Source organism: Microvirga sp. P5_D2 (assembly GCF_054049475.1).
Genome location: NZ_JBFUMH010000004.1, coordinates 56,337 through 114,007 on the forward strand (window position 1 = coordinate 56,337; position 57,671 = coordinate 114,007).

At 63.3% G+C, this 57,671-nt stretch carries 43 protein-coding genes (2 of these 43 cut by a window edge); 24 read left to right on the forward strand and 19 right to left on the reverse strand.

The window, feature by feature from the left end:
- On the forward strand, positions 1–1,153 hold the 3' portion of the coding sequence (locus ACXJKO_RS02815; protein ID WP_457089556.1) for an AmpG family muropeptide MFS transporter. 170 nt of this gene lie to the left of the window's left edge; only the last 1,153 of its 1,323 coding nucleotides appear in the window; the start codon falls outside the window, past its left edge; its stop codon occupies positions 1,151–1,153.
- Positions 1,154–1,214: 61 nt separating this feature from the next.
- Here ACXJKO_RS02815 and ACXJKO_RS02820 read toward each other — a convergent pair whose 3' ends face one another.
- The 4 genes from ACXJKO_RS02820 to xylF form a co-directional block, all read right to left on the reverse strand.
- Positions 1,215–1,967, reverse strand: coding sequence for an SDR family NAD(P)-dependent oxidoreductase (locus ACXJKO_RS02820; RefSeq protein ID WP_457089557.1), 753 nt, complete (start codon positions 1,965–1,967; stop codon positions 1,215–1,217).
- A 136-nt stretch (positions 1,968–2,103) separates the two neighbouring features.
- Positions 2,104–2,883, reverse strand: coding sequence for an ATP-binding cassette domain-containing protein (locus tag ACXJKO_RS02825; protein WP_457089558.1), 780 nt, complete (start codon positions 2,881–2,883; stop codon positions 2,104–2,106).
- Positions 2,884–2,895: 12 nt separating this feature from the next.
- On the reverse strand, positions 2,896–4,191 hold the full coding sequence (locus ACXJKO_RS02830) for a sugar ABC transporter permease (RefSeq protein WP_457089559.1): 1,296 nt from the start codon (positions 4,189–4,191) through the stop codon (positions 2,896–2,898).
- Between the two features lie 157 nt (positions 4,192–4,348).
- Positions 4,349–5,395, reverse strand: coding sequence for a D-xylose ABC transporter substrate-binding protein (gene xylF, locus ACXJKO_RS02835; RefSeq protein ID WP_457089560.1), 1,047 nt, complete (start codon positions 5,393–5,395; stop codon positions 4,349–4,351).
- Between the two features lie 218 nt (positions 5,396–5,613).
- Between xylF and ACXJKO_RS02840 the strand changes: the two genes are divergently transcribed.
- The 4 genes from ACXJKO_RS02840 (at position 5,614) to ACXJKO_RS02855 (ending at position 12,443) form a co-directional block, all read left to right on the forward strand.
- Entirely contained in the window at positions 5,614–6,828 is a 1,215-nt protein-coding gene (locus ACXJKO_RS02840; protein ID WP_457089561.1) for an ROK family protein, read from the forward strand.
- Positions 6,829–6,903: 75 nt separating this feature from the next.
- On the forward strand, positions 6,904–9,948 hold the full coding sequence (gene polA, locus ACXJKO_RS02845) for a DNA polymerase I (RefSeq protein WP_457089562.1): 3,045 nt from the start codon (positions 6,904–6,906) through the stop codon (positions 9,946–9,948).
- A 110-nt stretch (positions 9,949–10,058) separates the two neighbouring features.
- Positions 10,059–10,769 carry a glutathione S-transferase gene (locus ACXJKO_RS02850; RefSeq protein ID WP_457089563.1) on the forward strand — a complete coding sequence of 237 codons (711 nt, stop codon included), beginning with the start codon at positions 10,059–10,061 and terminating at the stop codon, positions 10,767–10,769.
- A gap of 363 nt (positions 10,770–11,132) precedes the next feature.
- Positions 11,133–12,443 carry an adenylate/guanylate cyclase domain-containing protein gene (locus tag ACXJKO_RS02855; protein ID WP_457089564.1) on the forward strand — a complete coding sequence of 437 codons (1,311 nt, stop codon included), beginning with the start codon at positions 11,133–11,135 and terminating at the stop codon, positions 12,441–12,443.
- A gap of 86 nt (positions 12,444–12,529) precedes the next feature.
- On the opposite strand, the gene ACXJKO_RS02860 is transcribed toward ACXJKO_RS02855, so the two are convergent.
- On the reverse strand, positions 12,530–13,321 hold the full coding sequence (locus tag ACXJKO_RS02860; RefSeq protein WP_457089565.1) for a class II glutamine amidotransferase: 792 nt from the start codon (positions 13,319–13,321) through the stop codon (positions 12,530–12,532).
- A 182-nt stretch (positions 13,322–13,503) separates the two neighbouring features.
- Here ACXJKO_RS02860 and ACXJKO_RS02865 point away from each other — a divergent pair, with 182 nt between their 5' ends.
- Positions 13,504–14,910, forward strand: a complete 1,407-nt coding sequence (locus tag ACXJKO_RS02865; RefSeq protein WP_457089566.1) for a sodium:proton antiporter — start codon at positions 13,504–13,506, stop codon at positions 14,908–14,910.
- A 52-nt stretch (positions 14,911–14,962) separates the two neighbouring features.
- Here the strand turns inward: ACXJKO_RS02865 and ACXJKO_RS02870 are convergent, their stop codons facing one another.
- Positions 14,963–16,057: an NAD(P)/FAD-dependent oxidoreductase gene (locus tag ACXJKO_RS02870; RefSeq protein ID WP_457089567.1), complete on the reverse strand. Its 1,095-nt coding sequence runs from the start codon at positions 16,055–16,057 to the stop codon at positions 14,963–14,965.
- A 70-nt stretch (positions 16,058–16,127) separates the two neighbouring features.
- Positions 16,128–17,738, reverse strand: a complete 1,611-nt coding sequence (locus tag ACXJKO_RS02875) for a phosphoenolpyruvate carboxykinase (RefSeq protein ID WP_457089568.1) — start codon at positions 17,736–17,738, stop codon at positions 16,128–16,130.
- A 536-nt stretch (positions 17,739–18,274) separates the two neighbouring features.
- On the opposite strand from ACXJKO_RS02875, the gene ACXJKO_RS02880 reads away from it, so the two are divergent.
- From ACXJKO_RS02880 to trxA, 12 genes are all read left to right on the forward strand, one after another.
- Entirely contained in the window at positions 18,275–18,973 is a 699-nt protein-coding gene (locus ACXJKO_RS02880; RefSeq protein WP_441984385.1) for a response regulator, read from the forward strand.
- 89 nt (positions 18,974–19,062) lie between these two features.
- Positions 19,063–20,913, forward strand: coding sequence for a stimulus-sensing domain-containing protein (locus ACXJKO_RS02885; RefSeq protein WP_457089569.1), 1,851 nt, complete (start codon positions 19,063–19,065; stop codon positions 20,911–20,913).
- Positions 20,914–20,918: 5 nt separating this feature from the next.
- Positions 20,919–21,365: an HPr kinase/phosphorylase gene (locus ACXJKO_RS02890; RefSeq protein WP_457089637.1), complete on the forward strand. Its 447-nt coding sequence runs from the start codon at positions 20,919–20,921 to the stop codon at positions 21,363–21,365.
- A gap of 88 nt (positions 21,366–21,453) precedes the next feature.
- Positions 21,454–21,855 (forward strand): PTS sugar transporter subunit IIA, encoded by a 402-nt coding sequence (locus ACXJKO_RS02895; RefSeq protein ID WP_457089570.1) that lies wholly within the window; start codon positions 21,454–21,456, stop codon positions 21,853–21,855.
- Between the two features lie 2 nt (positions 21,856–21,857).
- On the forward strand, positions 21,858–22,178 hold the full coding sequence (locus ACXJKO_RS02900; RefSeq protein WP_457089571.1) for an HPr family phosphocarrier protein: 321 nt from the start codon (positions 21,858–21,860) through the stop codon (positions 22,176–22,178).
- A 261-nt stretch (positions 22,179–22,439) separates the two neighbouring features.
- A complete protein-coding gene (ahcY, locus tag ACXJKO_RS02905) occupies positions 22,440–23,840 on the forward strand; it encodes an adenosylhomocysteinase (protein ID WP_457089572.1) in 1,401 nt (466 codons plus the stop codon).
- A gap of 360 nt (positions 23,841–24,200) precedes the next feature.
- Complete coding sequence (locus ACXJKO_RS02910) at positions 24,201–26,774, forward strand: ATP-binding protein (RefSeq protein ID WP_457089573.1); 2,574 nt, start codon at positions 24,201–24,203, stop codon at positions 26,772–26,774.
- 31 nt (positions 26,775–26,805) lie between these two features.
- A complete protein-coding gene (tsaE, locus tag ACXJKO_RS02915; RefSeq protein ID WP_457089574.1) occupies positions 26,806–28,374 on the forward strand; it encodes a tRNA (adenosine(37)-N6)-threonylcarbamoyltransferase complex ATPase subunit type 1 TsaE in 1,569 nt (522 codons plus the stop codon).
- 12 nt (positions 28,375–28,386) lie between these two features.
- Entirely contained in the window at positions 28,387–29,121 is a 735-nt protein-coding gene (locus tag ACXJKO_RS02920) for a nucleotidyltransferase family protein (protein WP_457089575.1), read from the forward strand.
- A gap of 9 nt (positions 29,122–29,130) precedes the next feature.
- Positions 29,131–32,295, forward strand: a complete 3,165-nt coding sequence (gene addB / locus ACXJKO_RS02925; RefSeq protein ID WP_457089576.1) for a double-strand break repair protein AddB — start codon at positions 29,131–29,133, stop codon at positions 32,293–32,295.
- Complete coding sequence (gene addA, locus ACXJKO_RS02930) at positions 32,292–35,726, forward strand: double-strand break repair helicase AddA (RefSeq protein ID WP_457089577.1); 3,435 nt, start codon at positions 32,292–32,294, stop codon at positions 35,724–35,726. The genes addB and addA overlap by 4 nt, the downstream gene beginning before the upstream one ends.
- Positions 35,727–35,830: 104 nt before the next feature.
- Entirely contained in the window at positions 35,831–36,151 is a 321-nt protein-coding gene (gene trxA / locus ACXJKO_RS02935) for a thioredoxin (protein ID WP_457089578.1), read from the forward strand.
- A gap of 271 nt (positions 36,152–36,422) precedes the next feature.
- On the opposite strand, the gene ACXJKO_RS02940 is transcribed toward trxA, so the two are convergent.
- The 3 genes from ACXJKO_RS02940 to trpA form a co-directional block, all read right to left on the reverse strand.
- A complete protein-coding gene (locus ACXJKO_RS02940; RefSeq protein ID WP_457089579.1) occupies positions 36,423–37,748 on the reverse strand; it encodes a bifunctional folylpolyglutamate synthase/dihydrofolate synthase in 1,326 nt (441 codons plus the stop codon).
- Between the two features lie 12 nt (positions 37,749–37,760).
- Positions 37,761–38,651, reverse strand: coding sequence for an acetyl-CoA carboxylase, carboxyltransferase subunit beta (gene accD, locus ACXJKO_RS02945; RefSeq protein WP_457089580.1), 891 nt, complete (start codon positions 38,649–38,651; stop codon positions 37,761–37,763).
- Positions 38,652–38,759: 108 nt separating this feature from the next.
- Positions 38,760–39,599 carry a tryptophan synthase subunit alpha gene (gene trpA / locus ACXJKO_RS02950; protein ID WP_457089581.1) on the reverse strand — a complete coding sequence of 280 codons (840 nt, stop codon included), beginning with the start codon at positions 39,597–39,599 and terminating at the stop codon, positions 38,760–38,762.
- Between the two features lie 159 nt (positions 39,600–39,758).
- Between trpA and ACXJKO_RS02955 the strand changes: the two genes are divergently transcribed.
- The gene (locus ACXJKO_RS02955) at positions 39,759–40,508 is read left to right on the forward strand and encodes an AAA family ATPase (protein WP_457089582.1); all 750 of its coding nucleotides are present in this window, start codon (positions 39,759–39,761) and stop codon (positions 40,506–40,508) included.
- Between the two features lie 38 nt (positions 40,509–40,546).
- Here ACXJKO_RS02955 and trpB read toward each other — a convergent pair whose 3' ends face one another.
- From trpB to ACXJKO_RS03000, 9 genes are all read right to left on the reverse strand, one after another.
- On the reverse strand, positions 40,547–41,767 hold the full coding sequence (gene trpB / locus ACXJKO_RS02960; RefSeq protein ID WP_457089583.1) for a tryptophan synthase subunit beta: 1,221 nt from the start codon (positions 41,765–41,767) through the stop codon (positions 40,547–40,549).
- Between the two features lie 72 nt (positions 41,768–41,839).
- Positions 41,840–42,499 carry a phosphoribosylanthranilate isomerase gene (locus ACXJKO_RS02965; protein ID WP_457089584.1) on the reverse strand — a complete coding sequence of 220 codons (660 nt, stop codon included), beginning with the start codon at positions 42,497–42,499 and terminating at the stop codon, positions 41,840–41,842.
- 12 nt (positions 42,500–42,511) lie between these two features.
- Entirely contained in the window at positions 42,512–43,456 is a 945-nt protein-coding gene (gene lhpI, locus ACXJKO_RS02970; RefSeq protein WP_457089585.1) for a bifunctional Delta(1)-pyrroline-2-carboxylate/Delta(1)-piperideine-2-carboxylate reductase, read from the reverse strand.
- Positions 43,457–43,497: 41 nt separating this feature from the next.
- Positions 43,498–43,848, reverse strand: a complete 351-nt coding sequence (locus tag ACXJKO_RS02975; RefSeq protein ID WP_457089586.1) for a LapA family protein — start codon at positions 43,846–43,848, stop codon at positions 43,498–43,500.
- A gap of 16 nt (positions 43,849–43,864) precedes the next feature.
- Complete coding sequence (gene ihfB / locus ACXJKO_RS02980) at positions 43,865–44,179, reverse strand: integration host factor subunit beta (protein WP_457089587.1); 315 nt, start codon at positions 44,177–44,179, stop codon at positions 43,865–43,867.
- A gap of 26 nt (positions 44,180–44,205) precedes the next feature.
- A complete protein-coding gene (gene sppA / locus ACXJKO_RS02985; RefSeq protein WP_457089588.1) occupies positions 44,206–45,171 on the reverse strand; it encodes a signal peptide peptidase SppA in 966 nt (321 codons plus the stop codon).
- A gap of 235 nt (positions 45,172–45,406) precedes the next feature.
- Positions 45,407–47,104 (reverse strand): 30S ribosomal protein S1, encoded by a 1,698-nt coding sequence (gene rpsA / locus ACXJKO_RS02990; protein ID WP_457089589.1) that lies wholly within the window; start codon positions 47,102–47,104, stop codon positions 45,407–45,409.
- A 367-nt stretch (positions 47,105–47,471) separates the two neighbouring features.
- Positions 47,472–48,782 carry an MFS transporter gene (locus ACXJKO_RS02995; RefSeq protein ID WP_457089638.1) on the reverse strand — a complete coding sequence of 437 codons (1,311 nt, stop codon included), beginning with the start codon at positions 48,780–48,782 and terminating at the stop codon, positions 47,472–47,474.
- Between the two features lie 155 nt (positions 48,783–48,937).
- On the reverse strand, positions 48,938–49,567 hold the full coding sequence (locus ACXJKO_RS03000) for a DsbA family protein (RefSeq protein WP_457089590.1): 630 nt from the start codon (positions 49,565–49,567) through the stop codon (positions 48,938–48,940).
- Positions 49,568–49,833: 266 nt separating this feature from the next.
- Here ACXJKO_RS03000 and ACXJKO_RS03005 point away from each other — a divergent pair, with 266 nt between their 5' ends.
- The 5 genes from ACXJKO_RS03005 to typA all read left to right on the forward strand — a co-directional run.
- Positions 49,834–51,066, forward strand: a complete 1,233-nt coding sequence (locus ACXJKO_RS03005; RefSeq protein WP_457089591.1) for an argininosuccinate synthase — start codon at positions 49,834–49,836, stop codon at positions 51,064–51,066.
- A gap of 192 nt (positions 51,067–51,258) precedes the next feature.
- Positions 51,259–53,709, forward strand: coding sequence for a hypothetical protein (locus ACXJKO_RS03010; RefSeq protein WP_457089592.1), 2,451 nt, complete (start codon positions 51,259–51,261; stop codon positions 53,707–53,709).
- 270 nt (positions 53,710–53,979) lie between these two features.
- The gene (locus tag ACXJKO_RS03015) at positions 53,980–54,837 is read left to right on the forward strand and encodes a GNAT family N-acetyltransferase (RefSeq protein WP_457089593.1); all 858 of its coding nucleotides are present in this window, start codon (positions 53,980–53,982) and stop codon (positions 54,835–54,837) included.
- Positions 54,838–54,961: 124 nt separating this feature from the next.
- Complete coding sequence (locus ACXJKO_RS03020) at positions 54,962–56,992, forward strand: PAS domain S-box protein (protein ID WP_457089594.1); 2,031 nt, start codon at positions 54,962–54,964, stop codon at positions 56,990–56,992.
- Between the two features lie 141 nt (positions 56,993–57,133).
- Positions 57,134–57,671, forward strand: the beginning of a protein-coding gene (typA, locus tag ACXJKO_RS03025; protein WP_457089595.1) for a translational GTPase TypA. It continues 1,289 nt past the right edge of the window; 538 of the gene's 1,827 nt are visible here — the first part of the coding sequence; it begins with the start codon at positions 57,134–57,136; its stop codon lies beyond the right edge, outside the window.

Sequence of the window (57,671 nt, forward strand, 5' to 3'; positions counted from 1 at the left end):
GAGCTGGGTGGCCTTGGCTTATTCCCTGAAATTCCTGTGGGCGCCCATCGTCGACCGCTATGACGTGCCGGGCCTCGCGCGGCTGCTCGGACGGCGCCGGGGCTGGATGGCCCTGTCTCAATTCGGCGTCATGGCAGGCCTCATCGGCATGGCGATGGTGGGACCGCAGGTGAGCATGCCGCTCACTATCGCTGCTGCCGTGCTGATCGCCTTTTCCTCGGCCACGCAGGATGTGGTCATCGACGGCTGGCGCATCGATGCCGCGCCGACCGAGCGCCAGGGCATGATGGCGGCGGCCCTCCTCCTCGGCTACCGCCTCGCGCTGATCTGCGCCGGTGCCGGCGCGCTCTACATCGCAGAATTCGCCAGCTGGCCCTCCGCTTATCTGGCCATGGCCGCGCTCATGGGCGTGGGCCTCGTGGGCACGCTGCTCGCGCCGCGCATCGACGAAGGTCAGGCCCGTACCCGCGTGCCTTTCGTGCAGGCGATCATCGAGCCGCTTGCCGATCTCTTCCGCCGCAAGGGCATGATGCTCATTCCGATCCTGGCGCTGATCGCGTGCTATCGCCTGCCGGATTTCGTCGCCGGCATCATGGCGAACCCGCTCTATATCGACCTCGGCTTCACCAAGGCCGACATCGCCAATGTGTCGAAGCTCTACGGCGTCTGGATCGGCATCATCGGCGCCTTCGGCGGCGGCATCGCGCTCACCCGGCTAGGCCTATGGTGGACGCTCCTCATCGGCGCAACGCTTGCCGCCGGCTCCAACCTGATGTTCACTTGGCTCGCCTCGGGCAACGCCACCCTGATGGGCCTGACGCTCTCCATCAGCGTCGACAACTTCGCGCAAGGCTTCGCCGGTGCGGCGCTCGTCGCCTATATGTCGGGCCTCACCTCGCCGGGCTTCGCAGCCACGCAATACGCGCTCCTCAGCTCGCTCTACGCGCTCCCCGGCAAGCTCATCGGCGGCGCATCCGGCGCGGTGGTGGACACCTGGGGCTACCCGCTTCTTTTCACCGGCACCGCCGCCATCGGCATTCCGCTGGTATTTCTGTGCCTCGCGGTGCGGCGGGATACGATGCAGAGCGTGCGGGAGAAGGAACAAGCGAGCAATGCCGCCGCTCCGCCAGCGGTCGCTGGGTCGAGAGCATAGTCCTTCCTGTGCCATCCCGGATGGGCTGAGCCATTCGGGATGGCGCCTCCTTAAACTTGTCTCAAACCCAGCCGCCGTCCACGAGATAGGTCTGCGCGGACATGGCGCTGGAATCGTCGGAGCCCAGGAACAGCGTGAAGTTCGCGATGTCCTGCGGCACGAGCTTGCGCTTCACGCATTGGCGCTTGAGCAGTTCCTCCTCACCCTCGGGCGTCAGCCACAGGTCGATTTGGCGCTGGGTCATGATCCAGCCCGGCACGAGGCAGTTGACGCGGATGTTCTTCGGCCCAAGCTCCCGCGCCAGTGCGCGGGTGAGGCCGACGGAGGCGGATTTCGCGGTCTTGTAGGCAGCGAACGAATCCTCGCTCACCATGTAGCTCGTCGAGCCCATGTTGATGATGGAGCCGCCGCCCGCCTTCTCCATATCCGGCAGCACGGCCTGCGCTGCGAAGAACTGGTGGTCGAGATTGGTGGCGAAACGCTCGCGCCAATATTCCGGCGTCACCTGATCGATGGTGTGGCGATCATCGCGCGCCGCGTTGTTGACGAGGATCGTGATGGGGCCGACCGCATCGCTCGCACGGCGGATCGCCGCCTGGAAGGCCGGGATGTCGCGCACGTCGCTGTGCTCGAAATGCACGCGCTCGCCCAGCTCCTTCGCGAGGGCCTGACCGGCCTCCGCATTATAGTCGAGGATCGCGACCTTGCTGCCCTGCGCGTGGAAGGCGCGCGCGATGCTTTCGCCGATGCCGCTCGCGCCGCCGGTGATGAGGACGGTCTTGCCTTTGAGGGATCCGTAAATGGTCTGGGTCATCAGTTCTCACTTCATAAAAGGTAAGCTGTCATCCCGGGGCTGCGCAGCAGAACCCGGGATCGTTCAAAGGAAATAGCACTTCATTCTGCGCACGATCCCGGATCGGCTTCGCCGTCCGGGATGACGATGAAAAAGATTAACTCGCGCCTGGCCCTGGCGTTGCGCCTGCGGGGCATTTGCCGAGGATAATCATGCCCAGCACTTCGTCCTGCGTGACGTCTTGAACATTGGCGGAGCCCACGAGCTTGCCGTTCTTCATCACGCTCACGCGGTCGGCAAGGCCGAACACGTCATGGATATCGTGGCTGATGAGGAAGATGCCGATACCCTCCTTCTTCAGCTGCAGCACGAGGTCCGCCACCTGCTGAGTCTCGGCGGGGCCGAGGGCGGCGGTAGGCTCGTCCATAATCAGCACGCGGGCATTGAAGTAGATCGCGCGCGCGATCGCCACCGATTGCCGCTGGCCGCCGGACAGGGCTTTCACCGGCTCCTTGAAGCGCCGGAAATGCGGGTTGAGCCGCGCCATGACCTTGCGGGTCTCGGATTCCATGGTCGCATCGTCGAGCGTGCCATAGGGCGTCAGCACCTCGCGGCCGAGGAAGATGTTGCCCGCCGCGTCGATGTTATCGGCGAGCGCGAGCGTCTGGTAGATCGTCTCGATGCCGTAACGCTTGGCATCGCGCGGCGTCGAGATATCGGCGTGCTCGCCATTCACGTAAATCTCGCCCGCATCCGGCTTGTAGGCGCCGGAGAGGATCTTGATGAGGGTCGATTTGCCCGCGCCGTTATGGCCGAGCAGGCCCACCACTTCGCCGGGGCGCAGGTCGATGGACACGCCGTCCACCGCCTTGATGCCGCCGAAGGCGATGGAGACGTTGCGCATCTCCACGAGAGGCGTCGTCGCTGTCTCTTGCATGATGCGTGTTCCTTACTTGATGCGGCGGCGATAGAAGCCGTCCACCCAGACCGCCAGCACGAGCACCGCGCCGACGACGATGTTCTGCAAAGGCGTATCGACGCCGAGCAGCACCATGCCCGATTGCAGAGATTGCATGACGAGCGCGCCCAGCATCGCGCCGGCAACTGTGCCGATACCGCCCGCGAGCGACGTGCCGCCGATGACGGCGGATGCGATCACGTAAAGCTCGTCGAGCGAGCCGGCGGCGTTGGTTGCAGCATTCAGGCGCGCGGTGGAGATGCAGGCTGCGATTCCACAGAGCAGGCCCATGAGGCCGAACACCTTCATCAGCGTCCAGCGGGTATTGATGCCGGACAGTTCCGCCGCCTCGGGGTTGCCGCCGATGGCGAATACGTAGCGGCCGAAGCGGCGGCGCGTGGCGATGAAGGTCATGACGAGTCCCACCACCACCGCCATCAGCACCGGCAGCGCGACGCCATGGGGAATGAACAATCCACCCTCGGGCCACGCGATGCCGTTGGCCTCGGCCCAGCGGCGCGCGATGCCGGCGGGCAGCGGATAGGAATTGGCGATGGCGGCTGCAGCCAACACCGCGCCGCAGGCAACGGCTGCGATCAGCGCATCGCCCCAGCCGGGCCGCACGGGAAAGCCGAAGCTGATGCGACGACGGCGCGCGAAGCCGAGCGCGATGATGATGAGGCCGCACGCTACGGCCGCGATGATCCATGTGGCGGTGGCGCCGAGCGCACCTTCCACGCCGCCGCCGAAGGCCTTGAAGCGCGTATCCATGGGCGCGACGGTCTGGCCGGTCGTGACCCACCACGCGGCACCGCGCCAGACCAGCAGGCCACCGAGCGTGACGATGAAGGAGGGAATACCGAGATAGGCGATGAGCCAGCCCTGGAACAGGCCAATCGCGCCGCCGAGCACCATGGCGAGAACGAGCGCGATGGGAGCCGTCAGCCAGTGTTCGAAGCCAAGCCACGTGGGCAGCCACTGCACCTGCACGACGCCGATGATCATGCCGACGACGCCGAGAATCGCGCCCACCGACAGATCGATGTTGCGCGTGACGATCACGAGCACCATGCCGGTCGCCATAATGGCGACGGAGGCTGTCTGGACCGACAGGTTCCAGAGATTGCGCGGTGTCAGAAAGACGCCGCCCGACAGGATGTCGAACCCGATCCAGATGACGGCAAGCGCTGCCAGCATGCCGAGCATGCGGACATCGATCTCTAGCTTGGCGAGAAGCGAGCCGGATGCGACGGGAGGCGGCGCGGTAGTGGCGACAGGTGCTGTCATGGCGTCACGCAATTCATCAATGAAGTGTCATCCCTGGCGAGCGAAGCGAGGGAAGGGGATCCACAGGCCATGGCGCATGGATCCCCTTCCCCTCCAGCGGCTTTGCCGCCTCCGGCCGGGGATGACACGGAGGCAGCGTTTTTTGCCGATACCCTGCTTAGTTGCAGGCCTTGACGGTGCCGGCCTTCACGCCCTGGCAGACGACGTCCTTGGACGCCCAGCCTGCATTGATGACCACGTCGAGGTTGTCCTTCGTGATCGCGACGGGGGTAAGGAAGAGAGCGGTCATGTTCTGCTTCTTCGGGCCGAGGTTCCAGGACTTCGCACCCTGGATCTCGGTGAGCTTCTTGCCGCCGGCGAGCTGGACTGCGATTTCAGCGGCGTTGCGGCCGAGTTCGCGCGCGTCCTTGAACACGGTCACAGTCTGGGTGCCTTGCGCGACGCGGTTGAGGGCCGCCTTGTCGGCGTCCTGGCCGGAGACCGGCACGGAGCCCGCGAGACCCTGCGCGGCAAGGGCAGCGATCGCGCCGCCGGCGGTGCCGTCATTGGCGGCGATCACGGCGTCGATCTTGTTGTTGTTCTTGGTGAGGAACTGCTCCATGTTCCGTTGCGCGTTAGCCGGGAGCCAGCCATCGGTGTAGGCCTCGCCGACATTCTTGATCTTGCCGGAATCCATGGCGGGCTTCAGCACTTCCATCGAGCCCTGGAACAGGAAGTTGGCGTTCGGATCCGAGCCCGAGCCCTTGATGAAGGCATAATTGCCCTCGGGCTTCAGCTTCAGCACTTCGCGCGCCTGGAGACGGCCGACCTCGACGTTGTCGAAGGTGAGATAGAAGGCCTGCGGAATTTCGATGAGGCGGTCATAACCCACCACGGCGATGCCTTCGGCCACGGCCTTCTCGACGGCCGGGCGAACGGCGTCCGCATCCTGGGCCAGAATGATCAGCGCCTTGGCGCCGCGCGAGATCAGGCTTTCGATATCGGTGAGCTGCTTGGACGGCGAGGACTGGGCATCGGCTGACACATAGGTGCCGCCCGCCTTCTCGACGGCTGCCTTGATGGCGGCTTCATCGGTTTTCCAGCGCTCTTCCTGGAAGTTCGACCAACTGACGCCAACGACCGGGCCCTTGCCCTGCGCGAGGGCGGCCGAAGCCGAGAGGGCAAGCGCTGCGAGGCTGATTACAGCAGTTTTCTTGGACAACATCGGTTTCCTCCTGGGGCCAGACTGTTCCCTTGCCGGCCCTGTGCTCATGGCAGGCCGCCGTTCCTTCCTGGACCGGCGATGTGGCTCGCGCTGCCATGCTTTATATTTCGAGCGGGGAAATAATTATCGCAAGCATCGGTGCCTTCAAGCGGTCCAGCTCTCATCTTTTGGTCGGATATCCATTTTACCCTGGCATGATTTATTCAAGATATGAACAAATGCTGGCGATGAACACCGTGTCCCTGTCCCCCCGTGAAGCCGCCCGGCGGCGCCTGCTCGATGCCTTGCGCCGCGAAGGTCCGATGGCGCGCGTGGAGATCGGCCAGCATCTCGGCATGAGCCCGGCGAGCGTTTCAGACTTGACGGCAAACCTTCTCGACGAGGGCATCCTCGTAGCCGAAGAAGCGGATCAATCGTCCGGCCTGATCCGGGGACGGCCCAAGGTGCGCCTGTTCTTCGCCGATTCGCTGGGCTCGGTGATCGGCGTCTGGACCGGCTTCAATCGCATCGAGCTGCGGCTTGTGGACAGCGCGGGCCGTAACCGGGCAAGCCGCCACATCGAGCGTCCCTTACGTAACCTCGAAGCCGAGGAGCTGATGGATGTGCTGGCGGACACGATTTCGGCCTTCGCCCAGGATTCCGGCGCAGCCGACGTGAAGGCCATCGGCCTCGCCTGCCAGGGCTATGTGGATACGCGCGACGGGATTGTCGCCTGGAGCCCGGTGCTCGGCACCCGCGACCTGCCCCTGGCTGCGGGCCTGAGCGAGCGGCTCGGCAAGCCGGTCCTGATCGAGAATGATGCCAGCGCCATGGCCTTCGCCATCGCCCAGCGCAGCCCGGACCTCCGCTCGGGCCGCACCGCCTGCCTGATGATCGGGGACGGCGTGGGCCTCGGCTTCCTGATCCAAGGCGAGCTCTATCGCGGCGCGCGCTTCGGCGGCAGCGAGTTCGGCCATGTGCGGCTTCGCCGGAGCGGGCCGCAATGCCGCTGCGGCGGGCGCGGCTGCGTCGAGGCCTATCTGGCCGATTACGCCCTCCACCGGGACGCCCAGCTCATCGACCACCGCCCGGCTCCTACCCTGCTGCTTCCCGGCGAGAACGCCATGAGCGCGGTGGTGGAGCAGGCCCGTGGGGGCGATACCGCCCTCCTTAAACTATTCCATGAGGCAGGAGAGGTTCTGGGCGATGCGGTCGGCATCCTCATCCAGACGCTGGAGCCCGACCATATCGTCATCTGCGGCCCCGGCACCCGGGCCATGGACCTGCTTCGCCCCTCCTTCGAAGCCGCCCTCGAATCGCAGACCATTCCCGAACTCAGGGCCCTCGCTGCCATCCACGTGGTCGAATCCTCCCTCGATCTCCTCACCGAAGGCGTGGTGATGCAGGCGTTGCGCGAACTCGATCTCGATCTCGCGCGGCTCAAGGCTGCATAAAGGGGTATCGGGCATAGCCAGCGGGGCTTAAAAACACTATCTCTTGCGGGTCGATTTTCATCACGCACGAGACCCATGGCTTCCTCCCGTCCCGTCCAAGCCGGCGACCACGTTTTCCTCGTCGACGGCTCCTCCTTCATCTTCCGGGCCTACTTCCAGTCCATGAACCAGGACCAGAAGTACAATTCCCGCAGCTCTGACGGCATGCCGACGGGGGCCGTGCGCCTGTTCGTCTCCAAGCTCCTGCAATTCATGCGCGACGGCGCGGCGGGCCTGACGCCCACGCATCTCGCCATCGTGCTCGACAAGTCCGAGGGCTCGTTCCGCAAGGAACTCTACGAGGATTACAAGGGCCACCGCCCCGACGCGCCGGAGGACCTGAAGGTCCAGATGCCGATCATGCGCGAGGCGATCCGCGCCTTCGGCATGGAGCCCGTGGAGCTTCAGCGTTACGAGGCCGACGACCTCATCGCCACCTATACCCAGGAGGCAAAGGCCCGCGGCGCGGACGTGCTCATCATCTCCTCCGACAAGGACCTGATGCAGCTCGTGGGCCCCAAGGTCTGCTTCTACGATTTCGAATCCGGCTCCAAGGGCAAGCCGGGCTACCGCCCCGAGCGCAATCTCGACGAAGCCGCCGTTACCGAGAAGTGGGAGGGCATTCCCCCGGAGAAGATCGGCGATGTGCTGGCGCTCATGGGCGATACGTCCGACAACGTGCCAGGCGTGCCGGGCATCGGCCTGAAGACGGCGGCGCAGCTCATCAAGGAATACGGCGATCTCGAAACGCTGCTGGAGCGCGCAAACGAGATCAAGCAGCCCAAGCGCCGCGAAACGCTGATCAACAACGCGGAATCCGCGCGCCTGTCGAAGAAGCTCGTGACCCTCGATTGTGAAGCGCCGCTGCCGGTGGCGCTCGACGATCTGCGCGTGCCCGAGCCCGACCCGAAGACGCTGATCGGCTTCCTGAAGGCGATGGAGTTCAGCACGCTCACCCGCCGCGTGGCGGAACTCTACGATGCCGACCCCGCCGCCATCGAGCCCGATCCGCGCATGATGCCGGGCGGCGAGGCAATCAAGTGGGAGCGCAACGGCAGCGCATTCGCGAACAGCGAGCCGCCGCTTTTCGAAAAAGTCGATACCATTGCAGGTGAGGTCGATCCCTTCGCCGGCCTCGACCTGCCGGAGACCGGAGCCGCGCGCAAACCCGTGGAAGGTTTGGGCACGCCCTCGCAGCTTGCCGGCAAGCGCGCGACCGAAGCGACCTCCACTCCCTTCGACGTGACGTCCTACGAGACCGTGACAAGCCTCGACCGATTGAAGGAATGGGTCGCTCAGGCGCGCGAAAAAGGCTATGTCGCGGTCGATACGGAAACGAGCGATCTCGACGCCAACCTCGCGGATCTCGTGGGCTTCTCGCTGTCGGTGGAAGCAGGCAAAGCCTGTTACGTGCCGCTGCAGCACCGCGATGAATCGGATCTCTTCGGCGGCGGCCTGGTGAAGGGTCAGCTGTCCGTCACCGATGCGCTCGATGTCATTCGACCGATGCTCGAAGATGGGTCCGTGCTCAAGATCGGCCAGAACCTGAAATACGATTGGGTCGTGTTCAAGCGCCACAACATCGATGTGCGCCCCATCGACGACACGATGCTGATTTCCTACGTGCTCGATGCGGGCAAGGGCTCGCATGGCATGGACGAACTCTCCCGCCGCCACCTGGGCCATACCCCGATCACCTTCTCCGAAGTGGCCGGCACGGGCCGGAACAAGGTGACCTTCGACAAGGTCGAGATTTCCAAGGCCACCGCCTACGCGGCGGAGGATGCGGATGTGACCTTGCGCCTGTGGCAGCTTTTGAAGCCGCGCCTCGCCGCCGAGCGCCGCGCCACCGTCTACGAGACGCTGGAGCGTCCGCTCGTCGATGTAATCGCCCGTATGGAGATGCGCGGCATTCTCGTGGACCGGCAGATTCTCAGCCGCCTCTCGGGTGATTTCGCGCAGACGCTCGCGCGCCTCGAAGACGAGATTCACGAAATGGCCGGTGAGAAATTCGCCCTCGGTTCGCCGAAGCAGATCGGCGATATTCTCTTCGGTAAGATGGGCCTGCCCGGCGCGAAGAAGACCCCGTCCGGCCAATGGGCGACGCCCGCGACCCTGCTCGACGAGCTGGCGCAGGCAGGGCACGAACTGCCCGAAAAGATCCTCGAATGGCGTCAGCTTTCGAAGCTGAAATCGACCTATACCGATACGCTGCAGGACCACATGCATCCCGAGACCAAGCGGGTGCACACCTCGTTCTCGCTCGCGGCGACCACGACGGGGCGTCTCTCCTCCTCCGATCCGAATCTGCAGAACATTCCGATCCGCACCGAAGCGGGCCGCAAGATCCGCAAGGCCTTCATCGCGCCCGAGGGTCACAAGATCATCTCGGCGGATTACAGTCAGATCGAGCTGCGCCTGCTCGCGCATATCGCCGACATTCCGCAATTGCAGGAAGCCTTCGCCAACGGCGTCGACATTCACGCGGCAACCGCGTCCGCCATGTTCGGCGTGCCGCTCGACCAGATGACATCGGATCTGCGCCGTCAGGCAAAGACCATCAATTTCGGCATCATCTACGGCATCTCCGCCTTCGGCCTCGCCACGCGCCTCGGCATCGGCAATGCGGAAGCCTCGACCTTCATCAAGCAATATTTCGAGCAGTTCCCCGGCATCCGCAACTACATGGACGAGACGAAAAAGTTCTGTAAGGAAAAGGGCTACGTGACCACGCTCTTCGGTCGCGTCTGCCATTACCCGCAGATCAAGTCGTCGAACCCGTCCGAGCGCGCAGGCGTGGAGCGTCAGGCGATCAACGCACCGATCCAAGGCACCGCCGCCGACATCATCCGCCGCGCCATGATCCGCATGGAAGATGCGCTCAAAGCCGAGCGCCTCTCCGCGCGCATGCTGCTGCAAGTGCACGACGAACTGGTGTTCGAAGCGCCCGACGACGAGATCGAGGCAACGCTCCCCGTGATCTCGCGCGTGATGACGGAAGCACCCTTCCCGGCTGTCTCGCTGAAAGTACCGCTCGCCGTGGAAGCGCGCGCCGCGCAAAACTGGGACGAGGCGCATTGATTAGATAAGCCAGATAGTTCTTTAAAGCGTCCGGCTCAGATTGCCCCTTTGACATTGGGACTGACAGCTCCACCATCCTTCATACGGTTTTGAAGTGATCAGGAGCGCCCATGTCATACGAACTCTACTACTGGCCTACCATCCAGGGACGCGGTGAGTTCGTGCGGTTGGCACTCGAAGAGGCGGGAGCCGATTACATCGACGTGGCACGGGAATCCGAGGGCATCGCGGTGATGATGCGGATGATGGATCATGCGGACCATCCGCCCTTCGCGCCGCCCTTCCTCAAGGACGGCGAGACGATCATCGGTCAGACGGCGGCGATCCTGCTCTATCTCGGCGCGCGCCACGACCTCGCGCCCAAGGACCCGGCGGGCGGGCTTTGGACGAGCCAGATCCAGCTCACCATCTCCGACTTCGTGGCGGAGGCGCATGACACGCACCATCCCATCGGCGTCGAGCTCTATTATGAAGACCAGAAGGAAGAGGCCCTGCGCCGCTCGGCCGAGTTCCGCAAAAGCCGCATCCCAAAATTCCTGGATTGGTTCGAGACGATTCTGTCCCACAATCCCGGACGCGGCGGATATCTCGTCGGCTCGTCCGTGACCTATGCGGACCTCTCGCTTTTTCAGATGGTAGAGGGGCTCTCCTATGCGTTTCCGAAAGCGACGGCACGGGCGCTGAAGAAAGCGCCCAAGGTTGTGGCGCTGCATCGGGCGGTGTCAGAACGCCCTCGGATCAAGGCCTATCTTGAGAGCCCGCGCCGCATCCCCTTCAACGAGGAAGGCATCTTCCGGTGCTATCCGGAACTGGATAGGTAGCTTCTCATCGTCACGGCCGGCTATTTTCGTCTTAGCTGCTTCCACCGTCATAGCCCTCATCCTGAGGGCCGCCGAAGGCGGTGTCTCGAAGGGCGAGGCGTTTCCAGTATTCTCTGGACCCTCCTTCGAGACGCCTGCTGCGCAGCCCCTCAGGATGAGGTGAGTGGATTGGGAACAGGTGTGAAGGCAGCCTTATCAATCTGCCTGGATGCCTTTGCCCTTTGCAAAGAAACACCCTTACACCTCTTGATAAATATCGAAATGCAATAACATAATAACGAGAGGGTAGCTTCCGTGGGCTTTCGCACGGCTGATCCCAGGACGGACCTGTAGAAGTCCAATGGGAAGGGGGTTGGTTGACCGGTGAAACGCAGGGCGACGACGATCCTGGCCAGCGACGTGGTGAGCTTCTCGCGGCTGCTTGCTGAGAATGAGGAGGAGACCGTCCAGCGGCTGACAGCCTATCGCCGGGCCTGCGAGACTTTTGTCTCGCGTCATGGGGGCCGCATCTTCAACACGGCCGGCGACTCGATCATGTGCGAGTTCGAATCCCCGCTTCATGCCGTTCGGGCCTCCGTGGATATCCAGGAAGCGGTCAGGGCCCGCAACCTCGCTTTTCCCCCAAGCCGCTGGCTGCAATTTCGCATCGGTATCGCCTCGGGCGAGGTCGTGGACCGCGATGGCGATCTCATGGGCACGCCCGTCAACATCGCCGCCCGCCTGGAGAAGTTCGCCAAGCCCGGCGGCGTCTGTATTTCCGATACGATCCATGAGGCCGTTGCGGGCCAAGTATCCGTGCCATTCATCGATCTGGGCAAGCGGGCGGTGAAGAACATTCCCTTCCCGGTTCACACCTTTGCCATCGCCTGGCCGGGAACAGCGTTCGACCAGGAGAAAGACGAGCCCGTTCTGCGGCGGCATCGCTATTCCCGCTGGGCATCCGCCGCCTGCGCGGCCATCCTGATCCTGGCCAGCGCCGTTGCCGGTTGGCAGCTTGCCGGCCGGTCGGCCGAAGCCGATGTCGTGTTCGCCGATCCCTCGCCGGCCCAGCAGGCGGCGCAGGCCCTGGTGCGCTCCAGCAACCCGGCTGATTCCTTCGCGAACCTTTCCCAGAAAGGCGGCCTGATCGAAGATCCCAAATCCGCGCCGGGACTCTACTACAAGGCTCTGCTCTTCGAGGCGAAGGGTGAAATCTCGGGGGCTCATCGCGCCTATTTCGCGCTGGCGCGCATGGGCCTCGATTTCGTCGATCCGCATTTGCGCTATGCGGCCTTGGTGAACGCCCATGAGGGCAGCGCCATGGCCCGGCAGGTCTATGAGGAGTTGCAGGAGGATGCGCCGACCCGCTCCACCGCCCTGCTCCATGCACTGCAATTCGAGGGCGCGGAGCGCATCGCGCGCCTCAATGCGCTGATCGCGGATCATCCGGATTTCGCGCCGGCCTATTACTTCCTGGCTCAAGAGCATTCGGAGGAACGGCGTGGCCGGTCCGCATCGCCGGGCGACAGGCAGATCGAGCTCACTGCGCTCAACGAGTTTCTCAAATCCCATCGGCAAGGCCGCCTGATGGATTTCTTCCTCGATCACGCGATTGCGGCGGTCTGGCTCGACAAGGCGCGCAAGCGCCGGGACAAGCTGGAGCTGTCGCTCAAGAGCGTGTCAGCGATGCCTTAGATCTGCTTCAGATCTGCTTCGCCGAAAAATGCTCGCTTCGTCGAAAGGCACATCGTTAGGCCCGATCCTTCGGTTCGCACGATGCTCTAAGCTGCCAGCTGCGCCATCGTCTCGTTGAGGCATTGCACGCTCACGCCGCGTCCCGCCTGGGCGATGAGGCTGCATCCCTTCGGCACTTCCCGCCATCCCCTGGTCTTGTCGTCGATGGGTTCGGACACCACGAGCAGGTTACCGTTGTCCTCGCGGAAATAGAGCGTCGGCGGCATGCCGTCGCAAGCCCAGCGATAGGCCCAGAGGTTCTCGCCGTCCGTAAAGGCGGCGGTGAAGCGCAAGGCTTCCTCGATGCCGGCCTCGTCCATGAGGCCGCGCACCGTTTTGAGCGTCCGCGCCATGGCGGTGACGGGCTCCTCGGCCAAGCCGTTGGCGAGCGCTACCAAGAAGATCGCCTCGGAATCCGTGGTGCCGAGGCGGCGGTCATAGAGATCGTCGGGAATCAGCGCCTCGAGACGGCGCTTGATGCGTCCGTAGCCGCCGATCTGGCCGTTATGCATGAAGAGAAAGCGGCCATGGGTGAAGGGATGGCAATTGGCCCGCGTGGTCGAGGTGCCGGTGGAGGCGCGTACATGGGCGAAAAAGAGGCCGGAGCGCACCTGCTCGCACAGGCTTCTCAGATTCTCGTCGGACCAGGCCGGGCGCACCTCGCGGTAGATGCCGGGCTCGGACCGTTCGCCATACCAGCCGATGCCGAAGCCATCACCATTGGTCTCCGTCTTGGCCTCCGCCGCGTGCAGCGATTGATGAACAAGCGAATGGGCTGGGGCGCAGACCAGTTCGTCGAGGAAGATCGGCTCTCCCCGATAGGCAAGGAAACGGCACATCGGCTCAATGATCCCGGCAGGAAACTCAGGTACGGCAAGGCTTGTGTTACTCTGTTGTACTCTCTTTCACTTATGGTGAACAGCCGGTTAACAGGCCTGCCGTTGCGGCGATGCGCACCATCCCTTAAACCGTGTCCATAACATCACAGAAGTACCGGCGCGCCGGTGAGGGGAACCCAACCATGCTTCGCATCTCAAGCGCGGCGCTCGCCGCCGCCCTGATCGGCCTGCCGCAATCCGCCTTCGCGGCTGAGTTGAACGGAGCAGCCTTAAGCGTTGCCTGGGCCCTGCCTTTCGCGGGCATCCTTCTCTCCATCGCTCTCTTCCCACTGCTGGCTCCGCATTTCTGGGAGCACCATCAGGGCAAGATTGCAGCCCTGTGGGGCCTGCTGGTGCTGGCCCCGATGGCTCTTCTTCTCGGGCCCACGACCGCACTTGATGCCCTCGCCCATACGGCGCTTCTGGAATACGTCCCCTTCATCCTGCTGCTGCTTGCGCTGTTCACGGTGGCAGGCGGCATTCTCATCCGCGGCAACATCCATGGCTCGCCCGGCACAAACACGGTGCTGCTCGCCATCGGCACGGTGCTGGCAAGCTTCATCGGCACCACCGGCGCTTCCATGGTGATGATCCGGCCGGTGCTGCGCGCCAATGACGACCGCAAGCACAACGTCCATGTATTCGTGTTCTTCATCTTCCTGGTGTCGAACATCGGCGGCTCGCTCACGCCGCTCGGCGATCCGCCGCTCTTCCTGGGCTTCCTACGCGGCGTAGACTTCTTCTGGACCACCACGCACCTCTTCCCGGAAACCCTCTTCGCCAGCGTAGTTCTGCTCGCCCTGTTCTTCGCGCTCGATACGGTGATCTACCGCAAGGAAGGGCACATCAAGCCTGATCCGACGCCGGACAATCCCGTGCGCGTGACTGGTGATATCAACTTCCTGCTGATCTTCATCATCATCGGCGCGATCCTCATGAGCGCCACCATCGATCTCGGCAGCATCACGGTGCTCGGTGCCGAGATTGCGTTCGCCAATGCGCTGCGCGATGTGATCATGATCGCGGTGACGATCGTCTCCCTGAAGCTCACGCCCGCCGCCAACCGGGCCGAGAACGGTTTCTCCTGGGGGCCGATCAAGGAAGTGGCGAAGCTCTTCGCCGGCATCTTCATCACCATCATACCGGTGCTCGCCATGCTGCAGGCCGGAACGGAGGGCGCCTTCGCGCCTCTCGTGGCCTTGGTGACGAACCCGGACGGCAGCGCCAATCATGCGGCCTATTTCTGGCTGACCGGCGGCCTCTCGTCCTTCCTCGACAATGCACCGACATATCTCGTGTTCTTCGAGTTGGCCGGCGGCGATCCACAACAGCTGATGACCACCGGCGCGATGACGCTGACCGCCGTCTCGGCCGGCGCGGTGTTCATGGGCGCCAACTCCTATATCGGCAACGCGCCGAACTTCATGGTCTATGCCATCGCCCGCGAAGGCGGCGTCAAGATGCCGAGCTTCTTCGGCTATCTGCTGTGGTCGGGCGCGATCTTGATCCCGACCTTCCTGCTGATCACGCTGCTGTTCTTCAGGGGATAGTTGAAAGGTGTCATCCCAGACGGCGCAGCCGATCCGGGATGACAGCCAAATACTAAGCCCCCAACCGCTCCACCACATCCTCCGCAATCGACAAGCACGAGGTCAGCCCCGGGCTCTCGATCCCGAAGAGATGCACGATCCCGCCGAGCCCATGCTCCGGCGGCCCGTCGATCATGAAATCCACCGCTTTCTCATCCGGCCCCGTCAGCTTGGGGCGTATGCCGGAGTAATCCGGCATCAACGCACCGTCCGGCAGTCCCGGCCAATAGCGCCGGATCGAGGCGTAGAAGCTTTTCGCCCGACCTGGATCGACCTCGTAGACTTCGCGCTCGATCCACTCCACATCGGGACCGAAGCGCATGCGGCCGGCGAGGTCGAGGGTCACATGGGTGCCGAGCCCGCCCTCGACCGGTGATGGATAAATCAAGCGCGAGAAGGCGRGCTTGCCGAGGCAGCCGAAATAATTGCCTTTCGCAAGCACGAGAGGCGGCACGCGCTCCGATGGATAGCCTTCGGTCACCCGTGCGAGCGCCTGCGCGCCGAGCCCCGCCGCGTTGACCACGGCATCGACGGTGATATCACCGGGTTCCGCCCCACCCACATGCACGTTCCATTGCGTTCCATTATGCACAATCCGCTCGACGGTAGCGTGGAACGCGATCATGCCGCCTGCATCCTCCAAGTCGCCCTGGAGCGCCAGCATGAGGGCATGGCTGTCCACGATGCCTGTCTCGCGCGACAGCACGGCGCCGGTGCAGGAGAGATTGGGCTCGAGCGCCCTCGCCTCTTCGCCCGCGAGGAAGGACAGGCCCTCGACCCCGTTGGAGATGCCCTGTTGATAGATGCCCTCGATCTTGGCCTGTTCGAGATCGTTCGTGGCGACGATGAGCTTTCCGCATTTCTGATACGGCACGCCGTGGCTTTCGCAGAAGGCGTAGAGCATCCGCCGCCCGTTAACGCAGTACCGCGCGCGCAACGAGCCTTGCGGATAATACATACCCGCATGGATCACCTCGCTGTTGCGCGAGGACACGCCGTTGCCGATGCCGCCGGTTGCTTCGGCCACGATCACGCTGTGGCCGCGCAGGGCCAAAGCGCGAGCGATTGCCAGTCCGACGACACCTGCTCCGATGACGAGAACGTCCATTCGATACTCTTCAATAACAAAACGGCGGCCCGAGAGCCGCCGTTCGTTTTACTCGATACGAAGCGCAGCTTTAAGCCGCAATCGACATCTGCGGCGCGGCGGAGCGCACGTCGGAATCGACGTGTTCCTCGAAGCGCTTGAAGTTCTCGTTGAACATGTCGATGAGGCGCTTGGCGGTCTCGGCGAACTCCGCCTTGTTCTGCCAGGTCTTCACCGGGTACAGGATGTGCGGCTCGACGCCGGGCACCGAGGTCGGTACCGCGAAGCCGAAATAAGGATCGCGGCGGAAATCGGCGCGGGAGAGCGAGCCGTCCAGAGCAGCGGTGAGCAGGCGGCGCGTGACGCGGATCGGCATGCGCCGGCCGACGCCATATTTGCCGCCGGTCCAGCCCGTGTTCACGAGCCAGCAATCCACGTGGTGCTTGGCGATGAGATCGCGCAGCAGGTTGCCGTAGACGGACGGATGACGCGGCATGAAGGGAGCGCCGAAGCAGGTGGAGAACGTGGCCTCCGGATCCTTCACGCCCTTTTCCGTGCCAGCCACCTTCGCGGTGTAGCCGGAGAGGAAGTGGTACATGGCTTCCGCCGGCGTGAGCTTGGCGATGGGAGGCAGCACGCCGAAGGCATCGCAGGTGAGCATCACGATGTTCTTCGGAATGCCCGCGCGGCCGGTTGTGCTCGCATTCGGGATGAAGTCGAGCGGATAGGCGCAGCGCGTGTTCTCCGTGCGCGATGCGTCGTCGAAATCGGGAACGCGCGTGATCGGATCGACGATCACGTTCTCCAGAACCGTGCCGAAGCGCTCGGTGGTGGAGAAGATCTCGGGCTCGGCCTCACGCGACAGACGGATCGTCTTGGCGTAGCAGCCGCCCTCGAAGTTGAACACGCCGTTCGGGGTCCAGCCATGTTCGTCGTCGCCGAGCAGAACGCGGTTCGGATCGTTGGAGAGCGTGGTCTTGCCGGTGCCGGAGAGGCCGAAGAACACGGCGACATCGCCTTCCTTGCCCACATTGGCGGAGCAATGCATGGGCATGACGTTCTTCGCGGGCAGCACGTAGTTGAGATAGGTGAAGACCGACTTCTTCATCTCGCCCGCATAGGACGTGCCGCCGATCAGCACGATCTTGCGGGTGAAGTCGCAGGCGATCACCGTCTCCGAGCGGCAGCCGTGGCGGGCCGGATCGGCCTTGAAGGACGGCAGGTCGATGATGGTGAGGCCGGGCACGTAATCCTGCAGCTCGCCCGCATCGGGGCGGATCAGCAGGTTGCGGATGAACAGCGAGTGCCAGGCGAATTCCGTGAAGACGCGGGCCTTGACGCGATAGGCCGGATCGGCGCCGCCATGGAGGTCCTGCGCGAACAGTTCCTTGCCCTCGGCATGGGCGAGGAAGTCCTGCAGCAGGGTGTCGAAATGGCCGGGCGTGATGGCGCCGTTATTGTCCCACCAGACGGTGCTCTCGGTGGCGTCGTCGCGCACCACGACCTTGTCCTTGGGGGAACGACCCGTATGAACCCCGGTCTCGGCCAGAAGGGCGCCGCCCTTGACCAGCTTGGTCTCGCCCCGGGTCAGGGACTGCTCATAGAGCGCGGGGGCTTCGAGGTTCCAGTAAACTTTTTTAAGATTGCGGAAGCCGAAAGCCTCCGCATCCTGCGCGCTGTTGAAGACGCCGATGTTATCCACGGAAGACTTCTCCTGAACGCCAATCGTCGGCGGCCCAATGATCCGCCTTCAGATGGCCGTCAAAATGTTACCTTTGAGCGGCGGCGGTCTTATTTCCGTTCCACCGCTTGAACTTGGAAGGTGTAGGTCAGCTAACGTTTCCGTCAACCGAGGCATTCCATGACATTCTATTTTGGCGGATGCTAGGCCTGGAAAACGCTTTCTGGAGAGATTCTGCAAGATTTGTCACGATCCTTTAGGATGATTGACCTTGCTCGGGAATTCATTGACCAACCCTATTGMCTGTAAAGCTTTTTAAACCTGATTACCCGACCGTTTTATCCTGAATTTCGACTTGTTCTGTTCAGGTTGTTGAATTTGTTCATCTGCGGTTGAACCGGGCCTTCGTAGACACCACTATGGATATCGGCCCTGGTCATCCCCTTGGGGCCAACCATATTTGTGCCATGAGTATGGCGCAGTTGGGCACGAATGAGGCCCTGCTGCGTTGTTGAACGATAGACTATTATCGTGCGTCTATAGCCAAGGAAGAGTACATGCCCACGATCGCTCTGGTCGATGACGATCGCAACATCCTGACCTCTGTATCGATCGCCCTCGAGGCGGAAGGCTACCGCATTCAGACCTATACCGACGGGGCCTCGGCCCTCGACGGGCTGAAGCACGCCCCGCCGGACCTGGCGATCTTCGATATCAAGATGCCTCGCATGGACGGCATGGAACTGCTGCGGCGCCTGCGCCAGAAGTCGGACCTGCCGGTGATCTTCCTGACCTCGAAGGACGAGGAGATCGACGAGCTGTTCGGCCTCAAGATGGGCGCGGACGATTTCATCCGCAAACCCTTCTCCCAGCGCCTTCTGGTCGAGCGCGTGAAAGCGGTTCTGCGCCGCTTCGCGCCCAAGGACCAGACCGCTCCCAAGGAGATCGATCCCAAGGCCCTGGAGCGCGGCCAGCTCAAGATGGACCCGGAGCGCCATGCCTGCACCTGGAAGGGTGAACCGGTCACGCTCACCGTCACCGAATTCCTGATCCTGCAGGCGCTCGCCACCCGGCCCGGCGTCGTGAAAAGCCGCAACGCGCTCATGGATGCGGCCTATGACGACCAGGTCTATGTGGACGACCGCACCATCGACAGCCACATCAAGCGCCTGCGCAAGAAGTTCAAGGTGGTTGACCAGAGTTTCGAAATGATCGAGACCCTTTACGGTGTCGGCTATCGCTTCAAGGAAGCCTGACGCCAGCAAGCCCTCCTCACGAGGTGGGCACAACCGAAAAACGGGCACGATCCTCGCTAATCCTGCCGGATCATGCTTGGATGAGTGGCATGAAGGCTGATCCTATCCACGCCGAGGCAGCGCTCGACGATCCGCCCGCGCCCCGTGGCATCCTGGCGCGATTGAAGCGTTTCGGCCGCATGCTGGTGCAGCGTGCCTCCTCCAGCCTGACGCGCCGCATCGTCGTGCTCAATCTCGCAGGCCTCGTGGCGCTGCTCGTGGGCTTTCTCTACCTCAACCAGTTCCGTGAGGGCTTGATCGAAGCCCGCGTGCAGAGCCTGCTCACGCAGGGCGAGATCATCGCGGGCGCCATCGCCAGTTCGGCCACGGTCGAGACCAACACCATCACCCTCGATCCAGACCAGCTCCTGCAGATGCAGGCGGGCGAGACGGAGCGCCTCAACGACGAGGGCGCAACGTCGCTCGAATTTTCCATCAACCCCGAGCGCGTCGCGCCGCTGCTGCGCCGCCTCGTGACGCCGACCAAGACCCGTGCGCGCATATTCGACCGGGAGGGCCTGCTCCTGCTCGATTCCCGCAACTTCTATTCGCGCGGCGACATCCTGCGGATGGATCTGGACCCGGTCGGCAACGTGGAGGACACCACGAGCTTCATCGAGCGCACTTGGAACACCGTGCGCAAGATGTTCCGGAGCACGAGGCGTCCGGTGCTCGAGGATGCCGGCCCCGCGAACGGCCGCACCCTGCCGGAAGTGCAGCAGGCCTTTTCGGGCCAGCAATCGAGCGCGGTGCGTGTGAATACCCGTGGCGAAACCATCGTATCCGTGGCGGTGCCGATTCAGCGTTTCCGCGCGGTGCAGGGCGCATTGCTGCTCTCCACGCAGGAAGGCGACATCGACGCCATCATCGCTTCCGAGCGCTTCGCCCTGCTCCAGGTGTTCCTGGTCGCCGCCGTGGTGATGATCGTGCTGTCGCTGTTCCTGGCCGGCGCCATCGCCGGTCCTGTCCGCCGTCTTGCGGAAGCCGCCGAGCGCGTCCGCTGGGGCACGAAATCGCGCCAGGAAATTCCCGACTTCACCGACCGTGCCGACGAGATCGGCCACTTGTCCGGCGCGCTGCGCGACATGACGAAGGCGCTCTACAATCGCATCGACGCCATCGAGAGCTTCGCGGCGGATGTAGCCCATGAATTGAAGAACCCGCTGACATCCCTGCGCAGCGCCGTGGAAACACTGCCGCTCGCCCGCAGCGAGGATTCGCAGAAGCGGCTGATGTCGATCATCCAGCATGACGTGAAACGCCTCGACCGGTTGATCAGCGACATCTCGGACGCCTCGCGCCTCGATGCGGAACTGGCCCGCGCGGATGCGGAGCCGGTGGACATGGCGCGCCTTCTCGACGCGGTGGTATCCGTCGCCAACGAGCGCCGCCAGGAGCACGATCCGCTGATCGCCCTCGACATCGAGAAGCATGCGCGCGGCCGCGATGCCTTTCTGGTGCTCGGCCATGACAGCCGCCTGGGGCAGGTGTTCAACAACCTCATCGACAATGCCCGCTCCTTCTCGCCGCAGGATGCGACCGTGAAGGTGACGCTCAAGCGCCGCCGGGCCGACGTGGAGGTTTTGGTGGAGGACAGTGGACCCGGCATCGAGCCGGATGCTCTCGACCGGATCTTCGAGCGCTTCTATACCGACCGGCCCGACCAGGGCTTCGGCCAGAATTCGGGCTTAGGGCTCTCCATCTCCCGCCAGATCATCGAGGCCCATCGCGGCTCGATCCGCGCCGAGAACCGGCTTGGCGCAACCGATGAATTCGGCGAACCGGAGAGGCTCGGCGCCCGCTTCATCATCCGCCTGCCCACGCCGGACAACTCGCGCGGCAAGAAAGAGCAGAGCAGGAAGGACGCCGTCAGGCAGGAGCGCGGAAAGGTCGAGCCTTGAGCGCTGTGGAGACCATCCACGCCTCCTGCGTCGTCATCGGCGAGGCCGGCGTTCTGATCCGGGGACGCTCCGGCGCCGGCAAATCGACCTTGGCGCGGGAGATCGTGCTGGATGCCGTAAGGGCCGGGCGCTTCGGATGTCTGGTCAGCGACGACCGGACCCAGCTTCGTTCAAGGAACGGGCGCCTCCTCGGCAGCCCCGTGGAGCCGCTCGCGGGACATCTTGAGGTGCACGGCCTCGGGATCATCCGCCAGCCCTTCGAGCCCGCCGCCGTCATCCGCCTCATCATCGACCTCAGCGAGGATCCGCCACGCTTCCCAAACGAGCAGGACGGCAACACTGTTCTATGCGGCGTCGTGGTGCCTCGCATCCGAATGCGGGCCGGGGCAAGCTTCGCGAGCATCGCTCTCGGGCAATTGAGTGGCGTTTGCGACACGATTGAGACACTGTGATGAACTTTTCGTCTCATTGCTCTTGCGCTTGGCTTCGCGCTGCACAAAATAGCCGCTCCGCTCTCGGAGCGTTCGGACCTGGAACATTATGATTGGAATGGTGCTCGTCACCCACGGGCAGCTCGCGACGGAATTCAAAGCCGCGCTTGAGCATGTGGTGGGACCCCAAGAGCAGCTTGAAACGATCACGATCGGCCCTGACGACGACATGGAAACACGGCGCAAGGACATCATGGCCGCCGTGTGCCGGGTCAATTCGGGTCACGGTGTCGTGGTTCTCACCGACATGTTCGGGGGCACGCCCTCGAACCTGGCGCTCTCCTGCATGAACGGCAGCTCCGTCGAGGTGGTCGCCGGCATCAACCTGCCCATGCTCATCAAGCTCGCATCCGTCCGGGATGAGGAACCCCTGTCGGATGCCGTCTCTCACGCCCAGGAGGCCGGGCGTAAATACATCAACATCGCCTCACGCGTACTCTCGGGAAAGTAAATATGGATAAGCTTCTCGATCAGGATTGCCCGCCTGCGCTTGTTCCTGACGGGGCGGAAGTCCGGGAGCTTCCCATCATCAACCGCCGGGGGCTGCACGCCCGTGCCTCGGCCAAGTTCGTCCAGACCGTCGAGCGCTACAATTCCGACGTCACGGTCACCCGCTGCGGCGAGACCGTTGGCGGCCGCTCCATCATGGGCCTTTTGACCCTCGCCGCCGCCCAGGGCACGACCATCACCGTCACCGCCAAGGGGCAGGACGCCGAGACCTGCCTCCAGGCCATCGACGACCTCCTCGCCAACCGGTTCGGCGAGGACGAGTAAGGCGCTTCTCCAGTTATCTCTGCATTTCTCACGTCATCGCCGGCCTTGTGCCGGTGATCCCGATGGCTTGAATCATCGCGCTTTTCCCATCGGGATGGCCGGGACAAGCCCGGCGATGACGGGCAGAGATGAACAACCTCGCCCCAAAAAACATATAAAGACATCTTTATATCTTGATTGCCTCCCCGGCGGCTCTCTGCTAGAGACAGCGCCAATTCAAACCCCAAGAATTCAAACCCCAAGGGTAAGACGGAGGCCAGCATGGCTCAGGACTATATCGTTAAGGACATCGGCCTCGCCGATTTCGGCCGCAAGGAAATCTCGATCGCCGAGACCGAAATGCCGGGCCTCATGGCCGTTCGCGCCGAATATGGCGAGAGGCAGCCCCTCAAGGGCGCCCGCATCGCCGGCTCTCTGCACATGACTATCCAGACCGCGGTGCTGATCGAGACCTTGAAGGCTCTCGGCGCCGACGTCCGCTGGGTCTCCTGCAACATCTACTCGACCCAGGACCACGCCGCTGCCGCGATTGCCGCCGCCGGCATCCCGGTCTTCGCCTATAAGGGCGAGACCCTCACCGAGTACTGGGACTACACCGCCAAGCTGTTCGACTGGCATGGCGGCGGCGTGCCGAACATGATCCTCGACGACGGCGGCGACGCCACCATGCTCGTCCATCTCGGCCTGCGCGCCGAGCAGGGCGACGTGGCCTTCCTCGACAAGCCCGGCGCTGAAGAAGAGGAAGTCCTCTTCGCTCTCATCAGGCGCCTGCTCTCCGAGAAGCCGAAGGGCTGGTTCGCGGAAGTCGCCAAGTCCATCAAGGGCGTGTCGGAAGAGACCACCACCGGCGTCCACCGCCTCTACATCATGGCCAAGGAAGGCAAGCTGCTCTTCCCGGCGATCAACGTGAACGATTCGGTCACCAAGTCGAAGTTCGACAACCTCTATGGCTGCCGCGAGTCGCTCGTGGACGGCATCCGTCGCGGTACGGACGTGATGATGGCCGGCAAGGTCGCCATGGTCGCCGGCTTCGGCGACGTGGGCAAGGGTTCGGCCGCCAGCTTGCGCCAGGCAGGCTGCCGCGTGCTGGTGTCGGAAGTCGACCCGATCTGCGCGCTCCAGGCCGCCATGGAAGGCTATGAGGTCACGACGATGGAAGACGCGGTTTCGCGCGCCGACATCTTCGTCACCGCCACCGGCAACAAGGACGTGATCACCCTCGATCACATGCGGGCCATGAAGGACCGCGCCATCGTCTGCAACATCGGCCACTTCGACAACGAGATCCAGGTTGCCGGTCTCAAGAACCTCAAGTGGACGAACATCAAGCCGCAGGTGGACGAGATCACCTTCGCCGACGGCCACCGCATCATCCTGCTCTCGGAAGGCCGCCTCGTGAACCTCGGCAACGCCATGGGTCACCCGTCCTTCGTGATGTCGGCTTCCTTCACGAACCAGACGCTTGCTCAGATCGAGCTCTGGAACAATGCCGGCCAGTACGAGAATCAGGTCTACACCCTGCCGAAGCACCTCGACGAGAAGGTCGCGTCGCTGCACCTGGAAAAGATCGGCGTGAAGCTGACCAAGCTGCGCCCCGATCAGGCTTCCTATATCGGCGTGAAGGAAACCGGCCCGTTCAAGCCGGATCACTACCGCTACTAAGATCTAAGCTACTGCTAACTTTAGGAAAAGCCCGGCTTCGGCCGGGCTTTTTCATGTCCGGATCGCTCGAATCGCCAAGCCTTCCGCAGCGGCATGTGTGTGTCGCAAATGCAATACGTTTCCACCAATTGCGCACAGGTTCTCCAAAGGAAGATTAAGCCGGCTTTAACCCTCTTCCTGGCGGAGTCAGGGGTAGTCTAGAGTGGACGCGAATCGGCTGGCAGTCCCGCATCAGGGCAACCAGTCGGCAGTTCCGTTCATGCGTAAGCGGGATCACCTCTGTGGCGTCTCAAAGGGCCCGCGGAGTGGGGATGACTTGGCCTGTTCCCCGGGGCTATGAAAAAGGGAGGGCAGCACGGCATGGCCGGGCATTCGAAGCACAGGCACGATGACGAGGGCGCGAGGCGCGCGCCTACCCGTCTGCCCCGGCTTCGCACATCCCTGACCCTGTCGCTGTTCACCGGCACCTCCAGCTCGGCCCTTGCCGCCGAAGGCGAGTTCCCGCTTCTCGACAGCGCCACGGACCTGCTCGGCTTCCTCACATCCATCGACCTCCAGAACGCCGTCTATTTCGGCCTCTTCATGGGGCTCGTCGCCTTCTCGACCACCACCTCCCTGCTGCTGATGAGCGAGCGCCGCCGCGCCACTCGCGCGGAGCGGGCGCTGCGCAACGAGATCTCCACCTTGCGCGGCGCGGACGATCTCGCGACGCTCCTCATGGGCTCGGAGCGTCAGCTCCTCGTGAGCTGGCATGGGCGCGACGGCGAGGCGCGGTTCCAGGGCGATCCCACCATTCTCGGCGAGGGCGCCCCCGCCAAGCGCGCGCTCGCCTTCGGCACCTGGCTCCAGCCGGGCGACGCCGCAGCCGTCGAAGCCGCTCTCGACCACCTGAAGCAGCGCGGTGAGGCCTTCCGGCTCGTCGGGCATACGCTCTTCGGCAGCTTCATCGACGTGGAAGGCCGCACCATCGGCGGGCGCGCCATCCTGCGCCTGCGCGACGTGACCGGCGACCGCTCCGAGCTGCTGAAAATGCGCACGGATCTTAGCCTGGCGCGCAGCGACCTGCGCTCCATGACCATGCTGCTCGACGATGTGGCCTATCCGCTCTGGATTCGCGCCACGGACGACAAGCTGCTCTGGGCGAACCAGGCCTATCTGCGTTCCGTCGAAGCAAAAGATCTCGACGATGCCATCAACCGTTCGCTCGAACTTCTCGGCCAGCCGACGCGCGAGGAATCGCGCCGTCAGCGCAAAGCCGGCACGACTTATTCCTCCCGCGTCACGGCGGTCGTCGCAGGTCAGCGCGCCGTGCTCGACGTGATCGAGCGCCCCACCGCCGGCGGCAGCGCGGGCATCGCGGTGGACGTGTCGGAACTCGAAGCGGTGCGCACCGATCTGCAGCGGCAGATGGATGCGCATGTGCGCACCCTCGACCAATTGCCGACGGCGGTTGCGATTTTCGATGCGGGCCAGAAGCTCATCTTCAGCAATGCCGCCTATCAGCGCCTGTGGGGACTCGATGGCGGCTTCCTCTCCTCGCGCCCGACGGACAGCGAAGTGCTCGACCGTCTGCGCGCCGCGCGCAAGCTTCCCGAGCAGGCGGATTTCCGTGCATGGAAAGCGGATTTCCTCACCGGCTACCGCTCCGTCGAGCAGCAGGAAACCTGGTGGCACCTGCCCGACCGCCGCACCTTGCGCGTCGTCATCAATCCCAATCCGCAGGGCGGCGTGACCTATCTGTTCGATGACGTAAGCGAACGTTTCGAACTCGCCTCGCAGGTCAATTCGCTCACGCAGGTGCAGGGCGAAACGCTCGATACACTGAAAGAGGGCGTGGCGGTGTTCGGCTCCGACGGACGCCTCAAGCTGCACAACCGCGCCTTCGTGGAGATGTGGAATCTGCCGCAGGACATTCCGGCCGGGCATCCGCATATCGACATCATCATCAAGTCCTGCCGCCTGCTCGCACCGCAGGAGGAGCCGTGGGTGGATATTCGCGGCGCGGTGGCGGGCCTTGCCGACATGCGCATGGGCCTGTCCTGCCGTATCGAACGGCGCGACGGCTCGGCGCTCGACTGCACCGCGCAGCCCCTGCCGGACGGCGCGACGCTTCTGAGCTTCACCGATGTGACCGCGAGCGTGAACGTGGAGCGCGCACTCACCGAGCGCAACGACGCGCTGGAGCGCGCCTCGCGGTTGCGCGACGAGTTCGTGCATCACGTGTCCTACGAGCTGCGCTCGCCGCTCACCAACATCATCGGCTTTGCGCATCTGCTCGATGACGGCACGGCGGGCGAGCTCAATCCGCGCCAGAAGGAATACACCGACCACATCGAGCGTTCGTCGAAGGCGCTGCTGACGATGCTCAACGACATTCTCGATCTCGCCTCCATCGACACGGGCTCGCTGGAATTGGCGCCGGAGATCGTCGATATCCGCTCCACCATCGAGGCTGCTATGCGCGGGCTGGAGGACCGGCTCGCGGAATCCTCGCTGCATCTTCTCATCGACACGCCGGACGACATCGGCACCTTCGTCGCGGACGGCAAGCGCGTGCGCCAGATCCTGTTCAATCTTCTCTCCAATGCCGTCGGCTTCTCAATGCCCGGCCAGAGCATCCAGGTCTCCGCGCGCAAGCGTGGCGGTGAGGTAATCTTCGAGGTGAAGGACCAGGGCCGCGGCATTCCGCCCGAGGTCAAGGCGCGCATTTTCGAGCGCTTCGAGAGCCACACGCTCGGCACCCGCCATCGGGGCGTGGGCTTGGGCCTCTCCATCGTGCGCTCCTTCGTGGAGCTGCATGGCGGGCGCATCGAGCTTGCCTCCGCGCCAGGCCAGGGCACCACAGTCACCTGCATTTTCCCGAACGAGCGGCAGGAATCGCCCTCCGATGGCCGGACGGGGCAATCTGCACTAACTCCCATCGCGGCGGAGTAGGATACAAGCGATGGTGAATGGATTGGCCCTCATGTCCGAGCAAGATGTTTCCCAGGCCGCGTGGATCGTCACGCTGCCCGACCACGCCTCCACGGAAGATTTCGCGCGGGTTCTCTCCGAGGAGCTGAAGCCGGGCGATCTCGTCACCCTGTCCGGCGGCCTCGGCGCGGGCAAGACCACGCTGGCGCGCGCCCTCGTGCGGGTGCTGGCGGGCGACTCCGAGCTTGAAGTCCCAAGTCCGACCTTCACCTTGATGCAGGTTTACGACGGGTCACTCTTCCCCATCGTGCACGCGGATTTCTACCGCCTGTCGGGCGGCTACGAGCTGGTGGAGCTGGGCTGGGAGGAGATGACCGACAGCGCCGTCGCCCTCGTGGAATGGCCCGAGCGCGCCGACGACGGGCTGAAATCCGAACGCCTCGACATCCATCTCGATTTCGCGCCGGGCGGTGGCGGCAATGGCCGCGTCGCCATGCTCACCGGCACAGGCGGCTTCGCCTCGCGTCTCCAGCGACTGAAGGCCTTCCGCGGTCTTGTGGAGCGCTGCGGCTGGACGGATGCGGTGCGCATGCCCATGCAGAGCGATGCCTCCGTGATCCGTTCCTATGAGCGGCTTGTAAAGCCCAACGGCGAAACCGCTTTGCTGATGATCTCGCCGCCACGCCCTGTGGGTCCGCCTGTTCGTCGCGGCAAGCCCTACACGACCATCGCGAAGCTCGCGGAAACGGTTCATGCCTTCGTCGCCATGGATAAGGGCCTACGCGCGTTGGGCTTCAGCGCGCCGTATATCTACGGCGAGGACTTGGACACGGGCCTTCTGCTCATCGAGGATCTCGGAGCCGAACCGGTGGTCGATGCCGATGGACCGATCCCCGAGCGTTATGCGGAAGCGACGCGCCTTCTGATGCGCCTGCACAGCACCGAGCTGCCGCAGGTTCTGCCGGTCAACGACGGTATCGAGCATCCGATCCCGCCCTACGATCTCGAAGCGCTTCTGATCGAGGTGGAGCTGCTCGCCGATTGGTATGTGCCGCACATCATGGGCACGCAGCTCTCCGGCTCCGCGCGGGCGGAATTCGTCAATCTCTGGACGGAGACGCTGGGCGAGATCCTGGCCTCTCCCGTCACCTGGACCTTGCGCGATTTCCACTCACCCAACCTGATCTGGCTCTCCGAGCGCGAAGGCCTGCAGCGCGTCGGCCTGATCGACTTCCAGGATGCGACGCTGGGTTCACCCGCCTACGACGTCGCCTCGCTTCTGCAGGATGCGCGCGTGACGGTGCCCGCCGATCTCGAACTCAAGCTCATCGGCCTCTATGCCCGCGAGCGCAAAGCGGCGGACCCCGGCTTCGACGTCTCCGGTTTCGCGCGGGCCTATGCGATTATGGCGGCGCAGCGCGCCACCAAGATCCTCGGCATTTTCGCACGGCTCGACCGGCGGGACGGCAAGCCTCATTACCTGAAGCACCTGCCACGCATCGAGGCTTATCTCACCCGCAATCTCGCACATCCCGCCCTGGCCAAGCTCAAGGCCTGGTATGAGACCTATCTGCCCAGGCTCATTCCGCAGGCCGACGATGATGCGCCTCCCACGCCTTGAGCCGGAGCCCTCGTGTCCCAGTCCCCCCAGCGCAAGCCCACAAAAGCCATCGTTCTCGCAGCGGGCCTCGGCAAGCGCATGCTGCCGATCACGGCGACCATGCCGAAACCCCTCGTGAAAGTGGCGGGCCAGAGCCTGATCGACTTCGCCCTCGACAAACTGCACGAGGCCGGCATGGAAACGGTGGTGGTGAACGTGCACCATTTCGCCGACATGCTCGAAGCGCATCTGCGCACTCGAAAACTCCCCCGCATCGTGATCTCCGACGAGCGCGATGAGCTGCTCGAAACCGGCGGCGGCGTGAAGAAAGCTTTGCCGTTGTTAGGAGAAGATCCCTTCGTCACTTTCAACTCCGATTCCATGTGGATCGAGGGCGCGAACCCGAATCTCAAGCGCCTCGTGGCCGCCTGGGATGCTGAGCGTATGGACATTCTGATGCTCGTTGCCCCGTTATCCACAAGTGTTGGATATGAAGGCCGAGGCGATTTTCACCGCGATGAAGACGGCCGTCTGCGCCGCCGTGGAGGCCATGACAGGTCCGATTTCGTCTATGCGGGCGTGGCCATCGTGAAGCCGGAACTCGTTTCCGGCACGCCCGAGGGAGCGTTCTCGGCCAACGCCTTCTATGACCGCGCCATCGCCAATGACCGCCTCTATGGGTTGCCTCTCGATGGGCAATGGCTGCATGTTGGAGAGCCTCACACCATTGCAGAGGCGGAAAAGTGCCTTGCCGCAAGCCAGCGATGAGGTTTTGTGTTGTCGAGCGAGTTACCGCGCGTCTTTTCAATCCCACCGGGTTGCGCTTTCCTGCCGACCCTCGTGGACGCGCTGCTTGAGGGCCGCCTTGTCGGCCCTTTATCCGATGATCCAGCAGCACTTGCCGACATCACCATCTATGTGCCCACCCGCCGCGCCACCCGCGCGCTGATTGCGCTTCTCGCCGAGCGCGGAGACGGGCGCGCACAGCTTCTGCCACGCATCGTGCCCTTGGGCGAAACCGATGAGGCGGAGTTCGAGCTGACCGGGCTCGAAGGCACGCCGTTTGCGGAAGCCGCCAGCCTCAAGCCGCCGATCCCGCCGCTGGAGCGCCGCCTCATCCTCACGCGCCTCGTGCAGCGCTGGTCGGCGGAAGTGGACCGCGCGCTGTTGCAAATCGGCCCCGAAATTCCCTTCATGGTGCCCGCCTCCCCTGCGGACGCGGTGAATCTCGCGGGCGATCTCGAAACCTTGATGGACGCCTTCACCACGGAAGGCATCGACTGGCACGCGCTGGAACTCGCGGTGGATGCGGATTACTCGAAATATTTCGAGATCACCCGCCACTTCGTACAGATCGCGAGCGAGAACTGGCCGAAGATTCTGGGTGAGCGCCAGGCGAGCGATCCCGCGCAGCGGCGCACCGCGCTGATCGAGGCGGAGGCGCGCCGTCTCACCCGCGAGCGGCCGACACATCCGATCATCGTCGCAGGCTCCACTGGTTCGGTGCCCGCGACCGCACATTTGATGGCGACCATCGCGCGACTGCCGAAGGGTGCCGTCGTGCTACCCGGTCTCGACACGGATCTCGACGAGGAAAGCTGGCTCACCATCGGCGGCGTTGGCGACGACGACAATGACCCCGTGCACAGCCATCCGCAGGCCGCCCTGCGCCGCCTCGTGGACAAGCATCTGCGCATCCAGCGCTCCGACATCCCCGTTCTGGGCGATGCGCCGGATGAGGCGCGAGCCCGCAACCGGCTTCTCTCGGAAGCCCTGCGCCCCGCCGACACCACCGACCGCTGGTCGCTGATCCAAGCGGAGGAGCGCGTGGCGCTCGGTAAGAGCGGCTGCGAGGGATTGACCATCATCGAAGCGATGGATGAACGCGAGGAGGCATTGGCCATCGCCATTGCCCTGCGCGAAACGCTCGCCGACACCCGCAAGACCGCAGCCCTCGTCACGCCCGACCGGGCACTCGCCACACGCGTGACGGCGGAACTCGGGCGCTGGGGATTGAGCGTCGAGGATTCCGCCGGTGTTCCCCTTTCCGATACGCCGGCAGGCCGTCTCGCGCGTCTGGCGGCGGAAGCGGCGGCCGACGATTTGAGTCCCGTGCGGCTGCTCGCCGTTCTCGCGCATCCGCTCGTGCGCCTCGGTTACACCCGCGAGCAGGTCGAGCATGCGGCGAGCATTCTCGAGATCGGCGTTCTGCGCGGCCCCGCGCCCGCACCCGGCATCGAGGGCCTGCGTGCCGCGCTCGCCACCCGCCGCACGGAAAAGGACCACCGCACGCCACGTCCCCGCGCGCGTTTGACGGATGCTGATTGGGATCTTGCCGACGAACTGCTCCAACGCCTCGGCCTCGCCTTCCAGACCTTCACCCCCGCCGTTCATGGCGAGGGCAGGCTCGACCTGATGGCGCTTGTCGAACACCACCGCGTTGCCGTCGAATGGCTCTGCGCGCCGCCCGATGGCGAAGAGGCGGAGGAAGAACCCTCCCGTGAGCCGCTGGCCGCGCTCTTCGACGATCTGGAGAACTCGGATATTCGCGCAGAAGAGGGTCATCCGTTGGAAGGCCGCTTCGTGGACTATCCCGCCTTTTTCACAGCGCTCGCCAAGCAGCGTAGTTTAAGCCCCTCGCCGCGCACTACCCATCGCCGCCTGAAAATCCTCGGCCTTCTGGAAGCCCGTCTTTTGTCCGTGGACCGCGTGGTGCTCGGCGGGTTGGACGAAGGCACATGGCCGCCGCGCACGGTGACGGATGCGTTCCTCAACCGCCCCATGCGCGCCCGCGTCGGCCTGATGCCGCCCGAGCGGCGCATTGGCCAGACGGCGCACGATTTCGTGCAGGCACTCGGAACGCACGACGTGGTGATCACCCGCGCGCACAAGCGCGACGGCTCGCCCATGGTGCCTTCGCGCTTCCTGCAACGCCTCAAGGCTTTTACTGGCAAGGAGGTGTGGGAACGCATGACGCGCTCCGGCGAATATTACCGCCGCCTCGCGCGCACTCTCGACACGCCGGAGCCCGCGCCCGCTCTCCCACGTCCGCGCCCGAAGCCGGACCCGGCGCTGTTCCCACGTTCCTTAAGCGTCACCGAAGTCGAGATGCTGGTGCGCGATCCTTATTCGATCTTTGCGCGGCATGTGCTCAAGCTCGATGCGTTGGATGAGATCGCCGTTGCGCCGAGCGCTGCCGAGCGTGGCACGATCATCCACGACATCATCGGCACATTTGGCGAGCGTTATCCGAAGGCATTGCCAGAGAATGCGCAGGAAATCCTGCTCGGCCTCGGCACGGAAGCCTTCTTCAAGATCGAGCAGGCCTATCCCGAACTCTACGCTGAATGGTGGCCGCGCTTCGAGCGGCTCGCCGCGCAATTCGTGGTGTGGGAGCAGATGCGCCGGCCCGATCTCGCGGAGGTCTTCGCCGAGCGTTCGGGACGTCTCTCGATTCCGCTGCCCGACGGCTCGATCTTCAATTTGCGCGCCCGCGCCGACCGCATCGAGCAGCGCCGCGACGGCGGCTTCACCATCGTCGATTTCAAGACCGGCCAGCCGCCGGGCGTGCGCGAGGTCTATGCAGGCTTCTCGCCGCAGCTGACGCTGGAAGCGGTGATGCTGATGAAGGGCGCGTTCAAGGGCCTACCCATGGCGAAGGACACGCCGGATCTCCTTTATGTTCACACCACTGGCGGACGCGAGCCGATCAAACCGCGCGAGATCAAACCGGGGCGCGATGAGGAGCGGACCGTTTCGGAGATCGTGGAGGAACATCGCCGCCGGTTCGAGGGCATGATCGCGCGGTTCGTGAAGGGTGAGTCGGCCTACGTGTCGCGCCCCTTCCCGAAATATGCCCGGCGCTTTTCCGAATACGATCATTTGGCGCGCGTGAAGGAATGGTCGCTGGCGAGCGCCGGCGGCGGTGAGGGCGGCGAATGAGCAACGATCTCGTCATTCCCGATTACACCAAGCAGGCCCAACGCCGCGCCGCGAACCCGCGCGCCTCCGCCTGGGTGTCGGCCAATGCGGGCGCAGGCAAAACCAAGGTGCTCACCGACCGTGTGGTGCGCCTGCTGCTGGCGGGCTCGCTGCCTGGACGAATCCTCTGCCTCACCTTCACCAAGGCCGCCGCCGCCAACATGGCGATCCGCGTGTTCGAGCGCTTGGGCCGCTGGGTGACGATGGACGATGAGAGCCTCGTTCAGGAATTGACCGAACTCGAAGGCGAGAGGCCCACGCGGCAGCAGATCAAGCTCGCCCGCACGCTCTTTGCCCGCGCGGTGGAAACGCCGGGCGGCTTGAAGATCGACACCATCCACGCCTTCTGTGAGCGCCTGCTGCATCTCGTGCCCTTCGAGGCCAACGTGCCCGCGCGTTTCGCGGTGCTGGACGAAAGCCAGACCGACGAGATGCTGGCTCAGGCGATCAAGAACGTGCTGGCGGATGCCTCGAACGGCGGCGCTCCGGAATTGAAGGATGCCCTCGACATCATCAGCGTCGATGCGGTGGGCGACGCTCTGACATCCGCGCTCAATGCCGCGCTTCGTTGCAAGGACTTTCTGCACGATGCGAGCGGCCCTGCGCGCATGCGTCAAGAGCTTGGGCTCAAGCCCGACGAGACGCTTGCGGGCATCGAACGAGCAATGCTGGAAGACGGCCTAAAGCCGGAGAATTGGCCCGCCATCGCGCAGGAACTGCTGAGAGGCAAGGCGACCGACCAGAAACGTGCCGCGTCTCTGATTGCTGCCGCTGAAGCGAGCGAGCCTTCCGCCAAGCTCGAACACTACCTTTCGGTCTTCCTCACCGACACCGGAACACCCCGTAAGGGATCCGCCTTCCTGACGAAGGACATTGACGAGGGTTTGAAGGAGAAGCTGCTCGACGAGCAGAGCCGAATCTGGAATCTCATCGACAAGCGCAAGGCCGCGCGCGCGGTGGAGCGGACGCAGGCGCTGTTCCTGCTCGCGGCGCAAATCCGTGACCGCGTTGAAAAGCGCAAGATGCTGCTCGGCGCGCTCGACTTTCAGGATCTCATCGACAAGACGCTGGCGCTGCTCTCGCGCGGCGATACGTCCTGGGTGCTCTACAAGCTCGATCGCGGCATCGACCATGTGCTGATCGACGAGGCACAGGACACGAACCCCCAGCAATGGGAGATCCTGCGCCGCATCACCGAGGATTTTACCGCCGGCGAAGGCGCGGGCGGCAAGCGCATCCGCACGCTGTTTGCGGTAGGCGATCCCAAGCAGTCGATCTACGGCTTTCAAGGCGCAGCGCCGCAGGAGTTCGAGACCACCCGCAGGAGCTGGTCGCAGAAGGTCAGAAATGCGGAGCTGCATTTCGAGGATGTGTCGCTCACCATGTCGTTCCGCTCAGGCAAAGCCGTGCTCTCGGCGGTGGACGCCACCTTCGCGGTCGACCGCCACTTCAAGGGCCTGTCCTTCGATGACACGGCGGTGGGCACCGTGCATGAGAGCGCGCGTCCGCATGCGCCCGGCCTCGTGGAATTGTGGCCGACGGAAAAGCCTGCCGACGAGGAAGAACCCGAGGCCTGGGTTCTGCCCGTGGACGAGCCCGAGCAGCAATCGCCGCCCGTCATTGTAGCGCGCCGCATCGCGCAGGCAGTGAAGTGCTGGACCACCAAGGGCGACGAGATGGGCCGCCTGTGGAGCGCGGGCGATGTGCTGGTTCTCGTGCGCAAGCGCGGTGCCGCTTTCGAGGCGGTGATCCGCGCGCTCAAAGAGGCGGGCGTGCCTGTCGCTGGCGCGGATCGTCTCAATATCGGCGAGCACATCGCCGTGCTCGATCTCGTGGCGGCGGGCCGCGCGACGCTGTTGCCGGATGACGATCTGACCCTTGCGACCGCGCTGAAGTCGCCGCTCGTCGGCCTCAACGACGATGACCTCATCCGCATCGCTTCGAGCCGCGCCGATGATGAATCGCTGCACGAGGCGCTCCAGCGCCATGCCGAGAATGGCGATGCGAAAGCGCAAGCCGGATGCGAAGCGCTGAACGCCTGGCAAGAACTCGCGGACCAGCATGGGCCTTTCGGCTTCTTCGCGACGCTCCTTGGGCCGCGCGGCGGACGCTCGCAACTCGTGGCGCGGCTGGGCAGCGAGGCGGGCGATGCCATCGATGCTTTCCTGTGCTTCGCGCATCAATCGGAAATGACGGAGACACCCTCGCTCACCGTCTTCCTCAACCGGTTCGAATCCGCGTCCCACACCATCAAGCGCGATCTCGACTCGGTGAACAACGAGGTGCGCGTGATGACGGTGCACGGGGCCAAGGGCCTCGAGGCGCCTATCGTCATTCTCATCGACGGCTGTGAGGTGCTGGGCCGCGATCCTGCCATCTTGCAGCTGCGCACGAAAATGGGCGACACCGTCCCCGTCTGGTCGCCGGGCAAGAACTCCGATTCCAGCGTGATGGCGGAAGCCCGCGAGGTCCTGCACGCGAAGGGCCATGAGGAGCACAACCGGCTGCTCTATGTGGCCATGACCCGCGCCAAGGACCGGCTGGTGATCGCGCCCTATCTCACGGGCCGCAAGGATTCGCCGCAGGAAGCCTGGTGCGAGATGATCCGCCACGGCCTCGTCGCCAAGGCGGGCGGCCTTGAGCTCGATGAGGCGCCCTACGGCCCCATCGAGATCTGGCGCGAGGGCTCGCCGCTCGCGCGCACGCTCGTCGCCGAATCGGATGTGGCGCCACTGGAGCCCCTTTCGGTGCCCGATTGGCTCACAACCCTTGCAAGGCCCGAACCGGAGCCCCTGCCCCCGATCCGCCCCTCCAGTGCGCTGGGTGCTGCCGAGCGCATGACAAGGCCGGGCGACGGCCCCTATGCGCCGGAAGCGCGGCTTCATGGCACTCTGGTCCACGCGCTGCTGGAGCGGCTGCCGGCCCTCGCCCCTGAGCATCGCGAAACCATGGCCCGCGCCTATGTGCACGCCCGCGCCCCGCGCCTTCCCGCCGAAATCCGCGAATCGGTGATCGCCAACGCGGTCGGCGTCTTGGACCATGCCGATCTGAGGGCGCTGTTCGGACCGAGCTCCCGCGCCGAGGCACCCATCGCGGGCAAGATCCTCACCATTGAGGGGGACCTGATGGTCTCCGGCCAGATCGACCGCTTAGCCGTGCTGGAGAACGAGGTCCTGGTGGCGGATTTTAAAACGACGGCGCGAGCGCTAAGACCAGGCCAGCCGGCGCCCCAGTCATACGTGGCGCAGCTCGCCCTCTACCGGATGCTTCTGTCGGAGATCTACCCGGACAAGCGCATCCGTACCTTCCTTGTCTGGACCGCAGGGCCGGTGATCCATGAACTCATGGAACCGGAGCTCGAATCCGCTCTTACCCTCATCAAAGCGGCGTGACAGGGCTGCCTATTGCTTGATTCCCGCCTCACCCGTTCTTACCTTGGCCCTATCGTGGGCGGCTCACGCTTGAGTCGCTGTTTCAAACGTTCAAAGGTGATGTGATGGCGACCGTAAAGGTGACCGACGCAAGCTTCGCGCAGGATGTCCTGCAATCCTCCGAGCCCGTCGTGGTCGATTTCTGGGCGGAATGGTGCGGTCCCTGCCGCATGATCGGCCCGGCCCTGGAAGAGATTTCCACCGAAATGGAAGGCAAGGTGAAGATCGCCAAGCTCAACGTGGACGAGAACCCGCAGATCTCCTCCCAGCTCGGTATCCGCTCCATCCCGGCGCTCATGGTGTTCAAGGACGGCAAGGTCGTGGCCCAGAAGGTCGGCGCCGCCCCCAAGGGCGAACTCTCCCGCTGGATCCAGGCTTCGGCTTAAGAAGCTTTACATGTGACGATGATGAAGGGGCCGAAAGGCCCCTTTTTCGTTGCCTCGGATGTCATCCCGGACGAAGCGCAGCGAAGATCCGGGATCGATGTCAGAATGAATCTCCACGTCATCACCTGCCTTGTGCCGGTGATCCCGATGGATTGGGGCGCAGAGCTTTTCGGGTCGGGATGGCCGGGACAAGCCCGGCCATGACGTGAGAGGGTTTTTCTAACGATCCCGGATCAGCTTACGCTGTCCGGGATGACACGCTTTGGAGGCGCTACTCCGGCAACGTCCCGTTCGCCGCCAGCACCTCGCCCGCGAGATACAGCGAACCGCAGATGAGGATGCGGGGAGCTTTTTCCCACATGTAGTTGTGCAGGGAGGCGAGCGCGGATTCCACGCTCGGCGCGGTGGAGGTAGTGAGCCCGACGCTTGCGGCGATGGCGGCGACTTCTTCCGCAGGACGCGCCGCGATCTGGCCGGCGATGGGCACGGCAATGACCTCCCGCGCGAGGCCGGAAAAGTTCTTGAAGAAGGCCTGGGTGTCCTTCGTGCCGAGCATGCCGGCGATGATTACGAGAGGCGCATCGTTGCGCTCGCTCTGGTCCGCCATGGCGGCGGCGAGCACCCGGCCGCCATCGAGGTTGTGGCCGCCATCGAGCCATAGCTCACAATCCTTCGGTGCGATTTCCGGCAGGCGGCCCTTGTTGAGACGCTGGAGACGGCCCGGCCATTCGGCGCGGGTGAGGCCCGCCTCGAAGGCTGAGGTCTCGAACTGCTCGAAGCCGGCGGCGCGCAACGCCGCGATGGCCGTGCCCGCATTGGTGAATTGATGCCGCCCGATCAGCTTCGGGCGCGGCAGATCGAGAAGGCCCTTCTCGTCCTGATAGACGAGACGGCCGCCCTCCTCATGCACCGAGAAATCCTGCTGGCCGATGAGAAGCGGCGAAGCGCCGATGCGCTCGGCCTCGTCGTGCAGGGTCTGATCGGCCTCGACATAATCCTGCGGCGCGATGATGGCCGGGCAGCCGCGCTTGAAGATGCCAGCCTTTTCCTTCGCAATCGCTTGCAAGGTCGTGCCGAGATATTCCGCGTGATCGTGGCCGATGGGCGTGACCACGGCGGCCGCAGGCTTGTCGATGACGTTGGTGGCGTCGAACCGGCCGCCAAGGCCGACTTCGAGCAGCAGCACGTCGGCTGGCTCCTCGGAGAAGATCAGGATGGCGGCGGCGGTGGTGATCTCGAACACGGTGATCGGCTCGCCCGCATTCACCGCCTCGCAGCGCCGGAATGCTTCGACGAGCCTGTCCTCGGTCACATAACGCCCGCCACCGAAGCGCCCGAGCCGGATGCGCTCGTGGAAGCGCACGAGATGCGGTGAGGTATAGACGTGAACGGCAAGCCCCGCGCTCTCCAGAATCGCCCGCATAAAGGCGATGGTGGAGCCCTTGCCGTTGGTGCCCGCCACATGAATCACCGGCGGCAGGCGACGCTCAGGATGTCCGAGCTGGCCGAGCAGGCGCTGGATGCGCCCGAGCGACAGGTCGATGGTCTTCGGGTGCAGGGCGAGAAAGCGCGCAATCAGCGCATCGGAGGAATCCATCGCCCGGTCCCGTTACTCAGCCGCGACAGCGACCGCTTGCGACGCAGGCGTGGTCTCCGGCGCCTTCATGAACAGGCGCGACRGGCGGGCGACCGTGGATTTCACGTCGTGGCGATGGACGACCATGTCCACCATGCCGTGCTCTTTCAGGTATTCGGCGCGCTGGAAGCCGTCTGGCAGCTTCTCGCGGATGGTCTGCTCGATCACGCGCGGGCCGGCAAAGCCGATGAGCGCGCCGGGCTCGGCCAGATGCACATCGCCCAGCATCGCGTAGGATGCGGTGACGCCGCCGGTGGTGGGATTGGTGAGCACGACGATATAGGGCAGCTTCGCATCGCGCAGGCGGCGGATCGCCACCGTGGTACGGGGCATCTGCATGAGGGAGAGAATGCCCTCCTGCATGCGCGCGCCGCCGGAGCCGGCGAAGAGCACGTAAGGCGTCTTCTTGTCGAGCGCCGTCTCGGCGCCCTTCACGAAGGCCTCGCCCGCCGCCATGCCGAGCGAACCGCCCATGAAGCCGAAATCCTGCACGGCGATCGTCATCGGAAACTCTTCGACGCGGCCGAAGCCGACCTTGAATGCATCCTGCTGGCCGGTCTTGGCGCGGGCATCCTTCAGACGGTCGACGTATTTTTTCTCGTCACGGAATTTCAGCGGATCGATGGCCACATCCGGCAGTGCCACATCGAGCCAGGTGGCGCCGTCGAACATGAGCTGGAGGCGCTGCGTGGCCGAAATGCGCATGTGGTGGTTGGAGCCGGGAATCACCCACTGGTTCGCCTCCACGTCCTTGTGGAACACGACCTGTCCMGTATCCGGGCACTTGATCCAGAGGTTSTCCGGCGTMTCGCGCTTGAAGAGCGTCTTGATCTTCGGACGAACGACTTCGGAAATCCAGTTCATCGTTTTTTCCTCTCGTCATGGCCGGGCTTGTCCCGGCCATCCACGTCTTTCCACGCAATCAAAGGCGTGGATGCCCGCAACAAGTGCGGGCATGACGTCTAGTAACCTTCAAGCAGCCGCGCGCTTCGACACCGAGCGCACGCCTTCGCTCAATTCCTTCACCAATGTGGTGACGGCCTCCACGCTTCGCGAGGTCGCGCGGTCCTGATCGTCAAGCGTGCTTTTCAACACGTCGATCAGGGCCGAGCCCACCACGACGCCGTCTGCGCCCTTCGCCACGGCTGCCGCATGGGCACCGCCCTTCACACCGAAGCCGACCACGACCGGCAGCTTCGTGTGATGCTTGATGCGCTCCACCGCCGAGGCGACCTTGCCGAAATCGGGTGTCGCCGCGCCGGTAATACCGGTGATCGAAACGTAATAAACGAACCCGGCCGTATTGGCGAGCACCGCCGGAAGGCGATGATCGTCCGTGGTCGGGGTGGCGAGCCGGATGAAGGCGAGACCGGCCTTCAGCGCCGGCAGACACAATTCGTCATCCTCTTCCGGCGGCAAGTCCACCACGATGAGGCCATCGACGCCGGCTTCCTTAGCGTCAACGAGGAAGCGGTCGACGCCGTAGACATAGATCGGGTTGAAATAGCCCATGAGAATCACGGGCGTATCCTGATCCTCCGCGCGGAAGCGGCGGATGAGATCGAGCGTTTTGACCGTATCCTGCCCCACCTTCAGCGCCCGCAGGCCAGCCGCCTGGATCGCCGGGCCATCGGCCATTGGATCGGTGAAGGGCAGACCGAACTCGACGATATCGGCGCCGGCCTTGGGCAGGCTCTTGAGCAGCTCAAGCGAGGTTTCCGGGTCCGGATCCCCCGCCATCACATAGGTGACAAGAGCGGCGCGGCCTTCCGCACGGCATTGTTCAAAACGGGCTTCGATGCGCTTGGTCATGGGCGGGGTGTTTAGCACGGGTTTTGCGGGATGTGGACAGGGATATCGCATTTACCCATAGCCGCATGTAATGGTGTTTTCGGCCGCATCATGAGGCCTTTAGGGCCGTCTGCCCTTACGCGCGGTTCAGGAGACCGGTTTTTGGCAAGAGCAACCCAGATGACGAGGCTGAAAGCGCCTTATCTTAAACGATTATGGCTGGATCAGAGCCGGATTCTCGATGCTTCGGCTTACCCATTCTGCCTGCCGATCTTTCGGGATGCGGAGTTCGCGATGGAATTCGACTGTCCCGTCACGATCATCGTCGGCGAGAATGGTGTTGGGAAATCGACCATCCTCGAAGGAATCGCCGCCTTGGCCGGGCACGATGAAGCGGGAGGAGCGAAAGGCTACAGGCCGATCGATCACTCGCAGGCGGTCGAGGTCATGGGCGGTCAATTGGCCAAAGCCCTAAGGGCAGGCTGGCTTCCGAAGGTAACTCAAGGTTGGTTCTTCAGGGCCGAGAGCTTCTTTACCGTGTCCCGTTATCTCGATCAGGCTGCAAGGGACGTCGGCGCACTCCCGCCTGATTTTCTATCGCACTCCCACGGGGAGGGGTTTCTTCGCTTCTTCGAGGAGCGCTGCCGCAGCCAGGGCCTCTACATCTTCGACGAGCCTGAATCGGCCCTGTCCCCGGCGCGTCAGGTCGAGTTCCTGAAAATGCTGCGTCGGATGGACGAGTCAGGGATCTGCCAGGTCATCATGGCGACTCACTCGCCAATCCTGATGGCCTATCCGGGCGCGAAGCTGCTGGGTCTCACCAAATATGGGCTGGAGCCGGTCACCCTCGAACAGACGCAGCATTTCCGGCTGCTGCGCGAGTTCTGCCTCGATCCCGAACTCTTCATCGAGATGATGATGGACGAATGAAAAGGGGCTCCGATGAGCCCCTTGTTTTGGTCGTCAGTTTAGACGATCTCCCTCCCCAGGATTTCCGCGATCTGAGGAATATCCTTGTCGCCGCGGCCGCTGATGTTGACCACCATCAGGTGATCCTTCGGCTTCTGCGGAGCGAGCTCCATGACCTTGGCGAGGGCGTGGCTGGGCTCGAGCGCAGGCAGGATGCCTTCGAGACGCGAGCAGAGCTGGAAGGCTTCCAGCGCCTCGTCGTCGGTGGCGGAGATGTAGGTCACGCGGCCCATCTCGTGCAGCCAGGCATGTTCGGGGCCGATGCCGGGATAATCGAGACCGGCGGAAATCGAATGGGCGTCGCTGATCTGCCCATCATCGTTCATGAGCAGGTAGGTGCGGTTGCCGTGCAGCACGCCGGGGCGTCCGCCCGTGAGCGAGGCTGCGTGCAGCTTGTCGAGGCCGTGGCCCGCTGCTTCCACGCCGTAGATCTCCACGTCCTTGTCGTCCAGGAACGGGTGGAACAGGCCGATGGCATTGGAGCCGCCGCCGATGCAGGCGACGAGCGAATCCGGCAGGCGGCCTTCGGCTTCCATCATCTGCGTGCGGGTCTCGTCGCCGATCACGCATTGGAAGTCGCGCACCATGGCGGGATAGGGATGCGGGCCCGCCACCGTACCGATGCAGTAGAAGGTATCGGCGACATTGGTCACCCAGTCGCGCAGGGCCTCGTTCATGGCGTCTTTCAGCGTCTTCGTGCCCGACTGCACGGGCACGACCTTCGCGCCCAGCATGTGCATGCGGAACACGTTGGGCTTCTGCCGCTCCACGTCCACCGCGCCCATATAGACGATGCATTCCAGCCCGAAGCGCGCGCAGAGCGTCGCGGTGGCGACACCGTGCTGGCCCGCGCCGGTCTCGGCGATGATGCGCTTCTTGCCCATGCGGCGGGCGAGAAGGATCTGGCCCAGCACGTTGTTCACCTTGTGCGCGCCGGTGTGGTTCAGCTCTTCGCGCTTGAAGTAGATTTTCGCTCCACCGAGATGTTCGGTCATGCGCTCCGCGAAATAGAGCGGGCTCGGACGGCCGATGTAATGCGTGGAGAAATACGCCATGTCGGCGTGGAAGGCCGGGTCGTTCCTGGCCTCGTTGTAAGCCTTCTCCAGCTCCAGGATGTTCGGCATCAGGGTTTCGGCGACGAACCGGCCGCCGAACTTGCCGAAATGTCCGCGCTCGTCGGGACCGATGCGGTAGGAATTGGGTTGGGCTTGAGCTGACACGGGCTGTCCTGATGTTGAGCATTTCCCGGAAACGCGGCTGCCGGTTTTCCGATAAGGAAATGCGTCCTTCTTCTAATGCTGGGCAGCGAATGCTGTCCGGGCCGCCTTGACGAAGGCTTTGATCCTCGCCGGGTCCTTGAGGCCCGGTCCGCTTTCCACCCCGGACGACACATCGACGGCGAAGGGCCGCGTGACCCTGATCGCCTCCGCCACGTTGTCGGGGTCGAGGCCTCCTGACAACATGAAGGAGAGACGTGGGTCAAGCCCGTTCAGCAGACCCCAATCAAAGGAAACGCCGTTGCCGCCGGGCAAAGCGTCGGGCGTGCGGGGCGGCTTGGCATCAAGCAGGATGGGCTCCGCATCCGTGGAATAGGGTGCGAGCGTCTCCAGATCGCGCTTTTCGGCAATGCCGACAGCCTTCATGACCGGGCGGCGCACCATGGAGCGGATTTCCGCGACGCGCGCCGGGGTTTCGTGTCCATGCAGCTGGATCAGGTCAGGGTTGATGGCTTCGATCGCCTGGGCAACCTCTTCGTCCCCCGGGTCCACCAGAAGAACGACGCGCTGGGCGCGGCCCTTGGCTTGCAGGGAGAGGCGATGGCCGAGATCGAGAGTGACGTGGCGCGGGCTCTTGGCGAACCGTACGAAACCGACCATGTCCGCGCCGGCATCCAGCGCGGCGGCCAAGGTCTCAGGCGTCGAGAGCCCGCAGATTTTGATCAGGTTGTTCATCGCTGCATAATATTACGGTTTGGCCGTCGAACGCCATACCAGGATTGCCGCAGCCAAATCTTCCAATGCCGTACCCACCGACTTGAAGGCGGTGATCGCCTTGTCCGTGCGCTGCGGCGCCTGTCGGCAGAGATCCGTAAGCGTCCCGCGCACATGATTTTGCGCGATGGCACCCGCCTGAAGGGACAGGGCGACATCGCCGCCCTCGCTCCGCGCGGCATCGGTGTCGATATACACTTGAGACCGGGCCAGCGCCTCGTCGTCGGCTTCGCGCATCTTCAGGTTAAAGGCGCCGACGAGATCGAGATGGGCACCCTCCTTCAGCCACGCGCCCTTGACGATGGGCGCGGTCGAGAGCGTCGCACAGGAGACGAGATCGGCATCGCGCACCGCGCTTTCAAGATCGGTGACGGCTTTCACCGGCAATCCTTCCGCGCGAAGCTCGGCGGCAAGGCCTTCCGCCTTCTCGGGCCGGTGGTTCCAGAGTGAAACCTCGCGGATCGGCCTCTGGCTCATATGGGCGCGGATGAGGAAGGGTGCGAGGGAGCCCGATCCCACCATGACCATGCGGCTGGCGTCCTTGCGGGCGAGATAGCGCGCCGCGAGCGCCGATGCGGCAGCCGTGCGCCAGACGGTCAATCGCGTGCCGTCGAGCACGGCCACCGGCTCGCCCGTCTCGCCGTTCATGAGCAGATAGGAGCCGAGTACGCTCGGCAGGTTGTGCCTGCCGTTTTCCGGGAACACGGAAACCACCTTCACGCCCATGAAGCCGCCGGGCGTGGCCGGGCCGGACCAGGCGGGCATCAGCAGGAGCGTGCCGTGAGCGCCGGGACGCTCGACCTCGTGATGGTGGCGCACCGGCGTGACCATGTCGCCGGCAAAAGCCTCCGCCAGCGCATCCACCAGGGCGGGAAAGGTGAGAATCCGATCGATCTCGGCGGATGTGATGACGCGCATGGCGAACGAAGACCTGGAAGACGGAAGACCTGACGGGCCTTTTAGAAGCCCTGAGATGAGGATGGTACGGTAGCGGGCAACGTAGTCGTGGGGCCGCTCTGGGTGCGCAGGCGCTCCGTCTCGTGGCGCAGCTGGTTCGCCTCGCGACGGAACTGGCGGCGGGCCTTGCGGGTCTTGCCCTGCGCCAGCCAGCTCGCCGTGCCGCCGATGAGCACGCCGATCATGACGGCTAAAAAGATCACGGCGAAGAGCGGCAACTGCGCCGCGAATTCGGGGGCTGCCTGCGAGAACGGATCGAGCGACAGGGTCACCGGCCCACGATTCGCCACGGCCAGCAGCACGACCAGAATCGCGATGGGAAGAAGAATGAGCGCCTTCAGAAAACGAATCACGAGCACCTCTTGAAGCTTACTGCGCAGCGGCGGCCTTCAGCACCTTCGATGGCGACGTGTTGAGCCGCTGACGCATTTCCTTGCCCGTCTTGAACACGGGCACGACCTTTTCGGAGATGGAAACGGATTCGCCCGTGCGCGGGTTGCGGCCCGTGCGGGCATCACGCTTCTTCACCGAGAACGCGCCGAAGCCGCGCAGCTCTACCCGGTCGCCGCGGGACAGCGCATCGGCGATGGTGTCGAGAATCGCGTTCACGATCTTCTCCACGTCGCGTTGGTACAAATGCGGGTTCTGCTCAGCGATCTTGAGCACCAGTTCGGACTTGATCATGGAAAGGCTATATCTTTGACGTTGCTTTATTTTTCGGAAGGGTGCCAGACAGCCAGGAGGCCGTCAAGCCGGGTCACTTCCGCATGGGCATCAGCCCTGCGGAGAGCCTCGGCCGCGCTCTGGAACCCCAGGAGATCGACCATTGTCGCCGTCGCGGCGAAGACCGAGAAATCCCGGTCGGACCGCGGCTTCCAATCGCGAATCGGAAGGTCCTTGGAAACGCCCTTTTGCTGCTCCAGCCAGGCGACCGCATCGCGCTCGCCGCCGAGCTTGTCCACGAGCTTCATGGGTACGCCCTGACGGCCGCTGAACACCTGGCCCGTGGAGGCGGCGGCAAGCTCGTTTTCATTCAGGCGGCGGCGCTCGCGCACCAGGGTCTTGAACCAGTCATAGGTATCGCCGACCACGGCCTGCATGGCCGCGCGCGCTTCGGGACTCGTGGGCTTGAAGGGGCTCGGCTCCGCCTTGAGCGGCGAGGACTTCACCTCCTCCATCTTCACGCCGACCGTGTTCATCAGGCCCGAGAGATCGGGATACTGAAACAGCACGCCGATGGAGCCGACGAGCGAAGTCTCGCGTGCCACGATGTAATCGGAAGCGATGGCCGTGATGTAGCCGCCGGATGCCGCGGTGCCGTCCACGAAGGTGACGACCGGCTTCTTCTCGGCGAGCTTGCGGATGTTGCGGAAAAGCTCCTCGGAGCCTGTGGTGGTGCCGCCGGGACTGTTGACGGAGATAATGACGCCGGAGACGGAATGCGACTCGCCCACCCGCTCCATGAGATCCGCGAGGCGCTGATTGCCGGTGATCACGCCACTGACGGAAATGCGGGCGATCTGGCTCTGCACGGAGCCGTAGCCCAGCCGGTCTGCGGAGGCGTAACCGATGGCCGCCACGGCGGCGATCAGGCCGGAGAACCCCGCGATGCGCCAGAAGGACAACTTGCGGCGCAGACGGCGGCGGTCGGCGATGGCTTCTGCATCGATGGACATCGTTCGTCTCTAACTCGCTTCACAGGACTTGAGGAGGCAGCACCCTAGAGTGCTTTGTCCTTCCATGGAATTCCAAACTGCTCATTTTTTGCAAATGCTTGGCTGCAAAGGCAGATAGGGCGGCCAGACAGTGAGCCAACAAAAAACCCGCACGATTTCTCGCGCGGGTTCTCCAAACAAAAAATCCCCGGGCCGTAGCCCGGGGATCCATCGATTCTCACATGCGAGAGCCGAATTACTTCTTGCCGGCCTTGTTGAGGGCGGCGCCCAGGATGTCGCCGAGCGACGCACCCGAATCGGCCGAGCCGTACTGAGCCATGGCTTCCTTCTCCTCAGCGACCTCGAGGGCCTTGATGGAGACGGTGACGCGGCGAGCCTTGCGGTCGAACTGCGTGACGCGGGCATCGAGCTTCTCGCCGGCGGCGAAGCGCTCGGGGCGCTGGTCGGCGCGGTCACGAGCAAGCTCGTTGCGCTTGATGAAGGAGGTCAGGTCGGAATCGACCAGCTTCACTTCCAGGCCGCCATCCTTCACCTCGAGAACCTCGCAGGTGACGATCTGGCCCTTCTTCAGCTCGCCAGCCTCGGCGAAGGGGTCGCCAGCCAGCTGCTTGATGCCGAGCGAGATGCGCTCCTTCTCGACGTCCACGTCGAGAACCTGAGCGCGAACCATGTCGCCCTTCTTGAAGTCGTCGATGACCTGCTCGCCCGGACGGTTCCAGTCGAGGTCCGAAAGGTGGACCATGCCGTCGACGTCGTTCTCGAGGCCGATGAACAGACCGAACTCAGTCTTGTTCTTCACCTCGCCCTCGACCTCGCTGCCGACAGGGTGCTTCTCGGCGAAGGCCTCCCACGGGTTCTGGAGCGTCTGCTTCAGGCCCAGCGAGATGCGGCGCTTCACCTGATCGACCTCGAGGATCACGACCTCAACCTCTTGCGAGGTGGAGATGATCTTGCCCGGATGGACGTTCTTCTTCGTCCAGGACATCTCGGAGACGTGGATCAGGCCTTCGATGCCCGGCTCGAGCTCAACGAACGCACCGTAATCGGTGATGTTCGTGACGCGGCCCTTGAGCTTCGCCTGGACCGGGTAGCGGGCGGCGATGCCTTCCCACGGATCGGCCAGGAGCTGCTTGATGCCGAGCGAGATACGGTGSGTCTCGTGGTTGATCTTGATGATCTTCACCTTCACCGTCTGGCCGATGGTTACGACCTCGGACGGATGGTTCACGCGGCGCCATGCCATGTCGGTGACGTGCAGCAGGCCGTCGATGCCGCCGAGATCAACGAACGCACCGTACTCGGTGATGTTCTTGACCACGCCGTCGATGACCTGACCCTCTTCGAGGTTGGCCACGAGCTCGGAGCGCTGCTCGGCGCGGCTCTCTTCGAGAACCGTGCGGCGCGACACGACGATGTTGCCGCGGCGGCGATCCATCTTGAGGATCTGGAACGGCTGAGCCACGCCCATGAGCGGGGTGACGTCGCGAACCGGGCGGATATCGACCTGCGAGCGGGGCAGGAACGCCACGGCGCCGTCGAGGTCGACCGTGTAGCCGCCCTTCACCTGGTTGAAGATGGTGCCGTTGACACGCTCCTGGGCCTCGAAGGCCTTCTCGAGCTTCACCCACGACTCTTCGCGGCGGGCCTTGTCACGGGAGATAACGGCTTCGCCCAGCGCATTCTCGATGCGCTCGACATAAACCTCGACCTCATCGCCGACATTGACGGTCTGGTCGCGGTTGGGGCCGGCAAATTCTTTAAGAGCGACGCGACCTTCGGTCTTGGCGCCGATATCAATGACCGCGACATCCTTCTCGATGGCGACCACTTTACCCTTGACGACCGAACCTTCGCTGATTTCGTTCGTACGGAAGGATTCTTCGAGCAGAGCAGCAAAATCTTCACGGCTCGGCTGCTGGAAAGCTGCAGACATAGGTTCTCCTGAATGGCCCTTGATTAAAGGGGCAACGCCGGCGGCTCGTGTGAACGGGCCGTTTCCAGCCGCCGCTGCCAGGAACGCCCCTTTAGGGCCATGTCCCGGGCATGCCGCTCTCAAGAGCGGGCCGGCGTATCATCGACGGATGGAAACGCTTTATCTTCAAGACCTTACCGGAACGCCGCCGAGGCGCGTAAGCCGCACCCTCATGGGGAGAAAACCGCCAATGCCTGTCGGATGGGCGTTCCTTTATCCCAAATAGCCTTGGATCACAAGGCTTTCAAGGATTTGGGCTGGTCGGCAAGCAAAATACCCCGCTGCCGAGGCAGCGGGGTATGACGCAGAACATCTTTGGTGAGCGGTCTCAATCCTCTTTGATGAGGCTGTGCTCGCGGGTGTCCTTCATGCGCAGATACACTACGAGGGACAGGGCAATCATAATCGTCACGTAGACGAAGAAGCCATATTCGACGCCCGCCTGCTTGAACCAGAGCGCCACATATTCCGCCGTTCCGCCGAACACCGTGTTGGCGATGGCGTAGGGCAGCGCGACACCGAGCGCGCGGATATGGGCCGGGAACATCTCCGCCTTCACCACGGCGTTGATGGAGGTGTAGCCGGTCACGATCACCAGCGCGCCCATCACCAGCGCGAAGGCCATGTAGGGACTGGTGGTGCCGGCAAGCGTCGAGAAGATCAGGTAGGTGAACAGCACGCCGAGCACGCCGAAGCCCACCATCAGGGGCTTGCGGCCGATGCGGTCGGAGAGCGCACCCGCCGCCGGCTGCAGCAGCATGAACACGAAGAGCGCCGCCGCCGTGATCTGGCTCGCGGATTCACGCGAAAAGCCCGAGGTGTTGACCAGGAACTTCTGCAGGTAGGTGGTGTAGGCATAGAAGGCGAGCGTGCCGCCGGCGGTCAGCGCGATGACGGTGAAGRCCTCGCGGGGATACTTCGTGAAGAGCAAGAGACCGCTGGAGCGCGGAGCCTTCGCGTCCTTGATCTGGGTGCCTTGCGCGTTCTTGTAGGATTCCGTCTCGGCAAGGCCACGACGGAGATAGAACACGATCACCGCAAGCACGCCGCCGATGGCGAAGGGAATGCGCCAGCCCCAGGCTTCGAGATCCGCCTCCGGCAGGATCTGCTGCAGCACCAGCAGCACGGCGAGTGCGAGCAGCTGGCCTGAAATGAGCGTGACATATTGGAAGCTGGAGAAGAAGCCGCGGCGGCTCTTGCCCGCCATCTCGCTTAAGTAAGTGGCGCTGGCGCCGTATTCGCCGCCGACGCTGATGCCTTGGAGCAGGCGCGCGAAAACCAGGATGACGGGAGCAAGCGTCCCGATGCTCTCATAGCCCGGCGTCACCGCGATCATGAGGGAGCCGAGGCACATGAGCGTGACGGACAAGGTCAGGCCCGCCTTGCGGCCCTTGCGGTCGGCATAGATGCCCATGATCCACGCGCCGATGGGGCGCATGAGGAAGCCCACCGCGAACACGGCGGCGGCGTTCAGGAGCTGGGCGGTCTGGTCGCCCTTGGGAAAGAAGACCGGAGCAAAGTAAAGCGTGAAGGCCGAATAGACGTACCAGTCGTACCACTCGACCAGGTTGCCGGCCGACCCGCCGAGGATCGATTTGAGACGGGTCTTGCGATCGACAACGCTGTTCTTCATCAACATCATGCAGCTTGAATCCAATATGACAGGCACCCCGCGCGTTGGCGCGCAGGGTTGGGGAAAAGCAAATTGTTTCTGGAAGGTGTGCGGCAGCGTTTGATGTCCCGCTGCCCGCTTTCGTGATTTGGCCCGGGACATAGACCCAGCCTGACGCTAGGTCAAACCGGCCAGTCCGAGCGCCGGGCCTGGGCGACCGCCCAATCGAGGGCCTGTTCGAGCCGGTCATTGCCCCAGAACAGCTCCCCATCCTCCGCGATGAAGGTGGGGGAACCGAAGAGGCCACGGGCCTTCGCATCCTCTCCTATGCGCCTGAGGCAGGTCTTGTTGGTTTCGTCCTGAGCCTCCGCCAGCACCGTCTCGGCATCGAGCCCGAGCCCGGTCAGGATGTCGCTCAGGACCCCCGGATCGGAGATGTCGCGGCCCTCGCCGAACTCCGCCGTATAGACCGCCTTGGTGAAGACTGGCGTCCAGCCGGTCTCCGTGCCGAGAAGGGCGATGCGGGCGGCGAGCAGGCTGTTTTGCGGAAAAGTCTTCGGCCGGTAGAACGGAAATCCCAGGCGCGCGGCCTCGCGCTCCATGTCCCGCCACATGTAGCGGCCCTTGTCGGGAAAGATGTTGAACGGCGAGGATTCCCACCCTTGCGCCTTGAAGAGAGGGCCTAGAAGGAACGGCCGCCACAGCAGGCTCACCCCCGCCTCCTCCGCCGCTTTCTCGATGCGCATGGCGGCCAGATAAGAATAGGTGGAGGCGAAATCGTACCAGAATTCGAAAATCGGCTTACGGATCATGGCTTACTCACTGGGCCGGATCCGCTGGAGCGGCGCATGACCGAAACGGCCAATCCGGATACATTCGACCTAGACCATTCCGTCACGTTCTGGCAGCCCTTGCTTTTCCGGGCAGGAATGCAGCAAAAGCATACCATTCCCAAGGCTTTGCCGGTTTCGCCCGGCGGATGCTCCGGCCACGATACGGATCGCAGGTCCAAAAGTCCCTTCCCCTTTCGGGTTCGATGTTCTAAGTCGCGGGCACCCTTATCAATGGAACCTTTGCTATGGCTGAGAAGCGCGTGAACAAGGTCGTGCTCGCCTATTCCGGCGGCCTCGACACCTCCATCATCCTCAAGTGGCTGCAGACCACCTATGGCTGCGAGGTGGTGACGTTTACCGCCGATCTCGGCCAGGGCGAGGAGCTGGAGCCCGCCCGCAAGAAGGCCGAGCTGCTGGGCATCAAGCCGGAAAACATCTTCATCGAGGACCTGCGCGACGAGTTCGTGCGCGATTACGTGTTCCCGATGTTCCGCGCCAACGCCCAATACGAGGGCCTGTATCTACTGGGCACCTCCATCGCCCGTCCGCTGATCGCCAAGAAGCAAATCGAGATCGCCGAGAAGGTCGGCGCCGACGCCGTGTCCCACGGCGCCACCGGCAAGGGCAACGACCAGGTGCGCTTCGAGCTCGGCTACTATGCCCTGAAGCCGGACGTGACCGTGATCGCCCCCTGGCGCGAGTGGGACCTGCGCTCCCGCGAGCAGCTCATCGCGTTTGCTGAAGCCAACCAGATTCCGATCGCCAAGGACAAGCGCGGCGAGGCTCCGTTCTCCGTCGACGCCAACCTCCTGCACGCCTCCTCCGAGGGCAAGGTGCTGGAAGATCCGGCCATCGACGTGCCGGATTACGTCTATTCGCGCACCAACGATCCGGAATCCGCGCCCGACACGCCGACCGTGATCAAGATCGAGTTCCTCAAGGGCGATCCGGTCGCCATCGACGGCAAGAAGATGGGCCCGGCCGACCTGCTGGCGAAGCTCAACGAGCTCGGCAAGATCAACGGCATCGGCCGTCTCGACCTCGTCGAGAACCGCTTCGTCGGCATGAAGAGCCGCGGCATGTACGAGACGCCCGGCGGCACGATCCTTCACCTCGCCCATCGCGGCATCGAGTCGATCACGCTCGACCGTGGTGCCGCGCACCTGAAGGATGAGCTGATGCCGAAATATGCCGAGCTCATCTATAACGGCTTCTGGTTCTCGCCGGAGCGCGAGATGCTCCAGGTTCTCATCGACAAGAGTCAGGAATTCGTCACCGGCGAAGTGACGCTGAAGCTCTACAAGGGCGGTGTCCACATCATCGGCCGTCAGAGCCCCTATTCGCTCTACGACCAGGACCTCGTGACCTTCGAGGAAGGCGCCGTCGCCTACGACCACCGCGACGCCGCAGGCTTCATCAAGCTCAACGCGCTGCGCCTGCGCACGCTCGCCCAGCGCAAGAAGAAGCTGGGGCTGTAAGACTGAAAGACTGAAGGCAATAACCGTGAAATGGCTGGGCTCGTCCCAGCCATTTTCGTCTATGGCGTGGCGGCGACCGTACGTTCCGATCTCTGCGAGGCGCCAAATCGCTTAGTTGAGCCTTTTCAAAATGCCAAGATACGATAAAGTATAACATTATATCGTTAGAAATATCCTTCCTGGAGTTTGACTATGGCAGTCCCCTTCCATCTCGGAGACGAGCAGATCGTCAGTAGCCCTTTAACCGGCTGGGAAGAGCAAAACTCCACGATCACCCTCCTGAAGGATGGAGGCTGGCTGGTTACGTGGGACGCTTCGAATTTCGATGATCGGATATCGAGCATCTGCCAACAACGCTACGATGCGAATGGCAATCCCGTCGGTTCCAAGAGCACCATTTTCACCTCGGTTGCCGAATACAGCCAAAACGTCAATGTTGTGCTTCTGGCAGATGGCGGCTGGCTGGTCACATGGGACATGTTTGATGGTGGCACCGACCTGAACGTTCACCAACAGCGCTACAATGCAGATGGCTCCATCCATACCGCCAACGGGCGCGTCAACAGGACGGCGACCAAGGATCAGTATAGCTCGCATGTGACCGTTTTGAAGGATGGAGGATGGCTGGTTACATGGACGGGATCTGAGGCAAGCGGGTACCTCTACGACATTTACCAGCAACGGTTCGACGCCACAGGAGCAGCGATTGGAGCTCCTGATGAACGCGTCAACATCAGCACGAGCGCAATGGAAATAAACCCAAGCACGACTGCGTTAGCGGATGGTGGTTGGATCGTAACATGGGATGATCACCACGATGTGCGCCAACAGCGGTACAATGCCGATGGCACCCGCAATGGCACGGCAGTGGTCGTCAGCGCCATAGGGGGCAATAATGACACCAAAGCATCCGTCATAGCGCTGAAGGACGGTGGTTGGCTTGTCGTTTGGATGTCCGGTGTTTCCGGCGGAGGCGCAACTCTTTACCAGCAGCGCTACGACCGAGACGGGCTTCCCGAGGGAGAGGCAGCACGCGTCAACGCCTCCATGTCCGCTATCGATGACCCAGAGGCATTGACCGTGAAAGCCATGTCCGATGGCGGCTGGCTGGTCGTATGGCAGGCGGGCCCAAGCTGGGGACCGCTTTACCAGCAGCGCTATGACCGTGACGGCCAGGCAATGTTCACCAATGCGGAGAACGCGCCGGTCGATCAATTGGTCAGCTCTACTCATATTTTCGGTTCAGGAGCCCCGAGTGTCGCGGAGCTGCCCGATGGCAGTTGGGTGATCACATGGGCGAATGGCGGTGAGAGCAATGGCGCTGTCCGTCAGCGGCGGTTCGAGCTCAACTTTGCGCCCGACGCCCTGTCTCTGGAAGGTCAGGAGACAAAGGAAGACGCCGTCTCAGGCACGATCATCGGCACGTTGAAGCCGAATGACGGCAACAATGGAGATGTCTTCACCTATACCTTGCTCGATGATCCCGAAGGACGCTTCGAAATCAAGGACGGCAAGCTGCTGCTCAAGGACCCTGGAAAGATCGATCACGAGAAGGCGACCTCACATCAGATCCGCGTCAAGGTCAGCGACAAGGCAGGTGCCTCGTTTACGGAAACCTTCATCATTCAGGTCAAGGACACTCCCGACGAAGTCTCCTTGAGCGGCAACGAGGTACGGGAGAATGCCGCGAAGGGCACCGTGGTCGGCAAGCTTCTCATTGCGGACCGGCCGGAAGGCAGCGTGACTTACGAAGTGCTGGACGGAGTCGGCACGATCTTCGAAGTAGTGGACGGCCAACTCGTGGTGAAGGATGGCACCGCACTCGATTATGAGACGGGAGCCTTGCGCCAGATCCGTATCAAGGTGACGGACGGGGCGGGAGAGACGCATATCGAGACCCTGAAGATCAAACTTCTGGACGTGCCCGAATACATATCCCTGACAGGCCAAGCAGTAGCTGAAAATGCCCTTGCAGGAACGGTCGTCGGCACCCTCAAATCCGATCAGGACGCCGCCCAGCCCCTGCAATACCGTCTCCTGGACGACGCAGGCGGGCGCTTTGCCATTGTCGACGACAGGCTTGTGGTGAAGGACGGCGGCAAGCTCGATTATGAAGCTGCAACCTCGCACCAGATCAAGGTGCAGGTCACGGATTGGGCAGGTGCCACACACGAGACGATGCTTACTGTTCTTCTGCAAGATGGACTCGACATCCTGCGCGGCACCAAGGGCAAGGACGCACTGATCGGCACAGTAGGTAGCGATCGCATCTATGGCGAGCTGGGCAACGATACGCTGACCGGGAAGGCCGGTCAGGATGTATTCGTTTTCGGCACAAAGCTCGATAAGAAGAAAAATCTCGACGGGATCGCCGACTTCAATGTCGTGGACGACACGATCTGGCTAGACAATGCGGTGTTCAAGAAGCTCGGCAAGGGAACTGAGCTGAACCCCGGCAAGCTCAACAAGAAGTTCTTCACCATTGGCGACAAGGCCAAGGACAAGGACGACTACCTCATCTACAACAAGAAGAATGGCACCTTGTCCTACGATCAGGATGGCTTCGGTGAGAAGGCGGCTGTCGAGTTTGCCAAATTGTCGAAGAACCTGAAGCTTACGGTGGCTGATTTCTTCATCATATGAGATGATCATGCTCTCCTCGGTTCAAAGCTGTTCACTTGTTGCTTCTGGCAACAATACGGGCTTGGCTATGTCTGGATCGGGTCGATCCACCGAGGGGGCTCTCGCGAGGCGTCGTGATTGTTCGAGCAGGCCCGTCCCGTGCCGGAGATGGCGCAGCCTGCGGTGACGTGGGAGACTATCCCGGCCTAATCCGCAACACGCTTGCCTCGCGTGACACCCGTTCTATTCTGAATGGATTCTCCCACGTCATTCCGATTGACGAGGCCAGCTATGGCCCAGCCTAAGCCGGACGATCTGACCATTCGCGTCATGACGCGCGAGGATCTCGCTAGGGCTGTTGATTGGGCGGCGGCCGAGGGCTGGAATCCGGGGCTTGGGGATGCGGAGTGTTTTCACGCGGCCGATCCGACGGGCTTCCTGATGGGGTTTACGGGTGAAGAGCCTGTCGCTGCGATCTCGGTGGTGCGCTATGCCGACACGTTCGGCTTTCTCGGTCTCTATATCGTGCGCCTGGACCGGCGTGGACGCGGTTTCGGCTACCGGCTCTGGCAGGCCGGGATGGAGCATCTGAAAGGCCGCGTCGTGGGTCTCGACGGGGTCGTTGCGCAGCAGGCAAATTATGCGCGCTCCGGCTTCGTGTTGGCGCATCGCAATGTGCGCTTCGGCGGCACGCCGCAGATCGATGAGCCGGAGGACACACGTCTGCGGCCGGTGGGGCCGGCCCTTGTCGCGGACATTCTTAGCTTTGACCGGCCGTTCTTCCCCGCCTCGCGTGAAACCTTTCTGCGCTGCTGGCTCAGGCCCGATGCGCGCGAGGCTGTGGCCTTCGTGGAGGACGGTGCGGTCAGGGGCTATGGCGTCATGCGGGCCTGCCGGAGCGGCTTCAAGATCGGGCCGCTCTTTGCCGATAGCGAAGATGAAGCCGATCTTCTGTTTCAGGCGCTAGCCGCGAAGGCCAAGGGTGCTCCGGTCTTTCTCGATCTGCCAGAGCCGAACGAGAGCGCTATCCGGCTCGCCACCCGCTACGGCCTGTCGCCGGTCTTCGAGACGGCCCGCATGTATCGCGGTCAAGCACCCATTCTGCCTTTGTCACGCACCTACGGCATCACGACTTTCGAACTTGGATAAACAGCCTGGACGTCCTGTGTCGTTTTGACAGCCTCCCGGATTACCTCCATGGCCAAGCTTGCTAAGCGGCACCTCTCCGTTCATGGAGGGTGCGGAAGTTTCGCACCCTGTGGAGGTTGCTGTCTTGCCGTCGAAATCGTCGCTGAGCGTTTCCCTCACCCCCGAGTTGGTTGAGTTCATCGAAGGCAAGGTCACCACGGGTCACTACGGCACCGCGAGTGAGGTGATGCGTGCGGCTTTGCGCGCCTTGGACTGGGTTTACACGCGGGATCTCGCAGCATCGCGCTCACCATCCTCGGACCTGAGCTTTCTCGACGACGGTGGCGAGATGGGCGAGCGCATCCGTGCCTATGATTGGTCAGCTTCACCACTGGGCCGTCCCGAAACATGGCCTCAGACTCTGCGCACCCTCGTCGCGGTCATGCTGGGTTCCCAGCAGCCCATGTTCATCGCATGGGGGCCTGAACGCATCATGCTCTACAACAACGGCTATGCTCCGATGTGCGGCCAGCGCCATCCGGCAGCCCTGGGCAAGTCCTTCGCGGATGTCTGGTACGACATTCTGGATACGGTCGGCCCCATTCTCGACAAGGCCTATGCGGGCGAATCCACCCAGATGGACGACATCACCTATGTGATGCATCGCAACGGCTACCCGGAAGAAACCCATTTCGCCTTCAGTTACACGCCGGTGCGGGACGAGGCCGGCCAGGTGTCGGGCATGTTCTGCGCCTGCAATGAGACCACGCAGCAGGTGCTTGCGCAGCGGGCCCTGGCGCGGACGCAGGAGCGCCTGTCGTTCGCGCTCGCCGCATCCGGCATGATCGGAACCTGGGACTGGCACATCCAGACGGACACGTTTTATTCCGATGCGCGGTTCGCAGGCCTGTTCTCCGTCGATCCCGACAAGGGAGAAACGGGCGCGCCGCTCTCTGAATATCTCGCCGGCATTCACCCCGATGACGTCAGCCGGATCAAGGAGGAGATCAGCCACGCCATCGCGACCGGCGAGAAATACACCCAGCAGTACCGCCTTCTGCGCAAGGACGGCACGATCCGTTGGGTCGAGGCACAGGGCCAGTGTCTTTATGACATCGACGGCAAGCCTCTGCGGTTTCCGGGCGCGGTCGTCGACATCACCCAAGCCAAGCAGGCCGATCTGGCGATCCGCGAAAGCGAAGCGCGCTTCCGCAACCTCGCCGACAATGCGCCGGTCATGATCTGGGTGACAGACCCCGATGCCACCTGCATCTATCTGTCTCGCTCCTGGTACGAGTTTACGGGACAGAACCCGGAGACGGCCCTAGGGCTCGGCTGGCTCGATGCCGTCCATCCGGACGATCGGACATGGTCCGGGGATGTGTTCCTCTCGGCCAACGCGAAGCAGGAGGCGTTTCAGCTCGAATATCGGCTGCGCCGGCATGACGGAACCTATTGCTGGTCCATCGACGCCGCCGCTCCCCGCTTCAACGAAGACGGCGCCTTTCTCGGTTATGTCGGTTCGGTGATCGACATCACGCACCGCAAGGCGGCTGAGCAGTTCCAGAACCTGCTTCTGAACGAGCTCAACCACCGGGTCAAAAACCTGTTCTCCATCATCGGCGGCCTTGTGGCCATGGGCGCCCGCTCGGCCCGCAGCCCGCAGGAGCTCGCCCAGACACTCGAAGGGCAGATCAGCGCTATGGCGCGCGCCAACGACCTGATCCTTCCCGACCGGGGGAACAGCGACCAGGGCCTGACGGGCACGACCTTGACTGATCTGCTGCAGGCCGTTCTCAAACCCTACCTCGAAGAGGGCAAGGCAACCTCGAACATCGTTCTCGACGGCCCCATCGTGCCCATCGGCGAGAGCGCCGTGACGAGCCTGGCCCTGGTGTTCCACGAATCCGCGGCCAATGCCGCGAAGTATGGGGCCCTCTCGGAAGTGGATGGCCATATCGGGATCACATGGGCTCTCGGTAACGGCAATCTGGAGATCCGATGGGAGGAGACGGGTGGTCCTGCCATTGCCGAGCCTCCCAAGCGGCGCGGTTTCGGTAGCCGGCTTGTGGAGCGGAGCATCCGAAACCAGTTCCACGGAAGCATAGACTACCAGTGGCGGCACGAAGGCCTTGTCATGCATATGGCGGTCCCGCTGGAGCACTTGGTCCGCTAGATCAGCAGAAGAGATCGCCTGCCCTATTGCCGCCGCTCTATTATCATTATATTGCAGCGCATCAGAATTTTCGCCCGGTACGAGCCAGGGGCGCGGCCAAGCTTGCCGCGTACCGGGCTGCTTTGCTTTGAAAGACCCCCTATGAAACTACGCAATATCGCCATCATCGCCCACGTCGACCACGGCAAGACCACCCTCGTCGACAAGCTCCTCCAGCAATCCGGCAGCTTCCGTGAGAACCAGCGCGTGGAAGAGCGCGCCATGGATTCGAACGATCTCGAGAAGGAGCGCGGCATCACCATCCTGGCCAAGGCGACCTCCGTCGTCTGGAAGGACACCCGCATCAACATCGTCGATACCCCCGGCCACGCCGATTTCGGCGGCGAGGTGGAGCGTATCCTGAGCATGGTGGACGGCGCGATCGTTCTGGTGGACGCGGCCGAAGGCCCGATGCCGCAGACCAAGTTCGTGGTGTCCAAGGCCCTCAAGATCGGCCTGCGCCCCATCGTCGCCATCAACAAGATCGACCGTCCCGATGGCCGCCATGTGGAAGTCGTCAACGAGGTGTTCGACCTGTTTGCGGCGCTCGACGCCACCGACGAGCAGCTCGACTTCCCAATCCTCTACGGTTCGGGCCGCAACGGCTGGATGGCCAGGGCGCCGGAAGGCCCGAGCGATG

Bases quoted from the DNA above. Each gene is read 5' to 3' on its own strand.
- ACXJKO_RS02820 (WP_457089557.1), bottom strand. From the start codon at position 1,967: ATGACCCAGACCATTTACGGATCCCTCAAAGGCAAGACCGTCCTCATC.
- ACXJKO_RS02825 (WP_457089558.1), bottom strand. From the start codon at position 2,883: ATGCAAGAGACAGCGACGACGCCTCTCGTGGAGATGCGCAACGTCTCC.
- ACXJKO_RS02830 (WP_457089559.1), bottom strand. From the start codon at position 4,191: ATGACAGCACCTGTCGCCACTACCGCGCCGCCTCCCGTCGCATCCGGC.
- xylF (WP_457089560.1), bottom strand. From the start codon at position 5,395: ATGTTGTCCAAGAAAACTGCTGTAATCAGCCTCGCAGCGCTTGCCCTC.
- ACXJKO_RS02840 (WP_457089561.1), top strand. From the start codon at position 5,614: ATGCTGGCGATGAACACCGTGTCCCTGTCCCCCCGTGAAGCCGCCCGG.
- polA (WP_457089562.1), top strand. From the start codon at position 6,904: ATGGCTTCCTCCCGTCCCGTCCAAGCCGGCGACCACGTTTTCCTCGTC.
- ACXJKO_RS02850 (WP_457089563.1), top strand. From the start codon at position 10,059: ATGTCATACGAACTCTACTACTGGCCTACCATCCAGGGACGCGGTGAG.
- ACXJKO_RS02860 (WP_457089565.1), bottom strand. From the start codon at position 13,321: ATGTGCCGTTTCCTTGCCTATCGGGGAGAGCCGATCTTCCTCGACGAA.
- ACXJKO_RS02865 (WP_457089566.1), top strand. From the start codon at position 13,504: ATGCTTCGCATCTCAAGCGCGGCGCTCGCCGCCGCCCTGATCGGCCTG.
- ACXJKO_RS02880 (WP_441984385.1), top strand. From the start codon at position 18,275: ATGCCCACGATCGCTCTGGTCGATGACGATCGCAACATCCTGACCTCT.
- ACXJKO_RS02885 (WP_457089569.1), top strand. From the start codon at position 19,063: ATGAAGGCTGATCCTATCCACGCCGAGGCAGCGCTCGACGATCCGCCC.
- ACXJKO_RS02895 (WP_457089570.1), top strand. From the start codon at position 21,454: ATGATTGGAATGGTGCTCGTCACCCACGGGCAGCTCGCGACGGAATTC.
- ACXJKO_RS02900 (WP_457089571.1), top strand. From the start codon at position 21,858: ATGGATAAGCTTCTCGATCAGGATTGCCCGCCTGCGCTTGTTCCTGAC.
- ahcY (WP_457089572.1), top strand. From the start codon at position 22,440: ATGGCTCAGGACTATATCGTTAAGGACATCGGCCTCGCCGATTTCGGC.
- ACXJKO_RS02910 (WP_457089573.1), top strand. From the start codon at position 24,201: ATGGCCGGGCATTCGAAGCACAGGCACGATGACGAGGGCGCGAGGCGC.
- tsaE (WP_457089574.1), top strand. From the start codon at position 26,806: ATGTCCGAGCAAGATGTTTCCCAGGCCGCGTGGATCGTCACGCTGCCC.
- addA (WP_457089577.1), top strand. From the start codon at position 32,292: ATGAGCAACGATCTCGTCATTCCCGATTACACCAAGCAGGCCCAACGC.
- trxA (WP_457089578.1), top strand. From the start codon at position 35,831: ATGGCGACCGTAAAGGTGACCGACGCAAGCTTCGCGCAGGATGTCCTG.
- ACXJKO_RS02940 (WP_457089579.1), bottom strand. From the start codon at position 37,748: ATGGATTCCTCCGATGCGCTGATTGCGCGCTTTCTCGCCCTGCACCCG.
- trpA (WP_457089581.1), bottom strand. From the start codon at position 39,599: ATGACCAAGCGCATCGAAGCCCGTTTTGAACAATGCCGTGCGGAAGGC.
- ACXJKO_RS02955 (WP_457089582.1), top strand. From the start codon at position 39,759: ATGACGAGGCTGAAAGCGCCTTATCTTAAACGATTATGGCTGGATCAG.
- ACXJKO_RS02965 (WP_457089584.1), bottom strand. From the start codon at position 42,499: ATGAACAACCTGATCAAAATCTGCGGGCTCTCGACGCCTGAGACCTTG.
- lhpI (WP_457089585.1), bottom strand. From the start codon at position 43,456: ATGCGCGTCATCACATCCGCCGAGATCGATCGGATTCTCACCTTTCCC.
- ihfB (WP_457089587.1), bottom strand. From the start codon at position 44,179: ATGATCAAGTCCGAACTGGTGCTCAAGATCGCTGAGCAGAACCCGCAT.
- sppA (WP_457089588.1), bottom strand. From the start codon at position 45,171: ATGTCCATCGATGCAGAAGCCATCGCCGACCGCCGCCGTCTGCGCCGC.
- ACXJKO_RS03000 (WP_457089590.1), bottom strand. From the start codon at position 49,567: ATGATCCGTAAGCCGATTTTCGAATTCTGGTACGATTTCGCCTCCACC.
- ACXJKO_RS03005 (WP_457089591.1), top strand. From the start codon at position 49,834: ATGGCTGAGAAGCGCGTGAACAAGGTCGTGCTCGCCTATTCCGGCGGC.
- ACXJKO_RS03010 (WP_457089592.1), top strand. From the start codon at position 51,259: ATGGCAGTCCCCTTCCATCTCGGAGACGAGCAGATCGTCAGTAGCCCT.
- ACXJKO_RS03015 (WP_457089593.1), top strand. From the start codon at position 53,980: ATGGCCCAGCCTAAGCCGGACGATCTGACCATTCGCGTCATGACGCGC.